The sequence below is a fragment of the Novimethylophilus kurashikiensis genome, from assembly GCF_003112435.1.
GTDB classification, from domain to species: Bacteria; Pseudomonadota; Gammaproteobacteria; order Burkholderiales; family Methylophilaceae; genus Novimethylophilus; species Novimethylophilus kurashikiensis.
On the sequence record NZ_BDOQ01000009.1, the window covers coordinates 57,672 to 115,342 of the forward strand.

46 protein-coding genes, 1 tRNA gene and 1 riboswitch (2 of these 48 cut by a window edge) are annotated in these 57,671 nt (G+C 56.4%); of the genes, 22 read left to right on the forward strand and 25 right to left on the reverse strand.

The features are described from left to right. Positions 1-851: the 5' portion of a cyclic di-GMP phosphodiesterase gene (locus tag NMK_RS11255; RefSeq protein WP_109015859.1), read on the reverse strand. 391 nt of this gene lie to the left of the window's left edge; 851 of the gene's 1,242 nt are visible here — the first part of the coding sequence; the start codon lies at positions 849-851; its stop codon lies off the left edge, out of view. A gap of 322 nt (positions 852-1,173) precedes the next feature. Between NMK_RS11255 and NMK_RS11260 the strand changes: the two genes are divergently transcribed. Next, on the forward strand, positions 1,174-5,067 hold the full coding sequence (locus NMK_RS11260) for a PAS domain S-box protein (protein ID WP_181376258.1): 3,894 nt from the start codon (positions 1,174-1,176) through the stop codon (positions 5,065-5,067). Here the strand turns inward: NMK_RS11260 and NMK_RS11265 are convergent. From NMK_RS11265 to NMK_RS11345, 14 genes are all read right to left on the reverse strand, one after another. After that, complete coding sequence (locus NMK_RS11265; protein ID WP_109015861.1) at positions 5,064-5,651, reverse strand: response regulator; 588 nt, start codon at positions 5,649-5,651, stop codon at positions 5,064-5,066. The two genes, NMK_RS11260 and NMK_RS11265, sit on opposite strands and share 4 nt — an antisense overlap. 158 nt (positions 5,652-5,809) lie before the next feature. Next, entirely contained in the window at positions 5,810-6,898 is a 1,089-nt protein-coding gene (locus NMK_RS11270) for a protein-glutamate methylesterase/protein-glutamine glutaminase (RefSeq protein ID WP_109015862.1), read from the reverse strand. 32 nt (positions 6,899-6,930) lie between these two features. Beyond that, the gene (gene cheD, locus NMK_RS11275) at positions 6,931-7,545 is read right to left on the reverse strand and encodes a chemoreceptor glutamine deamidase CheD (RefSeq protein WP_109015863.1); all 615 of its coding nucleotides are present in this window, start codon (positions 7,543-7,545) and stop codon (positions 6,931-6,933) included. Beyond that, the gene (locus tag NMK_RS11280) at positions 7,542-8,408 is read right to left on the reverse strand and encodes a CheR family methyltransferase (RefSeq protein WP_370848694.1); all 867 of its coding nucleotides are present in this window, start codon (positions 8,406-8,408) and stop codon (positions 7,542-7,544) included. Before NMK_RS11280 ends, cheD begins: the two co-directional genes overlap by 4 nt. A 12-nt stretch (positions 8,409-8,420) precedes the next feature. Beyond that, positions 8,421-10,796 carry a methyl-accepting chemotaxis protein gene (locus tag NMK_RS18965; protein WP_305778754.1) on the reverse strand — a complete coding sequence of 792 codons (2,376 nt, stop codon included), beginning with the start codon at positions 10,794-10,796 and terminating at the stop codon, positions 8,421-8,423. A 27-nt stretch (positions 10,797-10,823) separates the two neighbouring features. After that, a complete protein-coding gene (locus NMK_RS18525) occupies positions 10,824-13,526 on the reverse strand; it encodes a methyl-accepting chemotaxis protein (protein WP_181376259.1) in 2,703 nt (900 codons plus the stop codon). Positions 13,527-13,572: 46 nt separating this feature from the next. Beyond that, positions 13,573-14,070 (reverse strand): chemotaxis protein CheW, encoded by a 498-nt coding sequence (locus NMK_RS11305; RefSeq protein ID WP_109015864.1) that lies wholly within the window; start codon positions 14,068-14,070, stop codon positions 13,573-13,575. A gap of 12 nt (positions 14,071-14,082) precedes the next feature. Beyond that, a complete protein-coding gene (locus NMK_RS11310; protein WP_109015865.1) occupies positions 14,083-16,212 on the reverse strand; it encodes a chemotaxis protein CheW in 2,130 nt (709 codons plus the stop codon). Between the two features lie 35 nt (positions 16,213-16,247). Beyond that, positions 16,248-16,613 (reverse strand): response regulator, encoded by a 366-nt coding sequence (locus NMK_RS11315; protein WP_109015866.1) that lies wholly within the window; start codon positions 16,611-16,613, stop codon positions 16,248-16,250. Positions 16,614-16,659: 46 nt separating this feature from the next. Then, entirely contained in the window at positions 16,660-17,892 is a 1,233-nt protein-coding gene (locus tag NMK_RS11320) for a methyl-accepting chemotaxis protein (RefSeq protein ID WP_146187184.1), read from the reverse strand. A gap of 571 nt (positions 17,893-18,463) precedes the next feature. Beyond that, a complete protein-coding gene (locus NMK_RS11325; protein WP_181376260.1) occupies positions 18,464-18,988 on the reverse strand; it encodes a DUF4142 domain-containing protein in 525 nt (174 codons plus the stop codon). 105 nt (positions 18,989-19,093) lie between these two features. Then, positions 19,094-20,128: a DUF481 domain-containing protein gene (locus NMK_RS11330; RefSeq protein ID WP_227871456.1), complete on the reverse strand. Its 1,035-nt coding sequence runs from the start codon at positions 20,126-20,128 to the stop codon at positions 19,094-19,096. Between the two features lie 108 nt (positions 20,129-20,236). Continuing rightward, positions 20,237-21,115 carry a hypothetical protein gene (locus tag NMK_RS18530; protein WP_181376261.1) on the reverse strand — a complete coding sequence of 293 codons (879 nt, stop codon included), beginning with the start codon at positions 21,113-21,115 and terminating at the stop codon, positions 20,237-20,239. Positions 21,116-21,275: 160 nt separating this feature from the next. Then, positions 21,276-23,051 (reverse strand): aldehyde dehydrogenase family protein, encoded by a 1,776-nt coding sequence (locus NMK_RS11345; RefSeq protein ID WP_227871457.1) that lies wholly within the window; start codon positions 23,049-23,051, stop codon positions 21,276-21,278. 97 nt (positions 23,052-23,148) lie between these two features. Between NMK_RS11345 and NMK_RS11350 the strand changes: the two genes are divergently transcribed. Next, positions 23,149-24,774: a tetratricopeptide repeat protein gene (locus NMK_RS11350; RefSeq protein ID WP_109015870.1), complete on the forward strand. Its 1,626-nt coding sequence runs from the start codon at positions 23,149-23,151 to the stop codon at positions 24,772-24,774. On the opposite strand, the gene uvrB is transcribed toward NMK_RS11350, so the two are convergent. Beyond that, positions 24,741-26,780, reverse strand: coding sequence for an excinuclease ABC subunit UvrB (gene uvrB, locus NMK_RS11355; protein WP_109015871.1), 2,040 nt, complete (start codon positions 26,778-26,780; stop codon positions 24,741-24,743). The genes NMK_RS11350 and uvrB overlap by 34 nt on opposite strands. A gap of 229 nt (positions 26,781-27,009) precedes the next feature. On the opposite strand from uvrB, the gene NMK_RS11360 reads away from it, so the two are divergent. Then, complete coding sequence (locus tag NMK_RS11360) at positions 27,010-28,203, forward strand: pyridoxal phosphate-dependent aminotransferase (protein ID WP_109015973.1); 1,194 nt, start codon at positions 27,010-27,012, stop codon at positions 28,201-28,203. A 78-nt stretch (positions 28,204-28,281) separates the two neighbouring features. Here NMK_RS11360 and NMK_RS11365 read toward each other — a convergent pair whose 3' ends face one another. Next, positions 28,282-28,782 carry a BCAM0308 family protein gene (locus tag NMK_RS11365; protein ID WP_109015872.1) on the reverse strand — a complete coding sequence of 167 codons (501 nt, stop codon included), beginning with the start codon at positions 28,780-28,782 and terminating at the stop codon, positions 28,282-28,284. Between the two features lie 330 nt (positions 28,783-29,112). Here NMK_RS11365 and NMK_RS11370 point away from each other — a divergent pair, with 330 nt between their 5' ends. From NMK_RS11370 to NMK_RS11380, 3 genes are all read left to right on the forward strand, one after another. Continuing rightward, positions 29,113-29,310: a DUF2934 domain-containing protein gene (locus NMK_RS11370; protein WP_109015873.1), complete on the forward strand. Its 198-nt coding sequence runs from the start codon at positions 29,113-29,115 to the stop codon at positions 29,308-29,310. Between the two features lie 26 nt (positions 29,311-29,336). Continuing rightward, on the forward strand, positions 29,337-29,849 hold the full coding sequence (locus NMK_RS11375) for an Hsp20/alpha crystallin family protein (RefSeq protein ID WP_109015874.1): 513 nt from the start codon (positions 29,337-29,339) through the stop codon (positions 29,847-29,849). Between the two features lie 233 nt (positions 29,850-30,082). Continuing rightward, positions 30,083-31,780 (forward strand): tetratricopeptide repeat protein, encoded by a 1,698-nt coding sequence (locus NMK_RS11380; RefSeq protein WP_109015875.1) that lies wholly within the window; start codon positions 30,083-30,085, stop codon positions 31,778-31,780. A 29-nt stretch (positions 31,781-31,809) separates the two neighbouring features. Here the strand turns inward: NMK_RS11380 and NMK_RS11385 are convergent, their stop codons facing one another. Beyond that, the gene (locus NMK_RS11385) at positions 31,810-33,132 is read right to left on the reverse strand and encodes an AsmA family protein (RefSeq protein ID WP_109015876.1); all 1,323 of its coding nucleotides are present in this window, start codon (positions 33,130-33,132) and stop codon (positions 31,810-31,812) included. Positions 33,133-33,216: 84 nt separating this feature from the next. Between NMK_RS11385 and NMK_RS11390 the strand changes: the two genes are divergently transcribed. Then, positions 33,217-33,292, forward strand: a tRNA-Asn gene (locus tag NMK_RS11390). 342 nt (positions 33,293-33,634) lie between these two features. Here the strand turns inward: NMK_RS11390 and NMK_RS11395 are convergent. After that, the gene (locus NMK_RS11395) at positions 33,635-34,408 is read right to left on the reverse strand and encodes an AfsR/SARP family transcriptional regulator (protein WP_109015877.1); all 774 of its coding nucleotides are present in this window, start codon (positions 34,406-34,408) and stop codon (positions 33,635-33,637) included. Positions 34,409-34,462: 54 nt separating this feature from the next. Next, positions 34,463-34,547: riboswitch (cyclic di-GMP riboswitch) on the reverse strand. 239 nt (positions 34,548-34,786) lie between these two features. On the opposite strand from NMK_RS11395, the gene NMK_RS11400 reads away from it, so the two are divergent. After that, entirely contained in the window at positions 34,787-35,005 is a 219-nt protein-coding gene (locus tag NMK_RS11400; protein ID WP_109015878.1) for a hypothetical protein, read from the forward strand. A 39-nt stretch (positions 35,006-35,044) separates the two neighbouring features. On the opposite strand, the gene NMK_RS11405 is transcribed toward NMK_RS11400, so the two are convergent. Continuing rightward, on the reverse strand, positions 35,045-35,518 hold the full coding sequence (locus tag NMK_RS11405) for a PIN domain-containing protein (protein WP_109015879.1): 474 nt from the start codon (positions 35,516-35,518) through the stop codon (positions 35,045-35,047). A gap of 177 nt (positions 35,519-35,695) precedes the next feature. After that, the gene (locus tag NMK_RS11410; protein WP_109015880.1) at positions 35,696-38,359 is read right to left on the reverse strand and encodes an Rne/Rng family ribonuclease; all 2,664 of its coding nucleotides are present in this window, start codon (positions 38,357-38,359) and stop codon (positions 35,696-35,698) included. Between the two features lie 521 nt (positions 38,360-38,880). Between NMK_RS11410 and NMK_RS11415 the strand changes: the two genes are divergently transcribed. The 5 genes from NMK_RS11415 to pgl all read left to right on the forward strand — a co-directional run bounded on the left by NMK_RS11415 (position 38,881) and on the right by pgl (position 42,572). Further along, on the forward strand, positions 38,881-39,843 hold the full coding sequence (locus NMK_RS11415; RefSeq protein WP_109015881.1) for an RluA family pseudouridine synthase: 963 nt from the start codon (positions 38,881-38,883) through the stop codon (positions 39,841-39,843). Continuing rightward, positions 39,827-40,483: an HAD-IA family hydrolase gene (locus NMK_RS11420; RefSeq protein ID WP_109015882.1), complete on the forward strand. Its 657-nt coding sequence runs from the start codon at positions 39,827-39,829 to the stop codon at positions 40,481-40,483. The genes NMK_RS11415 and NMK_RS11420 overlap by 17 nt, the downstream gene beginning before the upstream one ends. Further along, a complete protein-coding gene (locus NMK_RS11425) occupies positions 40,462-40,833 on the forward strand; it encodes a Rieske (2Fe-2S) protein (protein ID WP_109015974.1) in 372 nt (123 codons plus the stop codon). The genes NMK_RS11420 and NMK_RS11425 overlap by 22 nt, the downstream gene beginning before the upstream one ends. Then, entirely contained in the window at positions 40,830-41,756 is a 927-nt protein-coding gene (locus NMK_RS11430) for a S49 family peptidase (RefSeq protein WP_109015883.1), read from the forward strand. The genes NMK_RS11425 and NMK_RS11430 overlap by 4 nt, the downstream gene beginning before the upstream one ends. Before the next feature lie 120 nt (positions 41,757-41,876). After that, positions 41,877-42,572 (forward strand): 6-phosphogluconolactonase, encoded by a 696-nt coding sequence (gene pgl, locus NMK_RS11435; RefSeq protein WP_109015884.1) that lies wholly within the window; start codon positions 41,877-41,879, stop codon positions 42,570-42,572. Between the two features lie 4 nt (positions 42,573-42,576). On the opposite strand, the gene NMK_RS11440 is transcribed toward pgl, so the two are convergent. Further along, positions 42,577-43,287, reverse strand: coding sequence for a superoxide dismutase (locus NMK_RS11440; protein WP_109015885.1), 711 nt, complete (start codon positions 43,285-43,287; stop codon positions 42,577-42,579). Positions 43,288-43,310: 23 nt separating this feature from the next. Then, positions 43,311-44,657 (reverse strand): chromate efflux transporter, encoded by a 1,347-nt coding sequence (gene chrA / locus NMK_RS11445; protein WP_109015886.1) that lies wholly within the window; start codon positions 44,655-44,657, stop codon positions 43,311-43,313. Positions 44,658-44,899: 242 nt separating this feature from the next. Between chrA and NMK_RS11450 the strand changes: the two genes are divergently transcribed. Genes NMK_RS11450 through NMK_RS11460 form a run of 3 tightly spaced genes read left to right on the forward strand, consistent with a single transcriptional unit; the run spans position 44,900 to position 47,601 of the window. Then, positions 44,900-45,616, forward strand: coding sequence for a glycosyltransferase family 2 protein (locus NMK_RS11450; protein ID WP_109015887.1), 717 nt, complete (start codon positions 44,900-44,902; stop codon positions 45,614-45,616). Then, positions 45,617-45,985 (forward strand): lipid-A-disaccharide synthase N-terminal domain-containing protein, encoded by a 369-nt coding sequence (locus tag NMK_RS11455; protein ID WP_227871458.1) that lies wholly within the window; start codon positions 45,617-45,619, stop codon positions 45,983-45,985. Next, positions 45,982-47,601, forward strand: a complete 1,620-nt coding sequence (locus NMK_RS11460) for an ArnT family glycosyltransferase (protein WP_109015888.1) — start codon at positions 45,982-45,984, stop codon at positions 47,599-47,601. The genes NMK_RS11455 and NMK_RS11460 overlap by 4 nt, the downstream gene beginning before the upstream one ends. 4 nt (positions 47,602-47,605) lie before the next feature. On the opposite strand, the gene queG is transcribed toward NMK_RS11460, so the two are convergent. Continuing rightward, the gene (queG, locus tag NMK_RS11465) at positions 47,606-48,670 is read right to left on the reverse strand and encodes a tRNA epoxyqueuosine(34) reductase QueG (RefSeq protein ID WP_109015889.1); all 1,065 of its coding nucleotides are present in this window, start codon (positions 48,668-48,670) and stop codon (positions 47,606-47,608) included. Here queG and tsaE point away from each other — a divergent pair. From tsaE to NMK_RS11480, 3 genes are all read left to right on the forward strand, one after another. Continuing rightward, positions 48,665-49,132 (forward strand): tRNA (adenosine(37)-N6)-threonylcarbamoyltransferase complex ATPase subunit type 1 TsaE, encoded by a 468-nt coding sequence (gene tsaE / locus NMK_RS11470; RefSeq protein WP_109015890.1) that lies wholly within the window; start codon positions 48,665-48,667, stop codon positions 49,130-49,132. The two genes, queG and tsaE, sit on opposite strands and share 6 nt — an antisense overlap. Then, the gene (locus NMK_RS11475) at positions 49,108-50,442 is read left to right on the forward strand and encodes an N-acetylmuramoyl-L-alanine amidase (protein WP_109015891.1); all 1,335 of its coding nucleotides are present in this window, start codon (positions 49,108-49,110) and stop codon (positions 50,440-50,442) included. Before tsaE ends, NMK_RS11475 begins: the two co-directional genes overlap by 25 nt. Positions 50,443-50,609: 167 nt before the next feature. After that, positions 50,610-53,516: a sensor domain-containing diguanylate cyclase gene (locus NMK_RS11480; protein WP_109015892.1), complete on the forward strand. Its 2,907-nt coding sequence runs from the start codon at positions 50,610-50,612 to the stop codon at positions 53,514-53,516. A gap of 34 nt (positions 53,517-53,550) precedes the next feature. Here NMK_RS11480 and NMK_RS11485 read toward each other — a convergent pair whose 3' ends face one another. After that, positions 53,551-54,453: an HD domain-containing phosphohydrolase gene (locus NMK_RS11485; protein WP_227871459.1), complete on the reverse strand. Its 903-nt coding sequence runs from the start codon at positions 54,451-54,453 to the stop codon at positions 53,551-53,553. Positions 54,454-54,648: 195 nt separating this feature from the next. On the opposite strand from NMK_RS11485, the gene NMK_RS11490 reads away from it, so the two are divergent. The 3 genes from NMK_RS11490 to NMK_RS11500 form a co-directional block, all read left to right on the forward strand. Beyond that, positions 54,649-55,074, forward strand: a complete 426-nt coding sequence (locus tag NMK_RS11490) for a c-type cytochrome (protein ID WP_109015893.1) — start codon at positions 54,649-54,651, stop codon at positions 55,072-55,074. 24 nt (positions 55,075-55,098) lie between these two features. Then, positions 55,099-56,472 (forward strand): cbb3-type cytochrome c oxidase subunit I, encoded by a 1,374-nt coding sequence (locus NMK_RS11495; protein WP_109015894.1) that lies wholly within the window; start codon positions 55,099-55,101, stop codon positions 56,470-56,472. 488 nt (positions 56,473-56,960) lie between these two features. Next, positions 56,961-57,671: the 5' portion of an acyltransferase family protein gene (locus NMK_RS11500; RefSeq protein WP_109015895.1), read on the forward strand. 387 nt of this gene lie beyond the right edge of the window; only the first 711 of its 1,098 coding nucleotides appear in the window; its start codon is at positions 56,961-56,963; the stop codon falls past the right edge of the window.

Genomic DNA, 57,671 nt, shown 5'->3' on the forward strand with positions numbered 1-57,671 from the left:
TCGCAAACGGCGCCCATCTTGGCGAAAATGCTGATCTCGTCGCCCTTGAGCCCGTGCGGATAGCCCGTGCCGTCGACTTTCTCGTGGTGATGCAGGCATACATCCATGGAGACTTCGCTCACGGCGTGGCCCTCCTTAAGCAGTTTGTAGCCTGCTTCCGGGTGGCCCCGGATGATGCTGAACTCTGCGTCGGTCAACTTGCCCGGTTTGTTAAGCACATCCATCGGCATCACTGCCTTGCCAATGTCGTGTAGCAAACCGGCCATGCCGGCTTCGCGCAAATCGTTTTCTTTCATGCCCAGTTGGCGACCAAGGGCCACCATCAGTGCACAGACGGCGACCGAGTGCATGTAAGTGTAGTCGTCTGCCGATTTTAGGCGTGCCAGGCTGATGAGGGCGCCTGGATTGCGGATGACCGACGAGGAAATTTCCTCGACCAGCGGGCCGACCGCTTGGGCATCGATCGCCTTGCCCATGCGGACTTCCTGCAGCATGCCCTTGACGGCGGTCTTGGCCTGGGCGCAAATCTTCGCCGCGCGTTGCATTTCCTCGGCGATGCCGGTTGGCTCGTGGTCTCGTGCGGGCTTGGGTGGCGGAGGTTCGGCAATAGGGGCGGTAGAAACCTGCGGCGGAGGAGGTTCGGCAGCCTGAGGTTCGTCAACTGCGATGTCGAATCCTTTAGAAATGTCGATGACGACTTCCTTGATGCTGCTTTCCATCACCAGGCGAATATCGTTCTCGTCTTCGATGACGAATTTGCTGCGCCAAAAAGGGTGGTCGATCCAGGAGCCGCAAAATTCCTGCAGATACATTCCCACGCGCAGTTCATTGACGTTGATGCGTTTTAGCATGAGGCCTAACTAAGGTTTTGTTGTAGTCTTGTAGGGTACTTGGGCGTCAGGCAAAACGGACCCCAAAATGTATAGAAAGTCTACACCAAGACGGCATTAGTGAGTGATCATTTTTGATAAAAATGATACTTTCACGGCTTGTTTTTTATGCACTGCCCGAATTGGATATTGCGATTTTGTAGGCATCCGATAACACTTGCATGAGTCCATTTTTTCCGTTGGAAAGACCCGCGTGCCGCAACGTATTTTTAAGATGAACCGCCGAAGTTTGGCCAGAACGGCTGGGTGGACCCTGGTTTCTTGCTTGCTGGCCTTGTTCTCCATGGCAGTATCGCGTGCCGGACAGAACATCGCTTTTCTATGGCTGCCCAATGTGGTGATGTTCGCTGTGCTGCTGAGTCATCCCATGCGGGAATGGCGCCGCCTTGCCACTGCCGGCGGTGTTGGGATTGGGGTGGCAAACCTGATCTATGGCGATGCGCTCGCATTCAGCCTTGGCATGGCGCTCGCCAACATGCTGGAGTTCACCTTGGGCGCCCGGCTCGCGGCCAGACTTACCCACATCGGTTACGGAAAACTAAAGTTCATTACCGCGCTGCAATTGCTCGGCATCTACAGCGCCGTGGCGATCCCGGTCAGCGCCGTTTTCGGCAGTACCATCGTGTGGGTTTATCTCGGCCAGCCGTGGGTCGGTGCGTTTGCGCATTGGTTCCTGGGCGACCTGGTGGGCGTCGCCTTGATTTTATTGCCTGCCGTCATGTTGCTGCACGGGCGTCTGGATTATTCCATCCATTCCAGGAAAGGCGTGCTGACCTGGGCAGCCATCGCACTCATCCTGCCTTCGTCTTGGTTCGCCTTCCGGTATACGCATTTCCCGATGATCAATATCACGGTGTTGCTGTCTTTCACAGCTTTCGTGGTCGGAGGGCTTCGTGTGGCCGTCATCGGCAATACCGTGCTGATGCTGATGGGGACAGGACTGATGATGGGCTGGGTACAATTGCCCCAGAACGTCATCTCGGCAGGAGCCAACGGCGTATGGCTGATCTGCGCCATGGGGGCTTTGTTTTCGACCTTGATCGGTATTACGGCTGACGAACTGCGGGAGAAAAATCTCTTGCTGACGGCGAGCGAAGCGCGTTTCTACGATGCCATGGAATTCGCTGCCAGCGGCTTCGCGCTAGGAGATTTTTCGGGGCGCATCTACGAGGTCAATAATGCGTTCTGTCGTATCCTCGGTTACCGCCGTGAGGAACTGATCGGCCTCTCCACCCGCGATATCACGTATCCGGACGACCTCGAGGTCTCGCTGATTTACTTGCGGCGCTTGCAGGCGGGGGAAATCGACGTCTACCAGTTCGACAAGCGCTATATCCACAAGAACGGGCAACCCGTTTGGGCCGAGGTCAAGGTGTCGCTGCTTAAGAGTGCTGCCGGCAGGCCAAGCGTCATCGTGCAGATTGAAGACATCACCGCCCGCCGCGAACAGCAGCAAAAGATACTGCAATTGAGCGAGCGCTTGAGTCTCGCCACCCAGGCCGGTGAAATCGGCATCTGGGATCTGGATTTGCAGACGCATCAGCTGGTCTGGGATGAGTATCTGTACGGCATCTACGACATCGATCCCTCCGAACCGTTGACTTACGCCATCTGGCGAAGTCGCGTCCATCCGGACGATCTAGGTCCCACCGAGGCCTTGCTGGACAAAGCCATTTACCAAGGTATCCCGTTCACAACCGAGTTCCGCGTCATCGATCGAAAAGGGCAGGTACGCCATATCCGTTCCAAGGCGACGGTGACCTGGGACGAACATGGGCAGCCGTTGCGCATGGTCGGCGTCAACGTGGACATTACTGCCCACAAGACGGCTGAAATACTCCAGGATCGAGCACGGGAAGAACTGCAAACGATCATAGACCAGATGCCTGCGATGATCGGCTATTGGGATACCGAGCTACGCAACCGCTTCGGCAACCAGAGCTATGTGGAATGGTTCGGCAAGAGTCCTCTGGAAATGCGGGGTCAGCATATACGCGAGGTGATCGGCGAAAAACTATATGCGCTCAATCTGCCTTACATGCAAGCGGCTCTAAGAGGCGAGCGCCAGCAATTCGAGCGCACCATCGTGGACGTTTCTGGCCGCACGCGTTACTCGCTGGCGTCTTATTTGCCCGACATCCGTGCCGGCGTGGTCAAGGGTTTTTACGTGTTCGTGGCCGATATCACGCCGTTGAAGCACGCCCAGACAGCGCTGGCCGAAGTGCAGTCGCACTTGCGGGCGGTCATCGATAGCGCCGCCGAGTTCGCCATCCTCGCCACAGATAATGCCGGCACCATACAGTTGTTCAACAAGGGCGCGGAGCAGATGCTGGGCTACAGCGCAGAAGAACTGGTGGGCAAGTTCAAACCCGACGTGCTGCACCTTCCGGAAGAAATCGTCGAGCGCCGTGCCGTGCTCAGCCACGAAGCCGGCCGTACCGTCAGTATCGACGAGGTATTTGTCGGCCGGGCACGCCTGGGAGAATCGGAATCGCGCGAATGGACGCTGGTCCATAAGAACGGCCAGCATGTCCCGGTGCGTCTGGTCATCGCCCCCATGCGCGACCATACCGGTGAAATTACCGGCTTCGTTGGCATCGCCAACGACATTTCAGCCCAACGCCAAGCACGCCAGGCGTTGCGCCAAGCCAAGGAGCTTGCCGAGCAGGCGAGCCAGGCCAAGAGCGATTTCGTGGCCAACATGAGCCATGAAATCCGTACGCCGATGAATGCCATCCTGGGCATGAGTTATCTTTTGGATAGCACGGACCTGACCGACGAACAGCGCGACCACTTGGACATGATTCGTGTCTCGGCCCAATCGCTACTCGCCATCCTCGACGAAATCCTGGATTTCTCCAAGATCGAAGCGGGCAAGATGGTGCTGTCGCCTGTCGATTTCGATCTCGACGATGTCGCGCATTCGGTCGCCGGCATGATGGGCTTTACTGCACAGCAAAAGGGACTGCAGCTGACCTTGGATGTGGACCATGACGTACCTCGGCACGTGCATGGAGACCCGCAAAAATTGCGGCAGGTATTGATCAATCTGGCGGGCAACGCCGTTAAATTCACGGAGCGCGGCAGCATCGCGATACACATCGGCGTAGAGGCTTCGACGCATGAGGAAGCCACGCTGCGTTTTGCCATCAGCGATACCGGTATCGGCATGGACGCCGACCAGGCTGCCAGATTGTTTAAGCCTTTCGAGCAGGCCGACAGCTCGATTACGCGGCGCTTCGGCGGGACCGGCCTCGGGCTGGCGATTTCTAGCCGACTGGTAGAAATGATGGGCGGCCGGCTCGAGGTCGAAAGCGAGCTGGGGCAGGGCAGTATTTTCTTCTTCAGTCTGCCGTTCCCGGTCGTGCAAGGAGTGTCGTCGAATGAATCGCTGGGCGACGGATTGGCGGGAGTCCCTGTACGGCTTGAAGGTGCACGCCTGCTGCTGGTAGAAGACAACCGCATCAGCCAGGAAGTGGCGGCGAAAATCCTGCGGAAATCCGGTGCGGAAGTGGAGATCGCTGAGAACGGCAGCGATGCATTGGATCGCCTACGGACAAATCCAGGCTACGACGTGATCCTGATGGATATCCAGATGCCGGAGTTGGATGGCTATAGCGCAGCGCGCCTGATTCGCGATGAGTTGGCGCTGCAAACGCCCATTATTGCCATGACGGCGGGGGTTACACCCTCGGAGCGTGAGCAATGCACTTCAGCCGGCATGAACGACTTCATCGCAAAGCCGTTCGACGTGCATGAGATGCTGCTTAAAATCCGGCGCCTTCTCAACCCCAATATTGAAAAGTCGCTCTCGTCGCCTTCACCGGTTATCGACGAGGTTGCCCATGTCTTCGATGCGGAGGACTTTCTCCGCATGTTGGACGGCGATACCTCGTTTTGCGGCGACTTGATCCGTCAGTTCGTGACGAACACTCAGGACAGCCTCGACCTCATCCGTCGTGCCTGTGACAACAAGACGCCGGAGGATGCCTTGCGGGTCTTGCATACCTTGAAGGGAACGGCCGACACCTTGCGCGCCAAGCGCCTGGCGAGAGTTGCTGCCGAGGCCGAGGCAGCGTTGAAGCAGGGGAGTGAGGCGGAACTGGAACGCGTTGAGTATATTTTCGACGAAACCAGGCGCGAGATGGAGGCCTGGCTGTCGACAGTGTCTGCTTAAGCCGTTTGACCGCGTGCGGCGAGGGCCCGTACCTTGTTTTCCAGTTCCTCGAAATCGACCGGCTTTCTCAGGATTTCGATATTGGCGGGAATACCGCCGCGTTTCTGGATTTCCTCATCGCTCAAGGCGGTGACCACGATGATGGCGGTCTTGGTGGCGCCCGGATGTTCTTCTAGTGTCCGCAACATGCGGAAACCATCGACGTAAGGCATCATGAGGTCGGCGACCAGCACATCGGGTTTTTGCTCGCCGATGGAAATCATGGCTTCGTAGCCGCCGCTTGCAGTGAGCAGCTTGACCGGAGGTTCCCAGGCGGAAATCTTGTGCTGGTAGAGATTGAGCAGGACGGGATCGTCCTCAGCGACTAGCACCGTCAGTGCGCCGCGTTGGCCGTTGCGGGAGGGTTTGCGGCTCGCCAGCAGTTTTTGTACCGATTCCGGAGAGACGCGACGATGCCCGCCTACCGTTTTCCAGGCTTCGAGCACACCGCTTTCGACCCAGAGTTGAACGGTCCGCAGGGAAACGTCCAGCAGCTTGGCCGCTTCGCGCGTGGAGTAAGCTTTGGGCTCCGTGTTGTCAGTCATCAATTGCTCCCGCAAAGGTAATTCGCATACATCGCCGTAGGCACGGCTTTCTACAACATCTTTGCCGAACGAAATTCGTCGTCAAAGTGGCAGGGTATGTTGCACACGACCGGGCATTGTACCCACAAAGCCATGCTCAGGCACTATCGGGGAAACCCCTAACGCGCGGATTCAGCCTTCGACGATTTCATCGCCGTGTGCTGCAATCGGGCCAGGATTTTCTCGGTCATGCGCTCCAACGGCACGATTTCGTCGACCCCGCCTTGGGCGATGGCTTCTCGCGGCATGCCGAACACTACGCAGCTCGCTTCGTCCTGGGCAAAGGTGTAGGCGCCGGCGTCGTGCATGGCCTTGAGTCCGAGTGCGCCGTCCTTGCCCATGCCGGTGAGAATGACACCGACAGCCTGCTTGCCGAGCTGGGTCGCTGCCGAATGGAACAGCACATCGACGGAAGGTCGATGTCGGTTGACCGGATCTGCCTGCGAGAGTTCGCATACGAATTTACCGCCGTGCCGGCCCACCAGCAGATGGGAATGCCCGGGAGCGATATAGGCGTGGCCTGGCAGGATCGGTTCGCCGTGCTCGGCTTCCTTCACTTTGATGCGGCAAAGCGTATCGAGCCGCATGGCAAACGATCGAGTAAATCCTTCCGGCATGTGCTGGGCTATAACAATACCTGGCGCATCGGCCGGCATCTGTACGAGGACGTCCTTAAGCGCTTCAGTGCCCCCAGTCGAGGCGCCGAAAACGAGCACTTTACCTTGGGTGAGCGTGGGGTTATTAAGCATGGGCGGAATTGTACCTCCCTTGTGTCCAGCCTGGGGGCGAACCGTGCGCCTGTGCAGGCGGGCTTTGGCCGCGACGCGGATTTTCTCGGCGAGGATATCGCCGTATTCGGTGACAGACTGTCCGGGATAACTGCCCGGCTTGGCGATGACGTCCACGGCCCCCAGCTCCAGCGCCTGCATGGCGGTTTCCGAACCCGATGCGGTCAGCGTGGACACCATGAGGACCGGAGTAGGGCGCAGCCGCATCAGCCTTTCCAGAAAGTCCAGCCCGTCCATGTGCGGCATTTCCACGTCCAGGGTGACCACGTCCGGGTCGAGTTCACGGATGGATTCCCGCGCCGCCAATGGGTCTGGCACAGCATCTACGACTTGCAAGTAGGGATGCGAGGCGATGATGTTCTTGAGCATGGCGCGCATCACTGCGCTGTCGTCGACCACGATCACTCGGATTTTTTTCATGATTATTTCAGGTGATGTTCGTCATGGTTGGATCACGTGAACAGCTCGATCTCGCCCTCGACCTTGGAGCTCACCAGGCGAGAGCCGTATTCGCGTTCGCGTTCCATGATGGTCTGGTTGTGGATGTTGCGCAGTTTCTTGACCAGGACGCGTCCGCTTGACGGGTAGAAGTACACCTTGCGTGGAAAAATATCGAGCAAATCCTTGGCGATTACTGGAATCCCCTCGGTCTTGAGGTAATCCAGGCCGAACTCTGCATTGCGCTCGCCCACCTTGGTCGCGCTCATGTTCTTGATCACCGCGCCGCCGCCGAAGAGCTTGGCCTCGAGGTTTTCGCGCCGCGCGCCCAGCTTCATTAACTGGTTGATGAGCATTTCCATTGCATAAGTACCGTAGCGCGTAGAGGCTGCGCCCCAGCCGCCATTGTCCTGACCTGTTTCGGGCAGCATGAAATGATTCATGCCACCGATACCGCTGACCCTGTCGCGGATGCAGGCCGATACGCAAGAACCCAGCGTGGTGACGAGCAACATGTCCCGCCGTGTCACGTAATACTCCCCAGGCAGAATTTTCGCCGCCTGGATATTGAAGTTACGGTCGAAATAAACCTCGGGTGCCTGGGTTTCCTCGTAGTCGCGCTGGCTCATCGTGCATGCCCGGACAAATGTCGGCTCTTTTCCGCGATCGCATACACCGTCCGCCCCTGAGTGGTGAATAGGTCGGATGCATGTTGAAAGCTCTCCGAATGACCTGCGAACAACAGGGCATCGCTACGCATCGCCGGAATGAATTTTTTCAGGATCTGGTACTGCGTAGGCTTATCGAAATAGATCATGACGTTGCGGCAGAAAATCGCCTCGAACGGCCCGCGCACCGGCCATTTGTCGTCCAACAAGTTGAGCTGGCGAAACGTCACCATGTCGCGCAGTTCCTTGCGGACCAGCACGTTGCCTTCGTTTTTGCCCGATCCTTTGAGGAAAAACCGCTTGAGCGTCTCGCGCGGCAGTTTGGCTACGCGTTCCAGCGGATAGACCCCGCGCTCGGCTTTTTCCAGCACGTTGGTATCGAGGTCCGTCGCCAGGATATGCACGGGCGGGGTATAGCTGCCAAAGGCTTCCACCATGGTCATGGCAATGGTGTAAGGCTCCTCGCCGGTGGAGGAGGCGCAGCACCAGATCTCGATGGGTTTGCGATGTGCTACTTTCTGGATGTGCTGGGCCAGGATGCTGAAGTGGTGCGGTTCGCGATAGAACGCCGTGAGATTGGTCGTCAGCGAATTGACGAAGGCCTCCCACTCGCTCGGGTTGTCGCCGTTGAGCAAGGCCAAGTAATCGCGAAACGTCGCCAGACCGTTGGCCCGGAGCCGGCGCGCCAACCGGCTGTAGACCATGTCTTTCTTGGCGTCGCTGAGGTTGATGCCGGCATGCTCGTAGATGAGGGTGCGTACGCTGCGGAAGTCCTGCTCCGTGAAATGAAACTCCCGCTCCGCAAAATGGCTCATGTCGCGCATGTCTATCGAGGTTTAAAACTCTTCCCAGTCACCGTCCGGGTCGTGCTTGGGCAACTTGGGCATGGCACGCGACTTGGCCGCCACGGAAACTGCAGCCTTGGCTGGCTTGCGCGATGTCGCGGCAGGGCGATGCAGTTGCACGACTGTGTTATCAAGCTTGAAGCGGCTTACCGATTCGGCCAGCGTCTGAGCTTGCTCTTCGAGCGATTCGGCCGCAGCAGCAGCTTCTTCCACCAGTGCAGCGTTCTGCTGCGTCACTTCGTCCATCTGGGTCACGGCCTGGTTGACCTGGTCGATGCCCGTGCTTTGCTCCACCGATGCGGCAGTAATCTCGGCCATGATGTCGGTGACTTGTCGCACTGCCTGGACGATCTCTTGCATGGTCTTGCCGGCTTCTTCTACCAGGCGGGTGCCGCCATCGACCTTTTCCACCGAATCCGAGATCAATTGCTTGATTTCCTTGGCAGCAGCAGCCGAGCGCTGGGCGAGGTTACGAACTTCACCTGCCACCACGGCAAAGCCGCGGCCTTGTTCGCCGGCTCGGGCGGCTTCAACCGCCGCATTGAGCGCGAGGATGTTGGTCTGGAAGGCAATACCGTCGATCACGCTGATGATATCCACGATCTTGCGCGAGGACTCGTTAATGGCGGACATGGTTTCGACGACTTCGCTGACCACCTCGCCGCCCTTGGTCGCCACGCCGGAAGCCGCGCTCGCCATCTGGTTGGCTTGCTTGGCGTTTTCAGCGTTCTGCTTCACAGTGGAGGCGAGTTCTTCCATGCTGGACGCGGTTTCTTCCAGCGAAGATGCCTGTTCCTCGGTGCGCTGCGAGAGGTCTGTATTGCCGGCAGCGATTTCCTTCGATGCCGTACTGATGAGATCGGCGGCTTCGCTGATCTGCTGCACGATCTCGCGCAGGTTATTGATAGATTGCACGACGGAGTCGCTCAATACCGCGAATTCGCCTTCATATTCGCCGGTCATGTTCTGGGTGAGGTCGCCTTGCGATAGCGCAGTCATGACGGCACGCGTGTCGGCGAGCACTTTTTCCACCATGAGCTGGTAGCGCTTCTGGTTGGTGATGTCGGAGGCGTACTTCACCACCTTGTAGACCCGGCCGCTGGCATCTCGGATCGGGTTGTAGGAGGCCTGAATCCACACTTCCGCGCCACCCTTGGCGATGCGCTTATATTCCCCCGAATCGTATTCGCCGCGGTTGAGCCGTTCCCAGAAGGCCCGGTATTCGGGGCTATTGGCGTAGGCTGCATCGACAAAGGTGCGATGATGCTTGCCCTTGGCTTCGTCCAGCGAATAGTTGATGACGGAGAGGAAATTGGGGTTGGCAGTAATGACGGTGCCGTCGAGGTTGAATTCGATCACGCCCATAGATTTGCCGATGGCTTCGATCTGGCCTTGGTAGTCGGCGTTCCTGATCTTTTGCTCGGTAATGTCGGCTGCGTATTTCACGACCTTATATACCCGTCCGCTGGCGTCACGGATCGGGTTGTAGGAGGCCTGGATCCAGACTTCCTTGCCGCCCTTGGCGATGCGCTTGTATTCGCCTGCATCGTATTCGCCACGGTTGAGCTTGTCCCAGAAGGCGCGGTATTCGCTGCTCATCGCGTATTCCGGATCGACGAAGGTGCGATGATGCCTGCCCTTGGCCTCGTCCAGCGAATAGTTGATGACGTTCAAGAAAGTGGGATTCGCGGTGATGACCGTGCCGTCGAGATTGAACTCGATGACGCCCATGGATTTGCCGATGGCTTCGACCTGGCCCTTGAAGTCGGCGCTCTGAATTTTTTGCTCGGTGATATCGGCCGCATATTTCACGACCTTGTACACCTTGCCGTTGGCGTCGCGGATCGGGTTGTACGAAGCCTGGATCCACTTTTCCTTGCCGCCCTTGGCGATGCGCTTGTATTCGCCTGCGTCGTATTCGCCGCGATTGAGCTTGTCCCAGAAAGCTCGGTATTCACCCGAGGCGGCATAAGCTGCGTCGACGAAGGTACGATGGTGCTTGCCCTTGACCTCGTCCAGCGTGTAATCGATGACCGCCAGAAAGTTAGGGTTGGCGGTGATGACCGTACCGTCGAGGTTGAACTCGATCACGCCCATCGATTTACCGATGGCGTCGATCTGCCCCTGGTAATCCACCAGCTTTTCCTGCACCTCGGCTACGGCCTGTTCGGATTGCTGCTTGAAGTTGGCCGTGTCGCTCCGGTAGGAAGCGATGAGCCCGCGCCCCAACCAAACTGCGGCCCCAATTGCCAATAAGAAAACCACGACAGCGCCGGCCAGCAGTTGCTTGGCTGCGAGCAACGTCGCCATGATAAGCGCTGCCAGCAGTGAGCCGATCAGCAGTGTGATGCGCGATGAGTAATCCATAGTCGCCTCCCTCGTTACTTCTAATAGTTAAAATTCCTGCCATTCCTCGGTGACCGTCAGTCGGCTGCTGTGTTGTGCAGCGTCGATGGCGGGCGCTGCCCGGAACTCTTTGATAGCCGGGCTAATACCTTGCCTGGCGGATACTGCGGGCGCTGTCGATTGGAGCAGCTTGAATACCGCTACCGATTCCATCAGCGTCTGTGCTTGTTCTTCCAATGCTTCCGCAGCCGTCGCGGCTTCCTGCACCAGGGAAGCGTTCTGCTGCGTGCCTTCGTCCATCTGGGCGACGGCGCGGTTGATCTGGTCGATGCCCAGGCTTTGCTCCACGGAGGCGGCGGTAATGCGCGCCATGATGTCGGTCACGTTGTGTACCGCAGCCACGATTTCCTGCATGGTTCGGCCCGCATCGTCCACCAACCGTGCGCCGTCCTCCACCTCGTCTACCGAAGCGGCGATGAGCTGCTTGATCTCCTTCGCAGCTGCGGCCGAGCGTTGTGCCAGGCTGCGAACTTCGCCCGCCACTACGGCGAAACCGCGGCCTTGCTCTCCGGCACGAGCGGCTTCCACCGCCGCGTTGAGGGCAAGGATGTTGGTCTGGAAGGCAATGCTGTCGATGACGCCGATGATGTCCACGATCTTGTGCGATGACGTGTTGATGCGCGCCATGGTATCGACCACTTCGCCGACGACGGCACCGCCCTTGACGGCGACTTCCGAGGCAGCCACCGCCATGCGGTTGGCTTCCTTGGCGTTTTCGGCGTTCTGCCGCACCGTGGTGGCGAGGATTTCCATGCTGGAGGCGGTTTCCTCCAGCGTGGCGGCTTGCGATTCGGTACGCTGGGACAAATCCATGTTGCCCGCGGCGATCTGCCGCGCTGCGTTGTTGATGGCTTGAGCCGCGCCGCGGATCTGCTCGATCAATTGGTGCAGGCTGTCTACCGTGCTATTGGAGTCGTTTTTCAGCTGGGCGAAGGTGCCCGCATACTGCCGGTCGATTTGCTGGGTGAGGTCGCCGCGGGTGAGGGCATTGAGGATCCGCACCACGTCCTGCAAGCCGGTCTCGCAGGTTTGCAGCAGGTGGTTCATGCCTTCTGCCAGATTGAGGAAAAATCCTTGCTTGTTGCTCGGGACGAGGCGCACAGCGAAATCGCCGTTGACGGCTGCGGTTACGACCGTTTCAATTTCCTGTTCCACGGAGACTTCCTGCGTCCGGTCCATCCACAGGCTGACGCGGCCTAGCTGATGGCCTTCTGCATCCACGATAGGCTTGGCAGATAACCGCAACTGACGGCCCTTGAACACAAAATCGACGTCACGGCTGGTATGCACGGCTTCGTCCAACTTGGCCGCCGCGACCGGGTCCTTGAAAAGCTCACTCAAGCGGTGGCCGATGAGGTGCTCTACGTTGAACCCTGCGCCGCCGATGAGCTGCATCAATTGCTTGCAGGCCGGTGTCATGTGGCGTAACAAGCCTTCGCGGTCGGATACCGTGATGCATGCGGAGGAGCTATCCAGTGCGGACTGAATACGCAGTGCGTTTTCGACCACTTGTTTCTCGCGCGCTTCGACAGCTATTTTTTCAGTGAGATCGACCCATTCCGCCACGGTGCCTAACCGCTCGCCATTGGCTGTAACCACAGGGTTAGCTACCACTTCCATGGTGTATCCGCCCAGTTTGATCATAGCGCGATGCGTGTCTTGCAGTTGCGCCAGCAGATGATGCTGATGAGCCGGGTTGCCATGGAAGATGTCGATATTGCTGCCTACCAATCGATCCGCGCTGAATTCAGGTAGTTGCTTGCGAATATCGGCCTCGGCTCGTTTCAGCAGGCGATGCGCCGCTTTGTTGACATAGACGATGTTGCGCTCGTTATCGGCGATCATGGCGCCGGTGTTCACGTTGTCCAGCGCTGTTTGAACGCGCACCGCCTCGTCGGCGAGTCGGCGTACTTCGGCTACGTCGTAACCGATCTTGATCTGTACAGAACGCAGCGCCTCCAGCACTCGCCCGATCTCGTCGCTACGATCGATATCGAAGTGCACGTTGAGCTTGCCTTCGGACATCGTCTGGAGATGCCGCCGGATCATGTCGAGCGGTGGCACCAGGCTTTTCACGAGAAACCAGGCGGTGCCAATGACCGATATCAGGCTAAGGGCCAGTAACGTCACTACGGCAGCTTGGCTCATCTGTGCTACATAGGCTGCGATGGCCAGCAACAGGAACCCAGAGGGCAAGACGACGCTGGCGCCGACCTTGCCGGGCAGAGGCAGGTCGAGCATGGCCCTACGAAGCCGCACGAGCAAGGGAGGGCTGGGGAAGATATTCTGGTTCCAAAGTTTATACAGCCGCTCCGCAGTCTCGACCTGTGCACGCGTCGGCTTGGCACGAACCGACATGTAGCCGGTGACGACACCGTTCTCGCGCAGGGGGGTGACGTTGGCCACTACCCAGTAGAAATCGCCGTTCTTGCAGCGGTTCTTGACCAAGCCCGACCAGGGACGGCCGGCCTTGAGGGTGTTCCACATGTCCTGGAAAGCCGCCGGTGGCATATCAGGATGGCGGACCACGTTGTGGTTGTAGCCGATCAGTTCGGATTCGGAGAAGCCGCTGATGCGGACGAAATCGCGATTGACGTAGGTCAGGGCGCCTTTCAGGTCCGTCGTCGATACGATCGTATCCTGCTCGGTCAGCAGATATTCCTGGCTGGTTACAGGCAAATTGATTTTCATACTTGCGGCTTCTTCGCTTTTTCCTGGTGACTGGGCTTTTCTCAGGTTACTGGTCCAGGGTGTCGATCAACGCCATTTCCTGGCTGGACATCAACCGTTCGATATCCACCAGGATGAGCATGCGGCCTTCCACCGTGCCGAGGCCGGTGAGGTATTGGGTGTCGATGCTGGCGACGAGATCAGGTACGCCGCGGACCTGGGAGGTGAGCAGGGTAATGACGTCGGAGACGCCATCTACCACGATCCCCACGGTGCGACCGCCTAGGTTGAGAATGATGACGACCGTGAACTCGTTGTATTCGACGGTTCCCAGGTTGAATTTCACGCGAAGGTCGACGATGGGCACGATGGTGCCGCGCAGGTTGATGACGCCCTTGATGAAATCGGGCGTGTTGGCGATGCGTGTCACCGCGTCGTAGCCGCGGATTTCCTGCACCTTGAGGATCTCGATGCCGTATTCTTCGCTGCCCAGGGTGAAGGTCAGGTATTCGCCTATGGGGGTGTCGGCACTGTGTTCGGCGGCTTCCACGGGATTGACTGCCATGATGTTTGCTCCTTATTGCCCGAGTTTGATCAACGTCGGCACATCCAGGATGAGCGCGACCGTGCCGTCGCCCATGATGGTGGCGCCGGAAACGCCGACAACCTTGCGGAAATTGGTTTCCAGGCTCTTGATGACGACCTGTTGCTGGCCTACCAGCGCATCGACGAACAACGCGGCTTTCTTACCCTCGGCTTCGATCAATACCAGCACACCGTCGCAGGGATCAGTAATGTCGGTCGCAAGATTGAACACGTTATGGAGCGCGATGACCGGCAGGTATTCGCCCCGCACATGCACCATGCGGCCTTCACCGGTCACGGTTTTGATGTCCTGTGCCTGCGGTTGCAGGGTTTCAACGATGGTGTTGAGCGGAATCACATACAGGCTGTCGCCCAGCCCCACGGTCATGCCGTCGAGGATGGCGAGTGTCAGTGGGAGCCGGATGGTGATCGACGTACCTTGTCCGGCTTCGGATGAAATGCCAACGCTGCCGCCCATCTCGGTGATGTTGCGTTTCACCACGTCCATGCCAACCCCGCGGCCGGAAACATCGGTCACGACCTCGGCAGTGGAGAAGCCGGGTTCGAAGATGAGCATCCACACCTCGTTATCGCTCATGCCCTCGGAGACGGCTAGCCCGCGTTCGCGTGCCTTGTCCAGAATCTTGTCGCGGTTAAGCCCGCCACCATCGTCGCTCACCTGGATGACGATGTTGCCGCCTTGATGCGACGCCGAAAGGGTGATCGTGCCCTTTGCCGGTTTGCCCGCGTCAATGCGGACATCAGGCTGCTCGATACCGTGGTCCAGGCTGTTGCGCACGAGGTGGGTGAGGGGGTCGGCGATTTTTTCGATCAGGCCCTTATCCAGCTCGGTCGTTTCGCCCACGGTGACGAGTTCCACCTGCTTGTTGAGCTTGCCCGCCAGATCGCGCACCACACGGGGAAAGCGACTGAATACGAAGCTGATCGGCATCATGCGGATCGACATCACCGATTCCTGCAAATCGCGGGTATTTCGTTCCAGTTGCGCGAGGCCGGCATGCAGGCGTTCGAACGTCACCGGATCGAGCGCCGCGCCGGTTTGGGCCAGCATGGCCTGGGTAATGACCAATTCACCGACCAGGTTGATCAGTTGATCGACGCGCTCGACACTGACGCGAATCGATGAATCGCCGTTGCCGCTGCTGGCGGCGGTTTTACTCGCACCCTGCGGCAGTTTCGGTTTTCCTGAAGGCCGCGACGCAGGGGCTTCTGCCGCCGGGACAAGTGGTAATTCCTCGAAAAAGCCGAAGCCGGTGTCCTCGACGGCGGAAGGCGCACCGGTAGTAACGGTTTCAACTGACTCGTCGGTGCTTGCATCAGGCGGAGGCAGCGGCAGGTCGTCGAAAAATCCGAACCCCAGATCGTCGTCGCTAACAGGGGCTGGATGCGTGACATCAACAACATGCTCGATGGAGAAATCCTTAGGCGGAATCAAGAATTCCAGGGTTTCTTGCAGCGTTTTTGCTGATGTACTTGTGGTGAGGCGAAACACCCACGGGGTGGATTTGTCGGTTTTTTTCTTTTTCCCCTTGATCACCGGTTGCTGCAAGGTTTCCAGCTTGCCTTGACGGGTGAGCTCTTCGATCATCGTTTCCAGGATGGCCGGCTGCTTGAGCAGGAATTTTGCGGGTTGGATTTCTATTCGATAGATGGCTTCGCTGGCTTCTATGTCGTTGTCAATCTCCGGGTTTGCAGAGGAATGACTGCCATCGAAGGTTTCGGAAAACTCGAGCAACTTGCGGCATACCGCATCCTTGCTCTCGGGGGCGGTAGGCTCGCCGCGGATATGGCCGTTGAGCTGCGCCTTGAGCACATCCACGGCTTCCAGGAAGACATCGGTGAGAGGTTCGCTCGGCGTCATCTCGCCTTTGCGCAGACGGTCGAGCAGGTTTTCCAGCACATGCGTGACTTCGGTCATGTCTGTAAAACCGAACGTCCCGCTGCCGCCCTTGATGGAATGCGCGGCGCGGAAAATAGCGTTTAGTTCCTCGATGTCCGGGGCCTCGATGTCCATGGACAGCAAAAGGCTTTCCATTTCTTCCAGGCGCTCGGCGCTCTCGTCGAAGAACGTCTGGTAGAACTGCCCCATGTCGATACTCATGGCCGACTCCCGATCGATGCTGGCGACTGCAAGGTTCAGCCGATGACTTTTTTGACGACTTCGAGCAGCTTGTTGGGATCGAACGGCTTGACCAGCCACCCTGTCGCCCCGGCAGCCCGACCTTGCGTTTTCATGGCTTCGCCGGCTTCGGTGGTAAGCATGAGGATGGGCGTGGCTTTGTATTGGGGCAGGGCGCGGAGGCTTTTGATCAACGTGATGCCATCCATGCGCGGCATGTTCTGGTCGGTGAAGACCAGGTTGAACGACTTGAGCTTGGCCTTGTCCAGGCCGTCCTGGCCGTCTACTGCCTCAGTGACCTCATAGCCCGCGCTCTTCAGCGTGAACGACACCATTTGCCGAATGGAAGGGGAGTCGTCGACTGTCAGGATGGTTTTGGCCATGAAATAAGCTCCAGTTTTGGATTGATTTAATAAGGCGTAGTAGGTGTCAGAACAGCTCGACGCCACCGGCGTCGATGTTGACCTGCTTGACCGGGTTGTGCCGTGTTCTTTCGATGAGCGCGCGCGACTCGATCAGCTTGTGTTCCCAGCGCTCGAAGCGATTGTTCTGCTCGATAAAGCGTTCGTCGATGGCGGTGATGCCGTTGAGAATCTCGCCGATGACGTTGAGCCGGCTTTCGGAGTGTCCGATGAGTTGCGAGGCCAGATCCTGGAATTGGAGGGTGGTGATGGCGGTCTTGACGTCGTTTTCTACCCGGTCCGTCAAATCGCTAAGCTCGGCCACCGCTGTCATCATGACGTCGTTCATCTTTTGCACGACGCCCATCATGTCTTCGACGCTCTCGCGGGAACTGGTAACGACCTGCATATCGGCTGTTGAAAGTGCCTGCACGACTTGTTCCGCCCCTTGCATCGAGGCCACCATGTCGAGCATGTGGCTGCGGATTTGATTGCTGAAATCGGTGGAACGCATGGACAGCTTGCGGACTTCTTCCGCCACTACTGCGAATCCACGCCCGGCTTCGCCCGCACGTGCCGCTTCGATGGCTGCGTTGAGCGCAAGCAGGTTGGTCTGGCTGGCAATGCCTTCGACCTCGGTCAGCAGGTGCTGGATATCCTTGACCTCATGGTTGATGAGATCCATCTTGGTAACCAGCTCTTTGCCCAGGTTGTTGTTTTCAACGCTGCGGTCGACAAACATCGAGAGCACGCCCGATGTGTCGGCAAGGAATTTCTCGATGGTGAGCGTATCTTCGCGCGAATTTGCTGTATCAGATGTCGTTGATCCGCCAAGATCTTGCGCCTGCTGATGTGCAATCTGGAGCACCAACTGATGTTGATGACGGGAGGCCGATTCAAGCCCGGTAAAACTGCCGATGAGTTTCTGGATGGCATCGTTGAGCAGGGCTTGCAGCTGGGTCAGTTCGTCCTTCGAGCTGGCAGCCTGGGTCAACAGTTCTTCGTGGAGGGATTGAAACAGGCCGTCGAAATTGGCCGCCAGTTTGGTCAAGGCCTTTTCGGTCTCTTCGACGTGGTGGCGACCTGCTTGCTGCGCCTTTTTTAGGGTGGCTGCCAGCAACATGAACCATGCGGCGCAACCGGCGGCTGCAATTCCCATGTCGGAAATACCTCGCAGCTGCAGCGGTGCCTCCATCACTCCCAATCCCAGCAACATGGCTGCCGTGATCCCAACGCCCACGTAATACGGGTTATATCGCACTTGAGACCTCTATATAATAGATTTTATATTTATCAAAATTATCACATTTATCATTTACGTCAAGAACAATTTTTTATTTAGGGTGGCCGAGAAATAGAAAACCCACTGGCGGATCGCAGTGGGTTTAATCGGGGGCCAACGTTGCACGCAATTTATTGCGCGCTTGTTTTAACAATCAAGAATTCCTGATTAGGCGGTTGGCCATCGCGTGCAGGTTCTGGTTTTTGCTTGTTGTCTGCCGGAGGGCGCGGGCGCCTGCGTAAAAACGACATCGATCTATCCTTCTCTCAAATGATTCGAGTTGATTTTGAGTAACGCCGACATCGAACTATATCAGCGCTTTCACTTTTATCATTTATAGCACTAATATCACTTAAGTCAATAGCTTTTTATGCGATTGGCATAGATTGGTAGTGGATAGGACCGGGAATTTGGGTTGGGCGTCTAAGCGCAACGAGGAGAACGATGGAGGAACGGCGCAGGGCGAAGATTGCAGTAGCCGACGATTAGAGTTAACAAGCGGCGAAAACGGCATTAGGCCGCTCATGCAGGAGCAGCCTTAACAGCAGGACTAATGCGAACCGGACTGAAGCTGCTTGGCATGCTCCAGGTGTTCGGCGATCTTGGCTCGCGATTGTGCGAGTGCGTCTTTCATTTCAGTGTTCTTGGCGCTGGGGATCAGGGTGTTGTCGAAGGTGTCGAGCACGCTCTTATGCTCGGTAATCTCGTTCTCGATGTACGTCTTGTCGAATTCTTCGCCCTTGAGCGATTTGAGCTTCTTCAGAGATTTGTCGCCGTCATCCTTGAGGCTTTTGCTGACAGCATTGAATTGGGGCTTGAGGCCCTGTTTCTGCGCCAGCGACTTGATGGCGTCGTTCATGACGGTATGGTCGCCGACCATCTGTTGGGCGAATTCCTTGGTGCCGGTACTGTTGGCATGGCTCTGAGCAAAGCTGCCTTCCTTGATCTCGCCAGCGTTGGCGGTTTCAACCACCGATAAGATTTCGCCTTCAGAAAGCGTGGCCGTAGCGGCATAAAGTTGCAACGGAGTGATTAGCGCGGCATATCCGAATATGAAAAATAGAGGTTTCTTCATCCGAGTCTCCTTGTGTTGTGAATGGCTCCGGGGCGTGCCCGAAACACAATTCGTCATTATTCGGGAGCAGACGATAGTCACAGTTCGTTATCGCACGATGCCTATCTACCAGCCGTAGCCCAACGTGAACATGAGGATGGAGTCGGCGCGTTTGCGACCGACCGCAGGGCGACTATCCCAGTTGTACTGGAATTGCGTGCTGGCGTTGAAATTGAAAATGGGCGGAAAACGGATGCCGGTCTTGGATGTCAGCAGGTAATGGCTGGTTTGCTGGATATCCATCAGCACTTCGTGTTCGTGGAAGAATTTGGTCGAGCTGTGGAACAGCATCTGATCGTAGCGCAACGCCCAGCGCAGGCCGGGGTAGCTATCGTCCTGAGCTTTATAGAAATCTTCATTGATGTAGTTGACGCCGCCTTCGATGGAAAGGTTGAGGTTGGGCGTTTCGAAAATCTGATAGCCGGTACCGACGCCCGCCGTACTGCGTAGCTTGAGATCGCGAAAGCGGTCGTTTTCAAATGAGGTGTTCCCGTACACATACCATTGCGGCTCCAGGAAGCGGTCATACTTGCCGTTGACGCGGCTGTTGAACTGGGTATTGCGGCCTCGATCCTCAAGGCGGTGGAAGTAGCCGCCGATGGTGAAGCGGTTTTTCAAGGCACGGAAAACGGTTTCACCGTCGATATTGATCCCTTTTGTCTCGCTGTTGCCTTGGGTGAGGGTGCCGCCTGCGTTGATGTTGCCCGTCCACTTGTAGCCCTCGCCGGTGAGATCGGGCGATGGGTTGATGTAGCGGGTTTTCATGAGGGAAAAATTCTTTTCCTCGCCACCGTTCTCTTGTTCCAGCCCAATATCGCCCGGGTCGGTCGAAACCAGTTCCCCGCGCAAGCTGGAACCGTCCGAAAGGACGAGATGCACGGGTTCGTCGGAAGTGATGTTCTCTATTTCCGACCACTGAACGTTGATAGTCCCCGCATAGTTGGTCTTGAACACCACTGTCGTGGCTTCTTTCTTGACGATAGAGCCGGTGAGCAGGTCGCCGTTCTTGAGCTTGATCTGGTCGGCCCTGGCTTGAACTTGAAACACGGCCAGCACGATGGCCAGCACGAGCGGTGTTTTAAGGCGGATGCGACGATACAACGAGGGCCTCCCATGAACGACCGGCCGAAACAGCACCGGCCGCTAGAGGCCGTAAATTAATGGGGATAGAGGCTCTGCTCAGTACGTTAAGCCACTTACGTGGGCGGCTTAAAACTGTAGGCCTGCCGGGCCGTAGAAGTCGTTCATGAGGAATTTTTCAAGCCGGTCGTTATCTTCCAACCGGGCCGAAAGGACCACTTCACCGCGTGTCGGCGACATCCAGTTGAAATCGCCGTCGTAATACCGGCGGATGATTTCGATCATTTTCTGGATGACTGCGCGATGGATATCTTCACCCAGCTTGGCATCGACTTGGTAGGTTTCCTTGCGCGAATAACTGTATTCGCCTTTCCAACCCCGGAAAACAAGTATTGCCGAGTGCTGGTCCATGCGCGGCACCTGGAAGATGCCGTTGGTGCCTGCCTGGGGCGCCTTGACCTGTTTGACTTCCTCGGTGGTGTCGTCCTGGCTGGGCGCGTGGCGCTGGTCACGCATGGCCTTGACGTAGGACGCCATGTCGGGGAACTGGGACGGATCCAATGTTTTTGCCGGAGGCGACGGCTGAGGCGCGGCGGCGACAGGCGGCGGTGTCTGCAGTTCCGGCTTGGACGGTATCGTGATCGGCGAGGGCTTGGGTGTTGTCATCGGCCGCGGAATTTTCACCGTCTTAGGCGGTATGGCTTTCTTGACCGGTTGCGGTGGTGGGGGTGGCTCAACCGGCGGTGGTGCTGGCGTGGTTTCCGGCTCGGGCGTCTTGGTCGGCTTATGGGCGAGATTGACGACGATGGTGGAGGGCAGCGCGGGTTTGACCTCCTCATTCAGCAGTTTTTCGCGTACCACCACGAATAGCAGCAACGCGTGCAGCAGCACCGAAATCATGAACGCCAGCGAGAAATTGCGCGAGATTCGGATGGTCCCGTCGCTACGCTGGGACGATATCCAGCTCGGCACGGAAGCGGTCAATACGGGTTGGGCAGGGCGCTGCATGAACGGCGGGTGTTGGCTTGCTGGAGCGTAGGCGAGCGATGGGGCGTATTGTTGATCGGTTTACCGGCGGAGTCAAACAAAGACAGGCACAAGGCGGATGCCCTGTACCCGTAGAGATGGAGATGATCTTGAAAGTTCCTGGGCGGCCGAGCCAGCTTAGCTATCCGCGCAACGCTTCCCACAGGATGCCCGGCATCTTGAGCCAGCTCGGCGCGTTTTCCAGCACGACCAGCTTGCGCAGCAAGGCCGCTGCGGTGCGATGGCCGGGCACGTAGCCGGGCTTGGGGAAGGAGGTCAGCGGCGCGCGAATGACGGCTTTTTCGATGCCCTCGAGCATCGCGGTGTTATGCACGAAGCCGGTGCCGCTCTGAATATTGTCGGGCTTGGCGCCGGGGTAGGCGCCCCACGGCGGCGAGGCGAATACGAAAGAAAGGCCGGGGAAGGTGTTGACTGCGACGGTGCCGTATTCCAATCGATCGATGGCACGCTCGAACGCAACATTCACCGCGGAATTCTTGAGCGTGGACGGATGCACGATGAGGGTGGCGCTGAGCGTGCCCCAGAGCTGAGTGTTGACCCAATCTACAGCCCGCTCCAGAAACTCCATCGGGTTGGGCGAGCCCAGTTCCACATCGGCAAACACGGAGCAGAACGCTTCTTCGTGGAACAGTTTTTCCGACTGGTTGTGGTGGTCGAGCCCGCTGACGAAGCTCCACGGCAAAGCATCCTTGGCTGGCAGACCGATATTGACCATGTTCGAGCGTCGTTCGGTCATGTGTTTCCAGCGCTCTGCGGCGCCGGGATAGTAGGCGGCTCGCGGCTCTATCGTGGCGCACACCCGCCGCACCGCACGTAAAAAACGTGGGCTGCCATCCCAATCCTTAGGTAATACCAGCATCTTGGCCGCATTGCAGAGAAAGGACGCGTTCATGGTCATGGCCGCGGCGATGACCTCTGCCTGGAACTGGATTTCCTCGTCGGTATAGGGGCCGGGCACGACGATAACTGGCGAGATATTGCCGAGTTCTGCCGTGATGGGTTTTTGCGTCAGCGGCTCGTTGGCGGCGCGACGTGCATCTTGCTGCGGTCCGGGAGCGCCCCACACGATCTGGTCGTAGGTCTTGTCCGAGCCGGTGAGGTGGATTTCGTCGACGCCCGGATGGTAGGCCAGATGGCGTCCTTCGTCGGCACTGCCGTAGACGACCTCGAGAAAGCCGTTGCGAATGGCGGCCTGGAAACCTTCTTCAATTAGAGGGCCGAGATAGGCGTTGACCGGGTTCATCTTGAGCACGCACACCTTGCCTTCATTGAAGAGCTTGGTGATAACGTCCATCATGCCGATGGCGGCGATGTTGCCCGCCCCCAGCACCAGGACCACCTTGCCGGCGTGATCGGGATGCTTGTAGAAAGCGGCTCGGTCAGTGTCCAGTGTTTGCTCGGTGACGTGGTGCTGCATGTGGACGTCCACCGTGACGTCTTTTTGCAGCATGGCATCGATTGGGCTTTGCGGAAAAACCCGCACGGCAAGTTTGCCGCTGAGGGTTTTTGCCACAGGGCCGATGGGTGTGTTGCCTGTTTTCTTGAGACTGCGCAGTGCATCGGCAATCAAGCGCAGCTGCCGGATAATGCCCCAAGGGCCGGTGGCCCATTCCTCGGCCTCCAGAGGCGATCCGACCGGGATATTCTTGGCCTTGCAGCCGGCTTCTACCATGTGTTGCGCGACTTGCATGAAGTCTTGTCGCAGTGTTTCGGCCAGTGCGATGCGCTGGTCCAACGAGAGTGCAGCGAATCGCACAGCGCCTTCCCGTAGCCGGCTCACAGCCTGGTCGAGCGATGCTTGGGATGTTGGAGCCTGGGTGACTGGCGTCATTATCGAGGAGGGGGAATCGGTATCCAGTAAAGGATTGACGGTATCGAGGACAAGTGGCTGGGACATGGCGATCTCCATGGAAGCGGCGTGTATGTCCTAAATAAGTTCTACCAATCTATGATTGCTTTGAAGTTACTTACGGTTACAAGCCAAGACAAGAATAATGTCCGAAAAGTCATTGCAGGGGGTAGACATCGGGGCGACCGCGCTGGAGGCGGCTGTCGACAAAATATTGTCGAGCCCGGTATTTGCCAAGTCTCCGCGCCAGCAGGACCTGTTGCGCTATCTCGTCACCGAGACCATCAACGGCAATGCTGCGCGCTTGAAGGGCTATTCCATCGCAGTGGAGGTGTTCGGGCGCTCGGCCGATTTCGATCCTGCCGAAGATGCCATCGTGCGCGTCGAAATGGGCCGTTTGCGTAGCAAGCTCCGCGAGTATTATCAAACTGACGGTGCCGGCGACGATATCGTGCTGGACGTACCCAAAGGCCATTATGCCGTGACCAGCTGGAGCCGTGCCTCCAACGTGGCCGAGTCGATCCAGGCGCTTTCCGCCCATCCCCGGATACGGGAAGCCGAAAGCAAGCCTTCCTTGGCTGTGTTGCCCCTCATCAATCTCAGCCCGGATGTGTGCCCCGATTATTTTGTGGACGGCATTACCGATACGCTGATCTTCGAACTCTCGCGGTTATCCGGACTCATCGTCATCTCGCGCCAGTCGTCGTTTACCTATCGATCCACCCAACTACCCAGTGCTGCCATCGGCGAGGCCCTCGGGGTGCGCTACCTGATCGAAGGCAGCGTGCAATGCTGCGATGGCCGCGTGCGAACGACTATTAAGCTGGTTGAGGCCTCTTCGGGCATTCATTTGTGGTCCGAGCGCTTCGAGCGCGGCAAGGACAACCTATTCGAGCTACAGGATGCGCTGGCGCTCAGCATCGCCAAGGCCTTGCAGGTCAAACTGGTCGGGAGCGAGGCCGCGCTGTTCGGCAATGAGGAAACCAACAATATCGAGGCTTACGACGAGTTGCTGCATGGGTTGGAATGTCATTGGAAATACTCTCCATCTGCTGTGGCCGAGGCACGAGCGCACTTCCAGCATGCCGCCGATCTCGATCCGACTTATGCCGCGGCGCATGCCTGGCTTGCGCGGGCGCTACTGTTCCAGTGGGTGATGCGCTGGGATGCCGATCCCGCCTTGCGTGACCAAGCCTTCGAGCATGCGCGGTTGGCGGTGTCCTTGAACCGCAAGTCCCCGTATGTGCTGGCCATCATGGGCTGGGCGCATTTGTGGTGCAAGCACCGTGAGGAGGCGATTGCAACTTGCCGTGAGGCGGTCGCGCTCGACCCTAATAATTTCGAGGCGCTATTATTTTTGTCGATGAGCCTGTCGTCGGCGGGGTTCGGCGAGGAGGCGCTGTATTACATCGAAAAGGCGCGGCGGCTCAATCCGCATTCGTCGCCGTTTTACGAGTTTGTATTGGGGCAGGCGTATTACGTGCTGGAAGACTACGACAAGGCGATTGCGGCTTTCCAGCGCGGGACAGAGCTCAACCAGACGTTTCCGCCGAATTATGTCTATTTGAGTACGACTTACGCCTTGCTCGGAATGGATGAACTCGCCGCAAAGTATCGAAAGCTGTATTACGCGATCATGGGCGGCGACAAGACCCGCATGATCGTGCCGCCGTGGACCCATGCCAAGCTAGAGGCCGATTACCGGCATCTGCTCCAGCTGGCGGGGTTCGACCCGCGTTATTGCGAAGTGTCCGGCACTTCGGCGCCGTAGAACACCTCGCGCATCTTCTTGAGCTTGTCGCGCAGCTCGGCGGCTTTTTCGAATTCCAGGTTCTTGGCCGCATCCAGCATGGACTTCTCGATCTGCTTGATCTCCTTGAGGAACTGCTTTTCCGTCATGTGCTTATAGTCGGAAAGCACTTGCGCGGCCTTGAGTTCCTTCTTGCCGGCTTCGGCATCGTAGACACCGTCGATAATGTCCTTGATACGCTTGGTCACGCCCTGCGGCGTAATGCCGTGCTTCTCGTTGAAGGCTTGCTGCTTGGCGCGGCGGCGGCTGGTCTCATCCATCGCCAGCTTCATCGAGCGGGTGATGTTGTTGGCGTAGAAGATCACCTTGCCGTTGAGGTTACGCGCGGCGCGCCCTGAGGTCTGGATGAGCGAACGTTCGGATCGCAAAAAGCCTTCCTTGTCCGCATCCAGCACGGCGACCAGCGATACTTCCGGGATATCCAGGCCTTCGCGCAGCAGGTTGATGCCGACCAGCACGTCGAATTCGCCCAGACGCAGGTCGCGGATAATCTCGACGCGCTCCACAGTATCGATGTCCGAATGCAGATAGCGAACCTTGATGCCGTGCTCGGATAAGTAATCGGTTAAATCTTCCGCCATGCGCTTGGTCAGGGTGGTCGCCAGCACGCGTTCGCCAACCTTGACGCGCTCCTTGATTTCGGAGAGAAGGTCGTCCACCTGGGTATCGGCCGGCTTGACGATGATCTCGGGGTCGATCAGGCCGGTGGGGCGAACCACCTGCTCGGCGACCTGCTGTTGATTCCGGGCTTCGTAGTCTGCCGGGGTGGCGGTTACGAAAATGCATTGCCGCATCACCTGCTCGAATTCCTCGAAGCGCAAGGGCCGGTTGTCCATGGCCGATGGTAGGCGGAAGCCGTAGTTCACGAGATTTTCCTTGCGAGCCCGGTCACCCTTGTACATGCCGCCGATCTGCGGCACGGTAACGTGGCTTTCGTCGATGATCATGAGCGCGTCTTTGGGCAAGTAGTCGATCAGCGTTGGCGGCGGTTCGCCCGGCGCACGACCGGTAAGGTGGCGGCTGTAGTTCTCGATGCCCTTGCAGAAGCCGATTTCGTTGAGCATCTCCAGGTCGTAGCGGGTGCGCTGCTCGATCCGCTGGGCTTCGACCAGCTTATTGGTCTTGATGAAGAAATCGACGCGCTCGCGCAGTTCCTGCTTGATGGTGTCGACAGCGCGCAAGGTGGCTTCCCGCGCCGTCACATAGTGGCTGGACGGGAAAATGCGGAAGTTGTGGATCTTGTTGTAGATCTGGCCGGTCAGCGGGTCGAACAGGGTGATGGACTCGATCTCGTCGTCGAACATGCTGATGCGGATGGCCGTCTCGCTGTTTTCAGACGGGAACACGTCCACCACGTCGCCGCGCACGCGGAAAGTACCGCGGGCGAAGTCGAAATCGTTGCGGTCGTACTGCATGCGCACCAGGTGACCGATGACGTCGCGCTGGCTGATCTTCATACCCTGATGGATGTGCAGCACCATACCGTGATACTCGCCTGGATCGCCGATACCGTAGATGGCCGATACCGTCGCTACCACGATGCAATCGGGGCGCTCCAGGATGGCCTTGGTGGCCGAGAGCCGCATCTGCTCGATGTGGTCGTTGATGCTGGAGTCTTTCTCGATGAACAAATCGCGCGAGGGAACGTAGGCCTCCGGCTGGTAGTAATCGTAGTAGGAGACGAAATATTCCACCGCGTTGTTGGGGAAGAACTCGCGGAATTCCGAATAGAGCTGCGCTGCCAGCGTCTTGTTCGGCGCCATGACGATGGCTGGCCGCCCAAGCTGGGCGATGACGTTGGCCATGGTGTAGGTCTTGCCGGAACCCGTCACCCCCAGCAGCGTCTGGAATTTCAGGCCCTGGCGTAGGCCGCTGACCAAGGTTTCGATGGCTGTGGGCTGGTCGCCTGCGGGCGGGAAGGGCTGATGCAGTTGGTAGAGGCTGTTGGGATAGGTTACGGTCGTCACGATGTCGGTTCGGGCGAATGGTGGATCGGGATCAATGGGCTATTTTAGCAGTCCAACGCTCATTCCAACGCTTGGCCGCGCGCTTTCGGCGGAAGTGTGAGAGCCGGCGTCCGGACATCACGCAATGGTGTAATTTGCTAACGTAACAATACGATTTTGCAGTAAAATTGCAAAATTTATTAGTCGTTCACCCCACACAACCCTTAGCCACGATTTAGGATTGACCATCTTGCAACTCTCCCAGCGCGTTCTATCCATCAAGGAATCTCCCACGCTTGCCGTCACGGCGCGAGCCGCCAAACTCAAGGCCGAAGGCCGCGATATTATTGGTCTGGGAGCAGGCGAGCCCGACTTCGACACCCCGCAGCACATCAAGGATGCGGCCAAGGCTGCCATTGATAACGGCTTCACCAAGTACACCCCGGTAGGCGGTATTCCCGGCCTCAAGAAGGCCATCGTCGAAAAGTTCAAGCGCGAAAACGGTTTCGAGTACAACGTCAACGAAGTGATTGTGGGCGTGGGCGGCAAGCAGTGCATTTTCAACCTGGCGCTGGCGGTACTGAATCCGGGCGATGAAGTCATCGTTCCCGCGCCGTTCTGGGTTTCGTATGCCGATATCGCCATCGTGGCCGAGGCCAAGCCGGTGATCGTGCAGTGCGGTATCGAGCAGGATTTCAAGATCACCCCGGCGCAACTGGAAGCGGCGATCACGCCCAAGACGCGCATGTTCATGATCAACTCGCCGTCCAACCCGACCGGCTCGGTCTATACCCGTGAGGAACTGGCCGCGCTGGGCGAAGTGCTGAAGAAGCACCCCAACATCCTCGTCGCGACCGACGACATGTACGAGCACGTCAATCTTTCCGGCGTGCCGTTCGTCAACATCCTCAACGCCACGCCGGAACTGAAGGATCGTACCGTGGTGTTGAACGGCGTTTCCAAGGCGTATTCCATGACCGGCTGGCGTATCGGCTATGCCGCAGGCCCGGCCCAGATCATCAAGGCCATGGAAATCCTGCAATCGCAGTCCACTTCCAACCCGACCTCGATTTCGCAGGTGGCCGCGCAAGCCGCACTGGAAGGTCCGCAAGAGTGCATCGAGCCGATGCTGAAGGCGTTCCGCGAGCGCCATGAGTTCGTGGTCAACCGTTTCAACGAGATGCGCGGCCTCAAGTGCATCAAGGCGGGCGGGGCGTTCTATGCGTTCCCTGATGCGCGCGCTGCCATCGCCAACCTGCATGCCGAGGGCAAGATCAAGGAAGCCACCGACCTGGCGCTTTCCGATTATCTGCTGGAAACGGTTGGCGTGGCCGTGGTGCCGGGTTCTGCCTTTGGTGCCGAAGGCTACTTCCGTATTTCCTTCGCCACCTCGATGGAAAACCTCAGGAACGCGTTGAACCGGATCGAAAAAGCGCTGGGCTAAGGCGGATCGATTTTAGATAGCAAAAGCCCCGCTAGTCGGGGCTTTTTGTTGGTCATCGACTTAGGGGAAACACGCGAGCTATTGCGCCCAATATACGCGAATGAGGTTGTCTTCCTGGTTGTAGTGCAGTTCCAGCTTACCGCCATAGGCCTTCACCACAGCTTCGCCGATTCCTCGTGCGAGATGTACGTCTGTCGTGGTAATGATCGTCTCGTCCTCGATATTTTCAATTTTCATGATGCGCTGAAGTGGGTGTTCGGTCTTCTCGTGCTCGGCATGGTTGTGGATCAGGCGCAGGACCTCCTGCTTGCGCGAAGGGGCAATATCGCCTTCCAGGATGATGTAGCCGGCGGGATTGGCTTCTAGAATACGGCGGCAGGCGGGGCAGCGGACGGAATGAGCATTTGGCGGCACCTGTTTCCATTGCCAGCGGCCATCGTGAAAGACAGCGTGGCAATCCGGGCAAGCGGTGGGCTCTCTGGGTTTGGCCTGGAGGCGGTAAGGATCCCGTTCCTGGTCCATCAGGATGTGGTCGTGGGGAACAGGCTTGAAACCTGCAATGACATGATGCGGACACATGATCGACTCCTTATTGATCTCTTGATAATCAATCGGCTTCTAGCGTTGCCGGTTTCCTTGGCGGCTTCGTGCTCGACCTGTTTGGCGAGCCCGTTTAATTTCTATATAAGCACGAGCATGCTGATCTTCCCATGCTTTTCCAGTAGCAATGACGGTATCAAGTCCGGCCTTCATCGGTAATCCGCGCAAGCACGTATGTCGTTTCGGGGAGATACGGGGCAACCCTTACGTGTTTGCACGCATTTTTATGCTCAAGGAAATTAGCTACATTTCCCCTCAAGCCTCATAGGGGCGATTTCAGATTGAGTACACCAGTTAGGGAGGCGTCACATGGCAAGCACACAAACCTCTTCGAAAAAAAGTAGCGTGCAGCGTCGCACACGTGCAAGCAAAGGCGATGAAGCCGGAGTAAACCGTGACGAGCATATTGCCGTGGCGGCCTATTACCGGGCCCAGGCCCGCAACTTCGAACCCGGGTATGAAATGGACGATTGGCTGGCTGCTGAGGCGCAGTTGCCCACCAAATAACCGCATTTGTTCGCAAGGAGGCTCAGATGGCTAAATCTGAAAAAGTCGAGGTGAGCGCGGGAAAAACGGCCGCAACGATGGCAGGACAATCGCAGTCCCCATCCAAATACCCAATGGGGCATATTGATCAAGTGTTCGAGGATTTTTTCCGGCGGTGGCCCATGCAGGGCTCCTGGCCTTCGCAATATATGGGCGGTATGTTCAAGGAAGATTTCACTCGTGCGCCCAGTCTGGATGTGATCGATCGGGACAACGAAGTGGTCGTACGCGCCGAGGTGCCGGGCATCGACAAGAAAGATATCGATATTTCTCTCACCGACAACCTGTTGACGATCAAAGGCGAGTCGCGCAAGGAGAGCAAGCAGGAAAAAGGCGATTATCACCGCCGTGAGATATCCAGGTCTTCTTTCTCTCGTTCGGTATTGCTACCGGGTACGGTCGATGCTTCCAAGGCGACTGCCAGCCTCCAGGATGGCGTTCTTGAAGTGATTTTGCCCAAGGTGGAGGCTTCCAAGCGCCGCAATATTGCTGTGCAGTAGCTGTCGTCGTGCCCTGATGTCATCCTCGGTTCGGCCGCCTGCGTTTTTAAGTACGTAGGCGGCCATTTTCAATTCCCAGCGCTATTTCATCCGCACCCTCTGGAATGCTGCAAAAGTTTCAGTTAATGTACTGAGGCAAAAACGGAGCAGATAACAGCCAGAAATAACAAAGTACGAAAAGTACGCAACAACAAAAGCTTCTGGAACAATTTCGAGGTGTGAGGAGAGAGCGCATGAGAAATATGCATCAAGCGGCGCGGCAACCTGGCCAAGCGGATATCCAGGCTTTGCTGGGACTTTATAACGCCGGCAACCTGGCGCAGGCCGAGATGCTGGCAAAGAGCCTGCTGAGCCATTTCCCCAACGAGTTGATGATCCACAACGTGCTGGGCGTGTGCCTTGAAGGGCAGAAGAAATTCGAGGAGGCTGCTGCTTGTTATCGTCGCATGATCGGCCTCAACGGCAAGGTTGCAGAGTTCCATTTCAACCTGGGCGCTTCGCTCAGCAATCTGGGTAGACTCGAGGAAGCTGTTGCCAGCTATCGCAAGGCTATCGCCCTTAAGCCAAACCTGGTCGTAGCCCACTTTAACCTGGGCACGGCGCTGCAAGCATTGCGCCGGTTGGAAGAGGCCACTGCGAGTTATCGCAAGGCTGTCGCGCTCGAACCCGGTTTTTACGAAGCGCTGGGTAATCTGGGTACTGTGCTTCAGGAGCAGGGGAAACTGGAGGAGGCGATCAGCTGCTACCGCAAGGCATTAGCGGTTTATCCCGATGCCAAAGGCCACTACAACCTGGGAACGGCACTGCGCAACCAGGGACATCTGGACGAAGCCATCGCGCTGTTCAAGAAGGCTCTGGAACTCAAGCCCGATTATGCCGATGCCTACAGCAGCATGGGCGTAGCCTTGTGGGATCAGGGCAATCCCAATGCGGCCATCGAAAGCTATCACCAAGCGCTGGCCATCGACCCCAATCATGGCGATGCCAACTACAACATGGGCGTGTTTCTGTACGACCACGGCGAACTGGAGCAGGCCATTCCATATTTCGAGACCTCGCGTACCAGCGACTGGCAGGAGCGCGTGCTGTATTGCCTCTACAAGACGCGGCGTTTCGACGAATTCGAGCTCAAGCTGGAGCCTATGCTTGCCTCGAAGAACGTATCTCCATTCCTGGCTACACTGTCCACGCACTACGCTGAAAACTTCGGCAAGGAAGACCGCTACAACTACTGCAAAAACCCGATGGAGTTCGTGTATCACGATCGCATCGAGCCGCTAGCAGCCGAAAACAGTCAGTTGCTCAAGGATTTGCTGCACGACATCACGCTGACCGATATCGCCGAACGCAAACAAGGGCGACTGTATTACGGCATCCAGTCGTCTGGTAATCTGTTGAAGCGTTCGGAAGCGTCTTTCAAGCTTCTATCATCGCTCATTAAGGACAAGATCAAGTCCTACCGCAAGCACTATGCGGGCAAGGATTGCGAGTTGATCAAATCATTCCCCACCGACGTGGAATTCAGCAGTTCGTGGTACTTACGCATGCGGCAGGGCGGCCACCTGACCTCGCATATCCATGAGGAAGGCTGGATCAGCGGGTGCGTGTACCTGGCGCTGCCCAAGCAGAAGGAAACCCCGCACGATGGCAGCATCGAGTTCAGCACGGATGGCGACGAGTATCCCAAGGAGCACGAGAACTTTCCGTCCAAGGTAATCGACCCGAGTGTGGGCGATATCGTGCTGTTCCCATCCTCGCTGTTCCATCGAACCATTCCGTTCAACTCGGACGAAGATCGCGTTTGCGTGGCCTTCGATCTCAAGCCATTGCAATCACTCAAGGCACTGCTGTTCGTGTCCTTGGGCTGGCTGTCCCTGTATTTGGCCGAGGCCGTCGAGTTCTTCGTGGCGGAGTCGTATTTGTTGGCTTGATGATGGGGTTGAGGCCTTCGGCGGAAGGATTATTTCTTTCCGCCGAACCAGCGATCCCAAGCAGAGCCTGCCTTCATTCCTAGCGCCGTACCCAACGGACCTAGCACGGCGGTTCCTGCCGTGGCACCAGCAACAGCCGCTCTGGTCGGCATGACAACAGGTTCATCTACAGTGCCGGAAACCTGCAATGGCACTGTCACCAAAGCCAGGCCTTTCTTCAGTTCTACGTCTACCTGGCCGTTCAAGGTCTTGGCCGGACTGATGGTCACCTGTCCGTTTGCGGCCAACAAACCGGACACTACCTGCAAGTCCTGTACTTGAATCTGCTTGCCGACCAGATGCAGGCGCCCTGATAGCTTGTCGAAGGCCGTCTCACCGCCGCTTTGCCCTTGCCTGATGAAAAGGCTTGCGGCTTGCGCCAAATCCATCCCATGCAGTACGCCGCGGTCCACATTGAACTTGAAGTCAGCGGCAAGCCGTTGGAGTAATTGCTCCGGTTGGGTCGCGACGCTGTGAAACGTGCCTGAACCCGTGAGGCTTCCGCTGACGCGAATATTTTTGCTTAGCATGGAGGTAGGTTTAGTAATTTCCATATGGCCCACATTCACTTTTCCGGAGCAGCGCCAATCCTTGCTCCAGTCCAATGCTGCGTTTCCAGTTACTACTCCGGCATAGAGCTTTGCCGTGTACTGATCAATGCGAAGATGGGCACCTTCAAGGGTTGCATTGATTTCCATTTCATCGAAAAACAGGGGCGGTCCCAATGGTGGCGTCCATTGACTAGCTTTGGCTTTGATCATCCAGCGGTCTTGCTGTGGAGTGATTTCGGCGTGCAACTTGTGATCTGTGCTGTCGATTTCCAAGGATTGAATCATTCCATCTTGCATGGCACCTTTAACATCGAAGCGCGGCAAGGACAGCGCATCCCACTGGAGTTCGGCTTCGTGGATGTCGATGTTCCTGATATTCACGGCAATAGAGGGTGCCGCTGAGGTTCGAGATGAGGCCAGGCTGGCCAGCAAGGGCAGGGCGGACTTGCGTATTACCGGGTGGTCAATTTTCAAATGTGAGATGGACTTGCGCCGTGCCAGCAGCGAATCCATAGCAATAATGGCTGAGACATGATCAACGCGAACTTCTTCATGCGCGCCGATGGTAATGCCGTCGATCAATATCCTCGGAGTTGGAATAATTGCCAAATGGAGCGAATTAATCTTGACCGGGGCCCCTACACTTGCTGCTGCCATATGTTCAACTTGCGGCAGATAGGCCGTAGTTGGAATCATGAGCGGAAGGGCGGTTAATCCTATTAAAATCAGGATTCCAATAAAAACAAGACGTTTTAGCTGCATATGAATTTTATTCTAGAAAGATATTGACCGAGGCTCTGCAAGCCAGTATAGTAGCGGCTTCTCAACGATGCGTTGGGAAAAAATTCCCCGATAGCTCAGTCGGTAGAGCAACGGACTGTTAATCCGTGTGTCCCTGGTTCGAGCCCAGGTCGGGGAGCCAAATTAAAAACGGCCCGCAGAAATGCGGGCCGTTTTGTTTTCATAATTCGCCTTGAGAAAAGCCCGCGGTTGTCTTGATCCTGAGGCTTTTCCGCCCCCTTGTTGCTCGTTTGGCTTACTTATCGATGGCTCGAAAAGCCGCCATACCTGACGCCCATTTGTACATGGTCCGGTTAAATGCCGGCGAATTAGATCCAGCCCATCTCTAGCAGCTTACTTGCCTTTTGGTACTGCAATTGCATGTTTTAACGGGGAAGCAGTCAAAACTAACATTCTGATGTGATCAGATCGATATTTTCTTCTGCTCCGCCGAGGTACCGCTGGCGCTGTAGAGAGCGCTGAATTAAACCGGTTTTTCATGCTCCAGCAGCATCGCAATGATTTGACGAAGTGGGGCAGAGGGTTCTTTTCCCAAAGTGTCTTTCAAAATATGCTGGAAGCAACGATAGGTCATCATGGCTTCTGCATGGAGACCTTGAAGGACGCGGCAATTGATCAGGCGTACGCAAACATCCTCCGCTTCCGGATAATATTCAAGCGCCGCGATATAAAGCCTTACGGCAAGTTCGATGTGATGCGATTCCAATAACCGCCCCAGCGTTAGCACTGTCTTGAGGTATTTGTGCCGGAACTTGTTCTGCAGAGCGAACACCCAGGAATACTCTGGCTCGAGCCAGAAGCACGGTCCTTTGACGGTTTCCATGAGATGCGTTGCCAGGATTGCAGTACTTTCGGCTGCTGCATATTCGTGATGCCTGCCTAGTTCATCTACGGCCTGGGCAAGCAGCTCGAATTTCCATAGATCCAGGATCAGAACTTCGGGATTGAGGCTTAAGAAGCCCGATTTCAACACGAGGGCCTCATGGATATCCAATTGTTTCCGCAATCGCCACAGCGTTCCATCAAACGCGGCTTTGGCATGCTCGTCGTCGGCTTCTTCCCAGAGAGATTGATAAAGATGCGTAATGTGGATATGACGTCCGCCACTTGCAATCATGAGCTTCAGTAATTCCATCGGTTTACCGCCAGCGATGGATTCTATGTCTTGATGGATGCCGTCGCGCAGAATAGCGAAGCGGCCACAGACGCGGATTTCGAGAGGAGGGGATGCGTTCACCGCTGTCGATCCCTAGAAAGACGCAGCGACTGTAACAAGTGGGAGGTAGTGAAGGTTGGCGACACCGCTATCATGGGATTGCTCCTTTAGATCGGTTGTTTTGCGTCCCTGCCTTTAGACAGGTTTGCCCTTGACCGCGCCAGACTAGCCATGGCTAAACGTACTGTCAAAATACGGCAGACAAGCGGGCATCATTTCGGATAGTCGGCTCAGTGCAGATATTCTGTCGGAAAACTCTCTGACCATACGTGGTATGGCTTGTTTGTGTGGGAGGGCGCGGCAACGATAAGACTTGCTTTCTCCTAATGTGAGGCAGGAGACGGCAACATCCAGAGGGCTTGTTACGCTGTCATTTTTGAGTCTTGAGGATAAATCATCATGGCACAACAGCATCCATCGACCGTAGGCTCGCCGCACGATTCGCGTTCGGTTGCCGCAGAGGAAAAGCAATCGACGCAGCAATCCAGCCGGCGTGGACAAGATGTGAAGAAGGCGCGGGGAATGAACGAGGAAATAGGGAAAAGCCCGCATGAAGCCGGTACGGACCAGCGGGTAGAGGACGCGAAAAAGTCCGGCCATAGTCGTAACAGTCATTAAGCCCACAACCCCGAAGAACCAGCACTTCGGGGTTTTTAATTAGTGGTGGGCGTTGCTCTTGGGCGGAGTGCTTTTGAGCGTATCACTGATGGGAATCACTTTTTCATCCGACAGTGGTGCCGAGTACGCATTCTCCGCCGATCTCTCGAGCAGGCCCTCGATATCGGGGATGCGTGCGCAAGCAATGCCTTTTTGACGCAGCCCGGCCACGATCTCGTCGAATCCGGTATCGTTGGAGACGATAGTGAATCGTGATTCGGGGAATTGCGTCGCGAGTTCGCCCAATTGAAACGCGATATTGAACTCGATGACGTTGCGACGTCCGCTATCGATCTGGATGTACTCGGCATCGTCACCCATGGCATGCAGGGCTCGCGCCATCGTCAGCGGAATCATGCTTTGGTGCCGGTTGAGGAAGATTTTTACTTTGGGCTGATCCTTGCATCCGCCGATCAGGCCGATATTGCCGAGCTGGGTGTTTTCGTAGTCGACAAACACGTAATGGGTTTGCATGGCCGGTCTCCTGTAATCGTCGATGACACGACTCCCTTATAAGACCATTTTCGATTCCGTTCATTGCGGTAGGTCACATAGCGCTGAGCTCGAGCCGAAAGACATCGGCAATTTGGTTAACTGCGAACATAAAAAAAGCCCCGCGAGAGCGGGGCTTGGTTTGCGGCATACAGAAGATTATTTCTGTGTTTCGATCATGACCAGCGGCTCGTCCGCGGATGCGGCTTCTGCCTTTTTCTGCCATGCGGGAGACTTATTGGAGCGCGGCTTGGGTGCTTCTTCTACTGCCTCGGCCTTCACTGCGTCAGCACGGGTTTCAACCATTTCCAAGCCTGCACTGGCCAAGTCAGCAACCACCGGTGCGGCGGTTTCAGTCTCAGCGGCCTTACGACGGCGCGGCTGACGCGGCTTGCGTTCTGCCTTTTCAGCGGGCGCTTCAACGCCTTCGAGCTGCTGCTGTGCCGGTGCGGCATCTGGAGTTGCCTCGACAGGAGCTGCTTCGGATTTAGCGACTTCTGCCTTTGGGGTTTCGACAGGCGCCGGGGCCGAAGCTTCAGCTTGCGGCTCCACTAACGATGCAACAGGCTCGGGCTTGGCAACGACGGGGGCTGAGGGCTGAGGGATTTGCTCGAGCACGACAACCGGTGCCGGTGCAGCAGGCTGGGCAACTGGTAAGGAGGCAGCTTCCGTTACGGATTCAACGGAATTTTCCACTTCCTGGCGTTGCTGGCGTTCGCGACCTTGGCGACCTTCACGACGATCGCGATTGCGGCCGCGGCCACTACGTTCACGCGGCTGCTGTTCAGCTGCTGGGTTGCCGGCTTGATCAGCGGTGGCAACCTGTGCCTGCGGTGCATTTTGTTGCTGCTTTTCACGCTGCTGCTCGGAGCGCTCTTGGCGTTCGCCACGCTCTTGACGAGGTTGGCGCGGTTCGCGGGGCTCACGTGGTTGACGCGGCTCCTGCTGCGGCTTGGCGTTCGCCTCGGGCTGCTTTTCACGCGGCTGCTGTTCGCGTTCGCCACGCTCTGCACGGTCACCGCGTTCGTTGCGGTTACGGCCGCCGCGATTGCGGTCGCGGCGTTGCTGGGGCTCGCGCTGACGACGGGCTTCAGGCTTGACTTCTTCCTCGGCCGGCTTGGCTTCGGTGATCTTGCTCAGCCAGGACTTGAAGCGGGTAAAGATCGTACCCTTGGCAGGCTCTTCGGCTTCCGGTTTAGGTGCTGCGACCGGTGCGGGTGTGCCCGTGGTGATGCCCTTGACCGCGGCTTCCTGGCGGGGCACCTTGACTTCCTGGCCGTGACCGTTGGTCGGATGCTCTTCCGTTTCGCTCGGCAGTTCCACCAATTCGTAACTGCGGATGCTCTCGCTGTCGCCGGTTTCACTGTCGCGCAGACGCACGATGCTGTAGTTCGGCGTTTCGAGGTGGATGTTAGGGATCAGGATGACATTGACGTCCATGCGCTGCTCGATCGCGTGGATGTCGCCGCGCTTCTCGTTGAGCAAGAAGGTCGCCACTTCTACCGGCAGCTGGACTTGCACAGCGCCGGTGTTTTCCTTCATGGACTCTTCCTGCACGATGCGCAGGATGTGCAGCGCCGTGGATTCGATGCCGCGGATATAACCGGTGCCGTGGCAGCGCGGGCAGGGGATGTGGTTGGATTCACCAAGGCTGGGGCGCAGGCGCTGGCGCGACAGTTCCAACAGGCCAAAGCGTGAGATCTTGCCGGTCTGGACGCGAGCACGGTCTAGACGCAGGGCGTCGCGCAGGCGGTTTTCCACTTCGCGCTGGTTGCGCTGGTTTTCCATGTCGATGAAGTCGATCACCACCAAGCCGCCCAAGTCACGCAGACGTAGTTGGCGCGCCACTTCATCTGCAGCTTCCAAGTTGGTCTTGAAGGCGGTTTCTTCGATGTCGCTACCCTTGGTGGCGCGACCGGAGTTCACGTCCACGGAAACCAGAGCTTCGGTGTGGTCGATGACGATGGCGCCGCCGGAAGGCAGGCGAACTTCACGCGAGAATGCGGTTTCGATCTGATGTTCGATCTGGAAACGCGAGAACAACGGCACGTCGTCACGGTACAGCTTGATGCGCGAGACGTTGCCCGGCATTACGTGGTTCATGAACTGCAGCGCTTGTTCGTAGATGTCCGGCGTGTCGATCAGCACCTCGCCGATGTCGGGCTGGAAGTAATCGCGGATGGCGCGGATGACCAGGCTGCCCTCTTGATAAATGAGGAACGGGCCTTTCTGCATGTTGGAGGCGCCTTCGATGGCGGCCCACAGTTGCAGCAGGTAGTTCAAGTCCCATTGCAGCTCTTCGAGCGAGCGGCCGATGCCGGCGGTACGAGCGATAATGCTCATGCCAGCGGGGACTTCCATCTGCGCCATCATGTCGCGCAGTTCGTTGCGGTCTTCGCCTTCGATACGGCGCGAGACGCCGCCGCCGCGCGGGTTGTTCGGCATCAGTACGAGATAGCGGCCGGCCAGCGAGATGAACGTGGTGAGGGCAGCGCCCTTGTTGCCGCGCTCGTCCTTTTCGACTTGTACTATGACTTCCTGGCCTTCGCGCAGGACGTCCTGGATGCGTTTGCCGTCGGCGCCTTCGATGAAGTTGCTGCGGGCGACTTCCTTGAACGGCAGGAAGCCGTGGCGGTCGGTGCCGTAGTTGACGAAGGCGGCTTCGAGGCTGGGCTCGATGCGAGTGATGACGCCCTTGTAGATGTTGCTCTTGCGTTGTTCCTTACCGGCGTGCTCGATATCGAGGTCGATAAGTTTTTGTCCGTCGACAATGGCAACGCGAAGCTCTTCAGCCTGCGTCGCATTGAACAGCATGCGTTTCATAGATGTTTCCCCCGCGCCCAAGGCGGGTACGCAATGTCGGCCGTTAAGGTACGGCCAGCGGGAACGCTGCCGGGTGACAGCGGTGGTAAAGACGCCTGAAGCAGGCTACCGCGTAATGCGATTTCGGTATGGTTCTGGGGTCGACGGCATGAGGCCTGCCGACAATTCACCGTATTGAAATCTTGCTATTTTTCAAACCGTTAATTATTGAGTTTAACGTTGAATATAAACTGTGCGCGGTGCGACTTTTTAGTGTCCGGTACGACTATCGTTTACAATGTGACCCGGTTCGGTTCCCGCCGCGCGGCTCTCGGCCATATGCGCGGCAGCGCTTGAGCGCAAATATTGAACGTCCCGGGGTTCGTCACGTGCGGAGGGCAATCGCCTAGCGCCGGGAACCCGCGAAAAATCCAAAAGTCCTGCGAATCGCTACTTCTGGGTGAGCGAAATTAACCCAAAATTCTTTGTTGCCTGCCTTTGTGAAGACAAAGCTTTAAAGGCAGGTCGCAAGTATAGGTCAGATGACGAAAATAGGCAAAAATTCAGTGTCTCTTGTCACGGTGGACGAGGGGGGCGAGGGGCAGCGCGTGGACAACTTCCTTGCGCGGCATCTCAAGGGGGTTCCCAAGAGCCATATCTATCGCATTCTTCGCAGCGGCGAGGTGCGCGTGGACAGCAAACGCGTCGAAGCGACGCACCGTCTGCAAATCGGCGAAGTGGTGCGGATTCCACCGGTACGCGTGGCGGCACCTGCCGAAAAAGTCGGGATTGCACCTGCCGTGCCGCGTTTTACCGATTCAGTCGTGTACGAGGACGATGCCATCATTGCCCTGGATAAGCCTGCCGGCATGGCCGTCCATGGCGGAAGCGGCGTTTCTCGCGGTGTCATCGAGCAGCTGCGCTGGGAGCGCCCACAGGCCAAGTTCCTGGAATTGGCGCATCGTCTGGATCGCGAGACTTCCGGCATCCTGTTGATCGGCAAGAAACGCAGCGCACTGACAAAATTGCACGAGATGATGCGCGAAAACCACATGCGGAAGCGCTATCTGACTCTCGTCAAAGGGCGTTGGACGGAGCCGAAAAAACGCGTCGAGCTGCCGTTGAAAAAGTACGACTTGCCGAACGGCGAAAAGCGCGTCGCGGTCGAAGCCGGCGGACAGCATTCGGAGACCATTTTCCGCCTTAAACAACAACTCGGCGATTTCACATTACTGGAAGCCGAGCTGGTCACCGGCCGTACGCATCAGTTGCGTGTGCAGCTGGCGCACCTCGGGTTCCCCATCGTTGGCGACGACAAATACGGCGATTTCGCGCTCAATAAACTATTGCAAAAGCGCGGACTCAAACGCATGTTCCTGCACTCGGCGGAGACGGCGTTGCGCCATCCCTTGACCGGGGAGCCTTTGAAATTGATCGCGCCGCTCCCACAAGAGTTGCAGCATTTTCTGGATTCGTTGAAAGAAGCGCATGCCAAGGCAGTTTGATGTATTGATTTTCGATTGGGATGGCACCCTGGCCGATTCCACACAGATCATCGTGGACGCACTGCAAGCCGCCAGCCACGATACCGATTTACCCGTGCCCAGTCCTGAAAAGTCGCGCAGCATTATCGGCTTGGGGTTGCGTGAAGCCCTGGCTGAACTTTTTCCTGGAGTATCGACCGATATTCAAGATCGTCTGGTCGACCGCTACCGGCATCACTACTATGCCCGCCACGACGATATCGCGCTGTTCGAAGGGGTGCCGGATGCCATTCAAGAATTCGAGGATGCCGGTTTCATGCTGGCCGTCGCTACGGGTAAAGGCCGAGGCGGACTGAATCTCGCGTTGGAAAAAACCGGCTTGGGACGCCATTTCCATGCAACGCGCTGTGCGGGGGAATGCCAGTCCAAGCCGCATCCGCAGATGCTGGAAGAAATCCTGGACGAGCTGGGCGTGATGCCAGAGCGGGCGGTCATGATCGGCGATACGCACTTCGACCTGCAAATGGCGCAAAACGCTCGCATGGCCGGATTGGGCGTGAGCTACGGTGCACAAGCCCACGAGAACCTGCTGCCGCATGCGCCGCTGGCTTGTTTCGATAGTTTTGCTAAACTCCACGCATGGTTGAAACTGAACGCCTGATCTGCGCCAGCGAAGACCTCCAGGAAAGAGGAACCGGTATCGGGTTTTCGTTGCCTGATGCGGGTAAGACACAGCAGTCTGGCTTCGTCATTCGTTACGACGGTAAGGTGCACGGCTATGTCAATCGCTGTGCCCACGTCCCGGTCACGCTGGACTGGCAGGAAGGCGATTTTTTCGACCTGAGCCGTCATTTCTTGATTTGCTCTACACATGGCGCGCAATACCTGCCAGAAACCGGGCGTTGCGTGCTGGGGCCCTGCAAGGGCAAATCACTGCAAAAGTTGAACGTCGTCGAACGCGACGGCCGAATTTATTTGATTGAAACCACTCCCGTAGAAAGCCATCTATGACCGACCCGCAGAATTGGGAACGCCAAACGCTTGAAAAACTCGCTTTTTCCGCGTTGCAGGAACAGCGCCGCTCGCGCAATTGGGGCATCTTTTTCAAGACGCTCACGCTGATCTATCTGTTTGCACTGCTATTCATCGCCATGAACTGGATCGCTCCCGGCGGCTCCATCGGCCCGCATACCGCGTTGATCGATATCAATGGCGAGATCGGCGTCGGTGCAGAAGTCAATGCCGACAACACGCTTTCCAGCCTGCGTGCAGCGTTCGAGGACAAGCACACCAAGGGCATCATCCTGCGGATCAACAGCCCAGGCGGCAGTCCTGTTCAAGCCGGTATCATCAATGATGAGATTCATCGCCTGCGCAAGGAATACCCCAAGGTGCCGGTTTATGCCGTGGTAGAGGATATCTGCGCCTCTGGCGGCTATTACATCGCGGTGGCCGCTGACAAGATCTACGTCGACAAGGCCAGTATCGTCGGTTCCATCGGTGTGCTGATGGATGGTTTTGGCTTTACCGAAACGATGAAGAAGCTGGGTGTGGAACGCCGTCTGCTCACGGCAGGTAAGAATAAGGGGTTCATGGACCCGTTCTCGCCGATCAACCCCGAGCACAAGGAACACGCGCTGGAAATGCTCAACGAGGTGCACCAGCAGTTCATTAAGGTGGTCCGTGACGGACGCGGTAATCGTTTGCATGAAACGCCCGACATGTTCACCGGCCTGTTCTGGAGCGGCGAAAAAGCCGTCGAGATGGGCTTGGCCGACGGAATCGCCAATTCCGACACCGTGGCCCGTGAAATGATCAAGGAAGAAAATATCGTCGATTTCACTACACACGAAGGCCTGGCAGACCGGTTTGCCAAGCACTTCGGTGCTTCGGCGGCGCATGCCTTGCTGGGTTCTAATATCGGCATGAAATAAGCAAGCAGGCTGACTTTCTAACATCAAGTCCGGTATGATGCCGGACCTTTACGAGCGGGACGTTTCGACGTCCCGTTTGTCTTAATAAAATTGAGATGATTTGAGCAACGGAGTTGATGCATGACCAATACGCAAGAATGCCGCTGGCGCGTTTTTCCTACCACGACGGAATTGCGGGATGCAGCAGTAAAAGCCATTCTTGAAGCGGCAGATCGCGCCATCGCCGAACGCGGCCGTTTCGATATCGTGCTAGCCGGCGGCACGACGCCGCGCGAGATTTACGAGCAATTGCGTAATGCCGACAGCGATTGGGCGCATTGGCATGTGTGGTACGGAGACGAGCGCTGCTTGCCGGGCGACGATGTGGAACGCAACAGCGTAATGGCGACTAAGGCGCTGCTGTCGCACGTGCCGATTCCTGCGCAACAGGTTTATACCATGTCGACCGAGCTAGGCGCGCCTACGGCCGTAGCCGGATATTCCGCCAAGCTGAGCAATGTCGGGCCGTTCGACCTGGTATTGCTGGGCATGGGCGAGGACGGTCATACGGCCAGCCTGTTTCCCGGTCATCGCTGGGATACGGTACCGGCAACACCTGCAATCGCCGTTGCCAATTCGCCCAAGCCGCCGTCGGATCGAGTGTCGTTGTCGGCAGATCGCTTATCCAATGCAAGGCAGGTCATCTTCATCGTCACCGGTGCCGGCAAGCGCGACGCGGTCAAACAATGGCGCAACGGGGAAAACTTGCCGGTTCGCGCCATTGCGCCTAAAACCGGCGTTGATATTTACCTGGACGCTGCCGCAGACACCCAGTAATGTTTCAAGCCGTGGCTGCCTCGTATCGGGCGGCCACGTGTTCCCAATCGATAATGTCGAACAGTTTTTTCACGTACTCCGGGCGTCGATTCTGGTATCTGAGATAGTAGGCATGTTCCCAGACATCCAGCACTAATAGCGGCATCACACCCCAAGCCGTCAGTTTCTGATGATTCTCGCATTGCAAGATCATCAACCGAGCCGTCATTGGATGGTATCCCAGGATGGCCCACCCCGAAGCCTCGACACTCGTTGCTGCGGCACTCAAATGCGCTTTTGCCTGGTCCATGCTCCCGAAATCTCGATCAAGGGCCTTGAGCAGCCGAGGTGAAGCCTCGGAGCGCCTTGCGTTCAGGTTGTTCCAATAAAGCGTATGAAGAATGTGGCTGGATAGGCTGTAGGCCAGCTCTTTTTCATGGTGCTTGACCAACGAAAAGTCATTGTCAGCACGGGCTTTCGCCAGTGCATCTTCGGCCTTGTTGGCGGCTTCCACCGCGGGTTTGTGGTGAAAGTGGTAATGCAACTCGACGGTTTTCGCATCAATGACAGGTTCGAGCGCGTCGTAAGCGTAGGGCAATGGCTGTAACGCATACTTGCCGCTGTCGTCCGTGAATTTATCCAGCGCAGGAGCAGGCCGCGCCTCGGCAGATTGGGCCGCCAGCAGTGCGGCCGTCGTAATCGCGGATTGTTGCAGGAATTCTCGGCGTGTGATCATGATGATCTCCGGAGTTGAATTGACTACATGAGGGCTCTCCACGCGAGGCCGAATGTTCCGCAAGCGAGAATGAGCGGAATGACACCCGCCTTGAAACGGAAGAGGGCGAGTAATGCAGCGGTCGTCATTGCGATTGAAATCCAATCGATAGCACCGTTCCAGCCGCTCGGCCAGAACACATGCCACGCAAAAAAGACCGCAAGGTTAAAAATGACTCCAACGACAGCCGCTGTGATTGCAGTGAGCGGGGCGGTGAATTTCAAGTTGCCGTGCGTGGTTTCGATGAACGGTCCACCTAGCAGGATGAATACGAAGCTGGGCAGGAAAGTGAAAAATGTCACCACTGTCGCAGCAAGTACGGCCGAGAGGAACAGTCCTTCCGGGCCGAACAGCTGTTTAGCCCACCCAGCAACAAAACCGACAAAAGTGACGACCATGATGAGCGGTCCGGGGGTTGTTTCACCCAAGGCAAGTCCGTCGATCATTTGCACCGGTGTCAGCCAATGGTAATGCTCTACCGCGCCTTGATACACATAAGGCAGCACGGCATAGGCGCCGCCGAATGTCAGCAGGGCTGCCTTGGTGAAAAACCATCCTAATTGTGGGTAAACACCGTGCCATCCGTATTGCAAGATTAAAACGGTCATCGTAAAGGCCCAAAGCCCTAGCCCTGCCATCAAGATATGTAGGAACCTTGCTTTTGAGAACAGTGCGTGCGACGGTGTGGGCGTGTCGTCGTCAATCAACGCCGGTCCGTCGGTTGCTTTGGACGCAGCATGGCCGCTACCCGCCTTGAATCTATTGGGCGCATAGCGGCCTCCCAGCCAGCCGATCACCCCGGCCCCCAGGATGATCAAGGGGAAGGGCAGCTTAAGCGCAAAAATGGCGATGAAGGCCAATCCCGCCAGTCCCCATAGCACGACATTCTTCAGTGCCCGGGTGCCGATTCGGTAGGCGGCAAAAAGCACGATAGCAACAACGGCCGGCTTGATGCCGTACAACGCACCTGCGACTGCCGGCACTGATCCGAAACGCATGTAGATCCATGCGAGCGCGACCAGAATGAAAAATGAAGGCAGCACGAACAAGCCGCCGGCAATAATGCCACCCCAGGTGCGGTGCATCAGCCAGCCGATATATGTAGCGAGCTGCTGTGCCTCAGGGCCGGGCAGCACCATGCAATAGTTGAGTGCGTGCAAGAAACGCTTTTCCGAAATCCAGCGTTTTTTCTCAACCAGGTCTTGGTGCATGATGGCAATCTGCCCGGCTGGCCCGCCGAAACTGATGAACCCAAGCTTGAGCCAATAGAAAAATGCTTCTCGCAACGAGATCGCTTGAGGTGGGGAAGGGGGGCGATTTTTTGTATCCATAAAGTCTCCTCTCCTGGAATGGTATCCGAGATTAGAGCAGACCTTGGATGCGGACTGGATGGTCGGACATCTTGAAACGGGGAGGCTGCCGAATCCCCATGCTTGCCAGCGTAGCCGTCAGCATCCGGATTATGGCGTTAAAGGGATAGTAATTTCAATATGTTTCTAACCTGCTCGATAAGAAAATACCTAACCCAAATCAGCTATAATGCCCACACTTTTTTGGCCGTACCTTTGAATTTATGCAAATCCGCCAACTATCGGTTGTCGTGCCTGTACGTAACGAGCAGGACAATATCGCTCCACTCATTTCGGAAATTCGAGCAGCACTCGATGGCGTGGTGGATTATGAAATCATCTACGTCAACGACGGCAGCACAGATACGACTCCGCAAGTTTTGGCCGATATCGGCAACACTTGTCCGCAGCTGCGCGTAATCCATCACGAAAAAAGCTGCGGCCAGAGCACTGCGGTGCGCACTGGTGTCAAGGCTGCACAAGGTGACTGGGTTGCCACGCTGGACGGGGATGGCCAAAACGATCCGGCCGATATTCCCAAGCTGATCGCCGCCCTGGAGCCTGGGGTCGAGCTTGTCGGCGGCAATCGTCGCCATGCCCGCCGCGATACCTGGATCAAACGCATTTCTTCCGTCATTGCCAACGGCGTGCGTTCGCGTCTGCTGAACGACAGCACCCCGGATACCGGTTGCGGCCTCAAGCTGTTCTCGCGCGAAGTCTTCCTCGACTTGCCTTACTTCGACCATATGCATCGCTTCCTGCCTGCGTTAGTCATTCGCCGCGGCGGTCGTGTCGTTTCCGTACCGGCCAACCATCGCCCGCGTGAACGAGGCGTATCCAACTACGGCACGCTAGACCGCCTCATGGTCGGTATCGTCGACCTCTTCGGCGTGATGTGGCTGCAACGCCGCGCCAAACGCCCCGTCATCATCCAGAAATAAATGGATATCCATAGCTTTCCTCTCCTGGTCCACCTTGCGGACAAGGTGCAGACCTACTTCCACGACATGTCGCTGGCGGACAAGATATGGCTGACCGTCGGCATGTTGGGCCAGCTCATGTTCACGCTGCGTTTCGTGGTGCAGTGGGTGCACAGTGAACGCCATCAAAAAAGTGTCATCCCGGTCAGCTTCTGGTATTACAGCCTGATCGGCGGCTTGACCGTGCTGGCCTATGGTTTTCACAAACTCGAACCCGTCATCATTCTCGGCCAACTTCCCGGAACCATTGTCTACACACGCAATCTCATGCTGATCTATCGCGAGAAGCGCGATGTTCTTGCTGAAGTTACGGAAGAGGAAGTTAAGTGAAATTTCTAAAAAGCCAACCAGTCTTGCTCTCAGCATTCTGGTTGGTCCTGGTGCTGGTTTCCCTTTTTACCCGTTCTTATATCCCCATCGACGAAACCCGGTACGTCACCGTAGCCTGGAACATGTGGCTGCGTGGCGATTACCTGGTGCCGTGGCTCAACGGCGTCGCCTACAGTCACAAGCCGCCACTCCTGTTCTGGATGATGGACGCTGGCTGGGCAATCTTTGGCATCAACAATTGGTGGCCGCGCCTCGTGCCTTCGCTGTTCGCCCTCGGTTCCGTATTCCTGACAGTGCGACTTGCACGCCTTTTGTGGCCGCACGACGAGCAAGCCCCGGTTTATGCCCCAGTGATCCTGCTCGGCAGTGCGCTGTGGATCGTGTTCACGACCGCCACCATGTTCGACATGCTGATCGCATTTTTTGCATTGCTAGGTCTGGTGGGCATCATGACGGCCTGGCACGGGAAAACGCTGCAAGGCTGGCTGCTGCTGGGCCTCGCTATCGGCGGCGGTTTACTAGCAAAAGGCCCAGCCGTGTTGCTGCAACTGCTGCCCGCGGCTTTGCTTGCGCCATGGTGGGGTAAGGGCGCGCAGCGGAATTGGCGGCAGTGGTATCTGGGCGTGCTGGGTGCGTTTGTTCTGGGTGTACTCATTGCATTGGCATGGGCTATCCCGGCTGCCATCAGGGGCGGCGAGACTTATAGCCACGCAATTTTCTGGGGTCAGACCGCGGATCGCATGGTGAACTCATTTGCTCACCGACGGCCGCTGTGGTGGTATCTGCCTTTGCTGCCCATCCTGTTGTTCCCGTGGCTGCTATGGCTGCCTGCCTGGCGCGGGTTGGCTCGGATTGCCAAGGGCATGATGAATCCGGGCGTCAAGTTCTGCCTGGCGTGGTTAGTCCCTGCTTTTATCGCATTCAGCCTCATCAGCGGCAAGCAGGTGCATTATCTGCTGCCCATCCTGCCGGCCTTCGCTTTGCTGCTTGCCCATAGCCTGCCTCAGCAGCGCTTTACACGAAGCGATCAAGTTTTGGCTGCGCTCGCGGCGGTGATTGTTGGTGCAGTGCTTATTTTTATGCCGCACTACGCACAAGCCCACCACGTCGCTCCCTGGATCAGCCAGATTTCGCCAATTCTGGGGGTGTTGATGATCGCGGCGGCCGGGTTGTTACTTCTGGCCGATTGCCGCAATGGTAATTTTGAAATCTGGAAGATGACGGCTTTCGGTGCGGTAGTCGTGGTGCTGACCGTGTATCTCGCCGTGATCCATACGGCTGGGTTGGCCTACGATATCCGACCGGTCGGTGCGCGCTTGAAAGTGCTGGAAGATCAGGGGATTCCTATTGCTCATGCAGCACGTTATCCGGGGCAGTATCAATTCATCGGTCGCTTGACCAAGGACTTGGACGTATTGCATTCATCCCAACTTGCCGCCTGGTTTGCACAGCATCCCAACGGCAAGGCCGTGGTGTATTTCAGCACCAAACAGTCGCTAACCGGCTTGCGCGCCGAGTACCAGCAGCCTTATCTCGGCGAAGTCGTGGCCATTATCGGCAAGGATGCATGGCCGCCTAAATTCGACGCCCAAGACTCCGGCCAGGACGAAGAGTAGGGGATTATTTGCTGCGTAGACGGGCCAAGGCCCAGCTTACGTGCTCCTGCACGAGCGGTGAAGGATGATCGGCGCGGCTTTCCAGCGCGGCAATGTTTTCCGGAGCCGTTTCTGCATTCCCCAAGGCTACGGCAATATTCCGCAGCCAGCGCTCATGTCCGATGCGGCGAATCGCGCTGCCGGCGGTCATGGTTTCAAAAGCCGACTGGTCCCAAGCAAACAGCTCCCGCAGCGAAGCTGCGTCAAGACCGTGCCGCGCCTGAAAATCGGGCTCGACAGAGAGCTGCGCAAACTTGTTCCAGGGGCAGCACAACTGGCAATCGTCGCAGCCGTAGATGCGGTTACCCATGAGCGGGCGCAGTTGTTCTGGAATACTTCCTTGTAGCTCGATGGTGAGGTAAGAAATGCAACGACGGGCATCGACCTGGTAGGGCGCTACGATGGCGCCTGTCGGGCAGGCGGTAATGCAAGCGGAGCAGGAGCCGCAATGGCTGGTCGTCGCTTCATCGGCAGGGAGCGGAAGATCGGTAAAGATTTCGCCCAGGAAAAACCAGGAGCCGGCATCCCGAGAAAGTAGCAATGTATGTTTTCCGCGCCAGCCGATGCCGGATTTTTCCGCAAGATGAACCTCGGCGACCGGTGCGCTATCGGTGAACACGCGGTAGCCGAATTCACCGACGCACTCGGCGATGCGGTCGCAAAGCTGCTGTAGGCGACTGCGTAATACCTTGTGATAATCCCGGCCCAGCGCATAGCGCGAGATAAAAGCGCGGCTGGCATCCTGCATCACGGTTTCGCTTGATTCGACCTGCTCTGGAAGATAATCCATCCGTGCCGTGATCACCCGACGCGTGCCGGGTACCAGTTCGGCGGGGCGCAGGCGTTTCAGCCCGTGCCGTGCCATATAATCCATCTCGCCATGGAAACCTTGCTCCAGCCAGGCCGTGAATTCCGGCTCTGCCTGGCTTAAGTCGGTGTCGCAAATGCCGATAGCTTGGAAGCCCAGCGCGTGACCCCAAGCCTTGATGTCTGAGGCAAGCTGAGAAAAATCGAAGGAATCGGATTGCATAACGACGATATTACACTAAGCCTGACTGACGAAGCCGCGACCCTGCAACTTGGTGCCAAGCTAGCAACGGCGCTGTTTCCAGGGCTGGTCGTGTGGTTGCGCGGAGACCTCGGCGCAGGCAAAACAACGCTTTCGCGCGGCTTGCTACGGGGGCTTGGTTTTGATGGAAAAGTGAAAAGCCCAACCTATACCTTGGTTGAATCTTATGTAATTTCTGGATTATACTTGTATCACTTTGATTTTTACCGATTTGTCGATCCAGACGAATGGGATGCGGCAGGGTTCCGCGATTACTTCAATCGTGAATCCGTTTGCCTGATCGAATGGCCTGAAAAGGCGCAAGACCTGTTGCCCGTTCCGGATCTGGAAATTCGCCTCGCAGTCGAAGGGGCAGGCCGGAAAGCCACGCTGACGGCCCATACGGAGCAAGGCAAAGCATGCTTAAAACAATTACCGCTCTGATTCTCTGGCTGCTTGCACTGACGGTGCAGGCAGCGCCTATCACTATTGCTTCCGCCCGCGTATGGCCTGGGGCGGATTACACTCGCATCACTTTCGAAAGCGCCGTGCCGCTCAGCCACAAGATGACGGTACTGCAAGACCCAGATCGTCTCGTGCTTGACCTGGAAAACGTGGAACTGGGCGCCACACTCAAAACGCTTTCCGACAAGGTGCAGGGCAACGATCCCTATATCAAGAAAATCCGTGCCGCGTATTTCAAGCCGGGCGTGGTGCGCGTCGTCGTCGATCTCAAGACGGAAACCAATCCCTCCTTCTTTGCGCTTAAGCCTGCCGGCGAATACAAGCATCGCCTAGTGCTCGATATTTACCCCAAGCAAGATCCGCTGATGGCGATGCTGGACCAGCGTGCCAAGGGCGATGCTGCACCGCAGGAAGAGCAGGGCGGTGGCGGCTGGTCGCCTTCGACCGATATCAAATCAGCCGAGGCCGCGCAAGCCGTCGAAAAGTCCATCAAGCCTGATAGCGCTCCTGCTGCGGCAGACAACACGCCCGACGCTGACGACAATAACAAGCCCTTGCCGAAGAATGGGGTGGATCGACTCATCACCATCGCCATCGATGCCGGCCACGGCGGTGAAGATTCCGGCGCGCACGGCGCCAGCGGTACTTACGAAAAAGACGTGACGCTGGCCATTGCCAAACGCTTGAAATCCCTGATCGATGCGGAACCCAACATGCGAGGCGTGCTGACTCGCGATGCCGACTATTTCATCCCGCTGCACGGCCGCGTGGTCAAAGCCCGCAAGCTGCAGGCCGATCTCTTCGTGTCCGTCCACGCCGACGCTTTCACGCGCCCCGATGCAAAAGGTTCCTCAGTCTTCGCCTTGTCCGAAAATGGCGCCACCAGTGCCATGGCGCGCTATCTTGCCAAAAAGGAAAACGAGTCCGACCTCATCGGCGGTGTCAATCTCGACGTCAAGGATCCGTACCTCGCCCGCACGCTGTTGGACCTTTCGCAAACGGCCACCATCAATGACAGTCTGAAGCTTGGCAAAGCCGTGCTGGGCCGCCTGGGAGAGATCAACAATCTGCATAAAGGCATGGTGGAGCAAGCCGGTTTTGCCGTGCTGAAATCGCCGGACATTCCCTCCATCCTGGTCGAAACCGCCTTCATCAGCAATCCGGAAGAAGAGCGCAAGCTCAACGACGATGCTTATCAAACCAAGCTTGCCACAGCCATCGTCACCGGCATCAAGAAATACTTCGCATCCAACCCGCCCTTGGCTCGTTCCAAGATGGCAATGCAATAAGTCATTGCCGTACTACGCGCGATGCAACCCATACCAGGGCATCGCGTGTATCTAACCCTTCCTCTACTTGCCGCATCCCTTCAATAAAGAATGGATGGCGGCTTACATATCCATAAGTAAATAGATATTATCCACTTTATAAATCACTTCTTTGAGGCATTTTCTTAATGCTAGACCCCAAAAATAGCCGGCTGGTCGTATTCATTTGCAGCGCCGCTATTTTGGTGATTTCAACACTCGTTCTATTCGGCTGGTTCCTTAGCTTACCCACGCTGATAAAAATTCAGCCCTATTGGGTGCCCATGGTTGTCAATACAGCCATTTGCTGCTGGCTGTGCGGCTTTGCACTTCTCTGCACCTTCTTTTTTCGAATCGACACTGCGCAACGCGTAAGCCGGTGGGTCAGCATTTCTGTATTGATATTAAGCACGCTTGCTCTGGCTGAAACACTGTTCGGCATCAACCTGTTTATCGATTTCCCTGAATTTCACCGATCGCTTCAGCCCGAATACTTACATCCCGGACGCATGGCGCCTAATACGACATTGGGTTTGATGATGTTCAGCCTGGGCCTGTGGGTTAAGAATGGTTCCGCCAGAAGCATCGACAAGGGAAATCAATATGTATTGATGATGGCTGCAGGAACGCTCGTCCTCGGGGCCATGGGCTTGATGGGATACCTGCTGAGCATAGAAGTCCTCTATGCATGGGCCGACGCCGTCCGTATGTCGTTGCCCACGGCGCTATGTATCGTTTTGCTCGGCATTGCATTGTCGAATTTGTCCTCCGGCTTAACCAGGGAGCAAACAAGCGATGCAGAAGTAACCAGGATCTATTACGCATCAGCCTTGGTGATTACCTTGATCTGCCTTACAGCAGGGCTGATGGGCTTCTTCATCCTTGCTGATCGAACCGAACAGCTCATTGCCGACAAATTGCTGCAACAGGCCAAGGACCGCATGTTTTTCTTTAATGTGAGTCTTTCGGCCCGATCAGAACGTGCCATCATCGTGAGCTACGATTCTCGTTTATCTTCGCCACTCAATCAGCTCAACCGCAATCAAGGCAGCATCGAGGCCCAGCAAGCATTGGTGCGGCTGTCTGAGCCGTTGAGGAAAAACGGATTTACTGCCATCGCCTTTGAAGATTTGCATGGGCAGGTTTGGCCTGGGTTGGGACAATTAAGACAAAAGATCGAATTCTCGGTGCCGTTCCACGGCAATTACTCGGGCGAGTTGCTTTGGGATAGCGGTTATGTGCTCCGCGCAAGAAACCCGATTTACGACATCAATAAAACAATCGTTGGCTACATGCTTACGGAGCAATCGCTCCACGCACTAGATCAACTGCGTACACAGGCGCTCGGGTTTGGAAAAACCAGTGATGTGGTGATTTGCAGTGCGGCAGGCGATTACCTGCATTGCTTCCCTTCGACCATCGAAAAACAGTCGTTCAAGGTCCCCAAGTTCTACAACAAGCAGCGGTTGCCCATGAGTTACGCCTTGGATCTGAACGAGACAGGCATCAAAACAACGCTGGATTACAGGGGCCACCGCGTATTGGCGGCCTTTGGCCCGATCGCCGATACAGGCCTGGGCATGGTCATCAAGCTGGATGTCGCTGAAATATACGCTCCCATCAAGCAGCAACTGGAAAAGGCTGTGGTATTGATTTTCGGCTTGCTCTTGCTGGGGCTATGGTTGATACATACGCATTTGCTGCCATTAATCAAGAATATCGATAGTGCCAGAGCGCAGGCAGAGCTTGAAAAAGCTCGATTTATCGCGGCCACCGAAGGTGGGCTGGATTGTTTTTATATTTTCGATGCAGTGCGCAATGCCGGAAGTGAAATCGTCGATTTTCGCTGCACCTTTATCAACGAACGAGGCAGCCGCCTTATTTCAAGGCCTCCAGGCGAGTTTGTGGGCAAGTTGTTGTGCGAAGAACTACCGCAACACCGCGCTTCGACGCATTTCGACCGGTTCAAAGAGGTGATCGAGAGTGGAGTTCCTTGCCATGACGAAGTGGAGTCGTTGAGCAGCCAGATTCATGCGATGTGGATCGCGCGCCAGATCGTCAAACTCGGCGATGGCATTGCCATTACCGCCCGCGATATTACAGAGCAAAAACGCATCGAATTCGCTTTACGAGAATCCGAGCGCATCCAGCATGCCATCATCGATAGCGTTTCCTACTCGATCATTGCCACGGATAAATATGGCATCATCATTTCGATGAACAAGGCCGCCGAGCGCATGCTGGGCTATGAGGCCGACGAACTGGTCGGCAAGCACACACCAGAACTCATCCACGACCAGGCAGAAGTCGTCAGTTATTCTGAACAATTGACCAAAGAGCTGGGGAGGATGATCGTTCCCGGTTTCGAAACCTTTGTTGCCAAAGCTGTCGGGGAGGTCTCCGACGAGCGGGAATGGACCTATATACGCAAGGACGGTAGCCGCTTTCCGGTCAAGCTCTCGGTGACAGAGTTGCGCGATATCAATAATTTTACTTGCGGCTATCTAGGCGTGGCCTACGACATCACCGAACAGAAACGCCTTGAAGATCACATGCGGCATCTGGCAATGCACGATGCCCTGACAGGCTTGCCGAATCGTGCCCTGTTCAGGGATCGCTTAGCGGTTGCGCTGGAACGGGCAAAGCGCGATAAGCAGCAAGTGGCAGTGGCCCTGGTCGATTTGGATTACTTCAAGCGAGTCAACGATACTTACGGGCATCAGGTCGGCGATGAATTACTCAAGAAAGTAGCCGATAGCCTGATGATGAATATTCGTCCTTCGGATACCGCTGCACGCCTCGGTGGAGACGAATTCGCACTGATACTACCCAATATTTCCCATCCGTCAGGCTCGAAGATCGTCCTTAACAAGATTTATAAATCGCTCGAGGCCCCCATTGTGATTGATGGGCACACGTTCCAAACGAGCCTCAGTATTGGCATTTCTTCCTACCCGGAAAACGGCGAGGAAGCCGAGATTCTCCTACGTCATGCGGACGAAGCCCTCTACGCCGCAAAAGCCGCTGGGCGAGGGCATTATCGGGTCTACAGTTAGGCCGGTCGCTGGCGGCTACTGATTCGTTTTGCGATTAAAGCACCGCCCGCGCAGCCTTGGCAGATTCCCTCACCAACCTGGCGATGAGTTCATCATCCGGCGTCGGCTCAAGCGCAGCCGCAGCCCCTTTGCCACCTGTCGGTGCAATCTGCAAATGCCCGCCGTCTTTTTCCAGCTTGTATTCCCCGCCGCAGGCGCGGCAGTAAACGATATCGTTCGTCCGAGCATCCCGAGTGACGACGACCGTCGGTCCGCACATCAAGCATTCCATGAGCGGGATACCTTCGTCGCTGTGGCCAACAATATGGTTGAGTTCTTCCGCATCTCCCAGCAAAGTGAATAGCTCACCGAACTCGCCGTCGAACTGGCGGCCGAGATTCTCGCGGATGATGCCCATGGCTTTTTCCACCGGCATACCTTTGCGGTAGGGGCGGGTGCTGGTCATGGCGTCGAAGGCATCGCAAATGCCTATGATGCGGGCTACGTCGGGAATTTGCTCCTGCTTCAAGCCCAAGGGATATCCCCGTCCATCGGGCGTTTCGTGGTGCCCGTAAACCGCATCCATGGCCAGAGCGGCGAGGGGATGGCCGCTCAATAGGCGCTTACCGACTTCCGGATGCGTTTTGATGACCTCGTATTCTTCGTCGGTCAACCGATCCTTCTTGCCCAGAATGGCATCAGGAATACCGACTTTCCCAAGATCATGCAGAAAACCGCCGATGGCGATGCGCGAAACATCCAGCTCAGCTAAATCCGCATGCTGCGCCAGCATCCGTGAAAAACGCGAGACGCGCCACAAATGGCCTCCCGTGTAGGGATCGCGCGCCTCCACCACCCATGCCATGGTCATCAAGCTGGCCAGCAGTTTTTCTTCGGAAACTTGCGATGCCTGCGGTTCGATAAAGCGTAGGCGGAAAAAGTCGAGCATCCCCATCATTGTTCTTTCTAGTCGTTGGTTGGTTTGAACGTTAGTCGCGGTTTTGCGCTTGCCCTTACATGGTAATGGCAATGACTGTTTTTAGGATATCGGTGTGAACCATGAAAATTTCCGGACTTGATGCGCGTCAAGGATAAGCGCATTCGCTATCGCTAGACTCCGTTACGTCTTTCCAATATCAAAAGGAGAAATGTAATGAGCACGACTTTCACAAAGTCGATGGCGCGCAACGTGTTTTATGGGGGATCGGTATTCTTCTTCCTGCTGTTCGTTGCGCTCACCCTCGACACCAATCAGACGCTACCCAAGCGCGACAACAGCCAGAACATCACGCCGTCGGTCGCGCATGGCAAAAAGCTCTGGGAGACCAACGACTGCATCGGCTGCCATACGCTGCTGGGCGAGGGTGCTTATTTCGCGCCCGAACTCGGTAACGTCTACAAACGCCGCGGGCCGGACTTCATCAAGGCCTGGATCAAGTCGCAGCCCACCGGCACCCCTGGCCGCCGCCAAATGCCGCAATTCAATTTCACCGATCAAGAGTTGGACGACCTGGTGCAGTTTCTGAAATACACCTCGGAAATCAACACCAACAAGTGGCCGCCCAACATCGAAGGCTAACCGTCATTACCAGGAGAAAAAGTGATGCAATATAAATCTCAGGCTGTGGCGAAGCCTTATTTCATCGCCGCGATTGCCCTGTTTATCGGGCAGATCGTGTTCGGGCTCATCATGGGGCTGCAATATGTCATGGGGGATTTCCTGTTCCCCGCGATTCCCTTCAACGTCGCTCGTATGGTGCATACCAATCTGCTCATTGTATGGCTGCTGTTCGGCTTTATGGGCGCCTCGTATTACCTCGTGCCGGAGGAAACCGAAACCGAGCTATTCAGTCCCAAACTCGCCATCGCGATGTTTTGGGTATTCCTGGTCGCAGGTGCGCTGACCATCCTTGGTTATTTGTTGGTGCCCTACGCGGCGCTCGCCAAGATGACGGGCAACGACATCCTCGCCACCATGGGACGGGAATTTCTCGAACAACCGCTACCAACCAAGCTCGGTATCGTGGTCGTGGCGCTGGCCTTCCTGTTCAACATCACCATGACGCTGCTCAAGGGCCGCAAGACCGCGATCAGCCTGGTGTTGGTGTTGGGCTTGCTCGGGCTCGCGGTGTTCTTCCTGTTCTCGTTCTATAACCCGACCAACCTGGTGAAGGACAAGTACTACTGGTGGTGGGTGGTTCACCTTTGGGTGGAAGGCGTGTGGGAACTTATCCTCGGTTCCATCCTGGCGTTCGTGCTCATCAAGGTGACGGGCGTAGACCGCGAAGTGATCGAAAAATGGCTCTACGTCATCATTACGATGACTTTGGTGACGGGCATCATCGGTACCGGCCACCACTACTACTGGATCGGCGCGCCGGAATACTGGAAGTGGTGGGGTTCGATCTTCTCCGCGCTGGAGCCGATCCCGTTCTTCATGATGACCGTATTCGCCTTCAACATGGTCAACCGTCGCCGCCGCGAACATCCCAACAAGGCTGCCACGCTGTGGGCCTTGGGCACCGGCGTGATGGCTTTCCTCGGCGCAGGCCTGTGGGGCTTTCTGCACACGCTGGCCCCGGTCAACTACTACACCCACGGCACGCAGATTACTGCGGCCCACGGCCACCTCGCGTTCTACGGTGCCTATGTGGCCGTGGTGCTCACCATCATCTCCTACGCCATGCCCATCCTGCGAGGCCGGGCAGCCAATTCGGAAAAGGCGCAAGTGATGGAAATGTGGTCGTTCTGGCTCATGAGCATCTCGATCTTCATGATCACGCTGTTCCTGACCGGCGCAGGCATCCTGCAAGTCTGGCTGCAGCGGATTTCGGAAACACCGATGGGCTTCATGGCGGTGCAAGACCAGATTTCGCTGTTCTACTGGTTGCGTGAATTGACTGGTGTGGTGTTCTTGATTGGCTTGGTGGTGTATGTGTGCAGTTTCTTTGTGAAGGGGGAGACCAAGGCTGCATAGCAGTTACAAGAGACGTTGCCATTGGGGAAGCGAAGTTTGCTTCCCCTTTTTTATTATGATGGATGGCGTCTGTAGACCCTAATGCCGTCATTCCGGTGTAGACCGGAATTCAGGGATTTGAATTTAAATGATCTAAAACTGCCGGTCTCGGCCGATAGCCGATTTACTTTTGATTGCTTGTTCAAACGAAAGCAACCTCGATTTGTCAGGCGCTAAGGCCTGCAGGCCTGCAAAAGCCGCAATGATCTTACTGCGAATAATCGCTGGTACATAATTGGAGCTGCTGCCGGTTTCAATGGCACTGAGTATAGTTGCGTCCAATGAAATCGGAGGGAGTAAATGGTACGCAGGAGTTTCAGCCGAGAGTACAAGCTTGAGGCTGTAAAGCTGATTCAGGATCGGGAGGTGACGGTGGTACTATTACGAGGATCTGCCCCACTCTACAAGGGCCAACTTAAGAACAAGTAACAAAAAATGGGTAGCGGTAAATGGAATTAAAAGTTTTTAGAGAGTTATTTGCACGACTTAAAAAATCTTGGCTTTTAGTAAGTACAGGTGAGCGTGATCACCTGCTTGACTTTTCAAAAGGCATTGCAATTATTTTAGTCGTTGTAGGACACACTATTCAGGGACAATCACAAGACTTTGATAACGCTTATGGATTTAGATTTATCTACTCATTCCACATGCCATTGTTTGCATTATTGGCTGGCGCTTCTGCAGCATTCTGGATTAAAAAATATAGTGTAATAGAGTCAGTAAAAGATTTAATTACATTCTCAATTATTAGGATTAAGAAATCTGCAGAATATCTACTGATCCCATTTTTTTCATGGACTTTTCTTGGCTATTGGTTATCAAGAAACCCAGAGCCTATTAAAGACTATACGTGGAAGGTTATCAATCATCCAGATTATTCTCTTTGGTTTCTTCCTTGTATTTTTTGGTGCACCACTTACGCCGTAATCTTCATGCTGGCCATATCCACTGCAAAAATAAAATTCAAGGCAACCCGTGTTGAAAAAAATTCACAATGTCTCCAATCACCAATCGCCATAGCATTGCTGATGTTTTTAGCGTGGAAACTGGTCTCTCACAAGCTGCCAAGCTGGGGAGGTTTGGCTTTTACCAATCACTTTCATGGGGGACTTTTTGTCTTCTTTCTAATTGGTTTAGCTTTTTTTAATCAATTTGCAAAT

Bases quoted from the DNA above. Each gene is read 5' to 3' on its own strand.
- NMK_RS11415 (WP_109015881.1), top strand. From the start codon at position 38,881: ATGACGAAAATAGGCAAAAATTCAGTGTCTCTTGTCACGGTGGACGAG.
- NMK_RS11455 (WP_227871458.1), top strand. From the start codon at position 45,617: ATGGATATCCATAGCTTTCCTCTCCTGGTCCACCTTGCGGACAAGGTG.
- NMK_RS11485 (WP_227871459.1), bottom strand. From the start codon at position 54,453: ATGATGGGGATGCTCGACTTTTTCCGCCTACGCTTTATCGAACCGCAG.
- NMK_RS11495 (WP_109015894.1), top strand. From the start codon at position 55,099: ATGCAATATAAATCTCAGGCTGTGGCGAAGCCTTATTTCATCGCCGCG.
- chrA (WP_109015886.1), bottom strand. From the start codon at position 44,657: ATGGATACAAAAAATCGCCCCCCTTCCCCACCTCAAGCGATCTCGTTG.
- NMK_RS11310 (WP_109015865.1), bottom strand. From the start codon at position 16,212: ATGAGTATCGACATGGGGCAGTTCTACCAGACGTTCTTCGACGAGAGC.
- NMK_RS11400 (WP_109015878.1), top strand. From the start codon at position 34,787: ATGGCACAACAGCATCCATCGACCGTAGGCTCGCCGCACGATTCGCGT.
- NMK_RS11365 (WP_109015872.1), bottom strand. From the start codon at position 28,782: ATGTGTCCGCATCATGTCATTGCAGGTTTCAAGCCTGTTCCCCACGAC.
- NMK_RS11350 (WP_109015870.1), top strand. From the start codon at position 23,149: ATGTCCGAAAAGTCATTGCAGGGGGTAGACATCGGGGCGACCGCGCTG.
- cheD (WP_109015863.1), bottom strand. From the start codon at position 7,545: ATGAGCCAGCGCGACTACGAGGAAACCCAGGCACCCGAGGTTTATTTC.
- NMK_RS11260 (WP_181376258.1), top strand. From the start codon at position 1,174: ATGGCAGTATCGCGTGCCGGACAGAACATCGCTTTTCTATGGCTGCCC.
- NMK_RS11380 (WP_109015875.1), top strand. From the start codon at position 30,083: ATGAGAAATATGCATCAAGCGGCGCGGCAACCTGGCCAAGCGGATATC.
- NMK_RS11270 (WP_109015862.1), bottom strand. From the start codon at position 6,898: ATGAAAAAAATCCGAGTGATCGTGGTCGACGACAGCGCAGTGATGCGC.
- NMK_RS11305 (WP_109015864.1), bottom strand. From the start codon at position 14,070: ATGGCAGTCAATCCCGTGGAAGCCGCCGAACACAGTGCCGACACCCCC.
- NMK_RS11450 (WP_109015887.1), top strand. From the start codon at position 44,900: ATGCAAATCCGCCAACTATCGGTTGTCGTGCCTGTACGTAACGAGCAG.
- NMK_RS11315 (WP_109015866.1), bottom strand. From the start codon at position 16,613: ATGGCCAAAACCATCCTGACAGTCGACGACTCCCCTTCCATTCGGCAA.
- NMK_RS11345 (WP_227871457.1), bottom strand. From the start codon at position 23,051: ATGTCCCAGCCACTTGTCCTCGATACCGTCAATCCTTTACTGGATACC.
- NMK_RS11370 (WP_109015873.1), top strand. From the start codon at position 29,113: ATGGCAAGCACACAAACCTCTTCGAAAAAAAGTAGCGTGCAGCGTCGC.
- NMK_RS11480 (WP_109015892.1), top strand. From the start codon at position 50,610: ATGCTAGACCCCAAAAATAGCCGGCTGGTCGTATTCATTTGCAGCGCC.
- NMK_RS11410 (WP_109015880.1), bottom strand. From the start codon at position 38,359: ATGAAACGCATGCTGTTCAATGCGACGCAGGCTGAAGAGCTTCGCGTT.
- NMK_RS11280 (WP_370848694.1), bottom strand. From the start codon at position 8,408: ATGCGCGACATGAGCCATTTTGCGGAGCGGGAGTTTCATTTCACGGAG.
- NMK_RS11440 (WP_109015885.1), bottom strand. From the start codon at position 43,287: ATGATCACACGCCGAGAATTCCTGCAACAATCCGCGATTACGACGGCC.
- NMK_RS18525 (WP_181376259.1), bottom strand. From the start codon at position 13,526: ATGAAAATCAATTTGCCTGTAACCAGCCAGGAATATCTGCTGACCGAG.
- pgl (WP_109015884.1), top strand. From the start codon at position 41,877: ATGACCAATACGCAAGAATGCCGCTGGCGCGTTTTTCCTACCACGACG.
- NMK_RS11385 (WP_109015876.1), bottom strand. From the start codon at position 33,132: ATGCAGCTAAAACGTCTTGTTTTTATTGGAATCCTGATTTTAATAGGA.
- NMK_RS18965 (WP_305778754.1), bottom strand. From the start codon at position 10,796: ATGGATTACTCATCGCGCATCACACTGCTGATCGGCTCACTGCTGGCA.
- NMK_RS11325 (WP_181376260.1), bottom strand. From the start codon at position 18,988: ATGAAGAAACCTCTATTTTTCATATTCGGATATGCCGCGCTAATCACT.
- NMK_RS18530 (WP_181376261.1), bottom strand. From the start codon at position 21,115: ATGCAGCGCCCTGCCCAACCCGTATTGACCGCTTCCGTGCCGAGCTGG.
- NMK_RS11425 (WP_109015974.1), top strand. From the start codon at position 40,462: ATGGTTGAAACTGAACGCCTGATCTGCGCCAGCGAAGACCTCCAGGAA.
- NMK_RS11475 (WP_109015891.1), top strand. From the start codon at position 49,108: ATGCTTAAAACAATTACCGCTCTGATTCTCTGGCTGCTTGCACTGACG.
- NMK_RS11490 (WP_109015893.1), top strand. From the start codon at position 54,649: ATGAGCACGACTTTCACAAAGTCGATGGCGCGCAACGTGTTTTATGGG.
- NMK_RS11405 (WP_109015879.1), bottom strand. From the start codon at position 35,518: ATGCAAACCCATTACGTGTTTGTCGACTACGAAAACACCCAGCTCGGC.
- NMK_RS11430 (WP_109015883.1), top strand. From the start codon at position 40,830: ATGACCGACCCGCAGAATTGGGAACGCCAAACGCTTGAAAAACTCGCT.
- queG (WP_109015889.1), bottom strand. From the start codon at position 48,670: ATGCAATCCGATTCCTTCGATTTTTCTCAGCTTGCCTCAGACATCAAG.
- NMK_RS11375 (WP_109015874.1), top strand. From the start codon at position 29,337: ATGGCTAAATCTGAAAAAGTCGAGGTGAGCGCGGGAAAAACGGCCGCA.
- NMK_RS11420 (WP_109015882.1), top strand. From the start codon at position 39,827: ATGCCAAGGCAGTTTGATGTATTGATTTTCGATTGGGATGGCACCCTG.
- NMK_RS11265 (WP_109015861.1), bottom strand. From the start codon at position 5,651: ATGACTGACAACACGGAGCCCAAAGCTTACTCCACGCGCGAAGCGGCC.